Raw genomic sequence first — 56,776 nt, forward strand, 5'->3', positions numbered from 1 at the left:
TTCTCCGCGCTGTCCCGGTAGGGCAGCTCGCGCTCGGTGAGCCACTCGGACATCTCGTGGCGACCGCCGAGCTCCGTGACGAAGTCGGCGTCGAGCCACGGCTTGTAGATGCGCAGGCCCGGGTTGGCCATGAGGCCGTAGCGGTAGAAGCGCTCGATGTCGTTGCCCTTGAAGGTCGAGCCGTCGCCCCAGATGGAGACGCCGTCCTCCTTCATGGCCCGCACGAGGAGGGTGCCGGTGACGGCGCGCCCCAGCGGGGTGGTGTTGAAGTAGGTGCGGCCGCCGCTGCGGATGTGGAAGGCGCCGCACGCGATGGCCGAGAGGCCTTCTTCGACGAGCGGGCCCTTGCAGTCCACGAGGCGGGAGAGCTCGGCGCCGTACTGGCCGGCACGACCGGGGATCGACTCGATGTCGTCCTCGTCGTACTGGCCGAGGTCAGCGGTGTACGTGCACGGCACCGCGCCCTTCTCGCGCATCCACGCGACAGCCACCGAGGTGTCGAGACCGCCGGAAAAAGCGATGCCGACACGTTCACCTGAAGGAAGAGAAGTCAGTACTTTGGACACAAGGGTCAGCCTAGGTCCTCCAGCGATCGAGAGCGGCCTCGGCCCACCACACGGAGCGAAGGGGGCACTTCCGTGCGTTCATCGAGTGCTCACGCGGACGACACTGCGACGTGGGACGACGGGCTGGTGTCGCTGCTAGCGTCGCCGGCATGCACCGCACACGGACTGCCACAGGAGTCTTGGCCGTCGTCGCGCTGGCCGTGCCCGTCGCAGTCCTCGTACAGTCGCAGGACACTGAGGTCCGGTCCATTTCTGGTGACCCCGGGTACCAGGAAAAGGACATGAGCGACCCGCTCGTCCTCGCCCACCGTGGCGCGTCCGGGTACCGCCCCGAGCACACTCTCGCCGCCTACGACCTCGCCGTCGAGCAGGGCGCCGACTACATCGAGCCCGACCTCGTCATGACCAAGGACGGCGTGCTCGTCGACCGCCACGAGCCGGAGATCGGTGGCACCACCGATGTCGCCGACCACCCCGAGTTCGCCGACCGCAGGACGACCAAGCAGGTCGATGGCAGGGCCGTGCCGGGCTGGTTCGTCGACGACTTCACCCTGGCCGAGCTGAAGACCCTGCGCGCCAAGGAGCGCCTGGGCGGCCTGCGCCCGGTGTCGAGCAGGTACGACGGCCAGTTCGAGGTGCCGACCTTCGAGGAGGTCCTCGCCAAGCGGGAGGAGCTCTCGCGCCGGACCGGCCGCGTCATCGGGATCATCCCGGAGATCAAGCACTCGACCTACGCGCACGCGGAGGGCTTCGACCCTGAGGCGGAGGTCGCCCGTCTCGTGCGGCGCCACCACCTCAACCACAGCAAGGCCCCGATCTGGATCCAGTCCTTCGAGCTCACCGCGCTGAAGGACCTGCGCACCGTGCACGGGTACGTCGGCAAGAGCACCTTCCTCACGGAGGTCGCTGGCGGCCCCTACGACCTGCACGAGCAGGGCACGACCTATGCGGAGCTGACGAGCGCCGAGTCCATGAAGGAGCTGTCACGGTGGATCGACGGCTTCGGTCCGGCGAAGGACGCGGTGATCACCCGCAACGCGGACGGCAGCCTGGGGGAGCCCACCAGCTTCGTCGCCGACGCGCACGGGGCCGGGTTGAAGGTCACCCCGTGGACCTTCCGCGCAGAGAACACCTTCCTGCCGACCGACTTCCGCCTCGGCTCGGACCCCGCGGCCCACGGCCGGCTGGCCGATGAGGTGACCGCCTTCTACGAGGTGGGCGTCGACGGGGTCTTCTGCGACCAGCCCGACATCTGTGCCACGGCCCGGGAGGACTTCTTGACCGGCTCCTGAGGTCCCTGAGAGCCGGTCAGACGGGTGCGAGAGGTGTGCGCGGCTGCGGCGGGAGCTCGACCTCGATGGGGTCGCCGGGTCGCACCGTGCCGCTGCGCTCGACAACGGCCATGACGCCGGCCCGGCGCACGATGCCGACCCCGTCGACGCTCTTGACTCCCCCGGTCGGACCCAGCTCGACGTCGGCGTCGGAGGCGATGCCGTCGATCCGGCGGACGACGACCTTGAGCAGCCCGCGGGAGCGCTCGTCGATCTGCCGGCAGGGGTTGCGCAGGCCGGTCAGGCGCACGCTCGCCCCGCCCAGGTGCAGCCGAGTCCCCTCGGGGAGAGCGAGCAGGTCGAGCCCGCCGGTGAGGACGTTCTCCCCGAGGGATCCGGGACCGATGTCGTGCCCGGCGTCGCGGGCCTCGTCAAGCAGCGCTCCTTGGATGAGGTGCACCTGACGCAGGTTGGGCTGGTTGGGATCACGGCGCACCCGCGAACGGTGCTGCACGAGGGTTCCGGCGTGGGCGTCACCGCGCACCCCGAGGTCCTCGACGAGCTCGATGGCCTCGCAGGGCTGCTTGCTGAAGCGGTGGAGCTGGTCCCGGCTCACCGACATGACGAAGGGGGTGTCCACGCCCGTGATCCTGCCACGGCGGTGGACACCCCCTTCGTCTGCAGCGTGCGTCAGGCGTCGCCGCCCGCGTTGCCGGAGGTGCCGGCGCTGATGTCGAGCAGGCGGTACTTGTCCGCAGCCTGTCCCGGCACGTCCTCGGCCACCCAGCCGCGTTCGGCGAGCATCTGCAGAGCCCGCACGGCCATCGACGGACCGTCGACGTGGAAGTAGCGCCGAGCCGCAGCGCGGGTGTCGGAGAAGCCGAAGCCGTCGGTGCCGAGCGCCGAGAACTCCTCCGGGACCCAGGGACGGATCTGGTCCTGGACCTGCTTCATGTAGTCGGAGACTGCGACGACCGGGCCGACCGCGCCCTCGAGGGCCTGGGTGATGTACGGCGTGCGCCGCTCGGCCTCGGGGTGGAGGAAGCGCTGCTGGTCGCAGGCCATCGCCTCACGGCGCAGCTCGCTCCAGCTCGTCACCGACCAGACGTCGGCGACGACGCCCCAGTCGTCCTTGAGCAGCTGCTGTGCCTCGAGTGCCCACGGCATGCCGACACCACTGGCGAGCAGCTGGCAGCGAGGTGGGGTCTCACCCAGTCCGGAGTCGTCACCCGCGGCAAAGCGGTACATGCCCTTGAGCAGTCCGTCGACGTCCAGGCCCTCGGGCTGCGCCGGCTGCACGAGCGGCTCGTTGTACAGCGTCAGGTAGTAGATGACATTGCGGCTGGGGTCGCCCTTGGGCGCGTCGCCGCCGTACATCGTCTCCAGGCCCTGACGCATGATGTGCGCGATCTCGAAGCCGTAGGCCGGGTCCCAGGCCACGACGGCGGGGTTGGTCGCCGCGAGCAGGGGGGAGTGGCCGTCAGCGTGCTGCAGGCCCTCGCCGGTCAGCGTCGTGCGACCGGCGGTGGCGCCGAGCATGAAGCCGCGCGCCATCTGGTCACCGGCGGCCCAGATGCTGTCGCCGGTGCGCTGGAAGCCGAACATCGAGTAGAAGATGTACATCGGGATCATCGGCTCGCCGTGCGTGGCGTAGCTCGTCGCGGCGGCGGTGAAGGCGGCCACCGAGCCGGCCTCGTTGATGCCCGTGTGGATGATCTGACCCTGCTCCGACTCGCGGTAGGCGAGCATGAGGTCCGCGTCGACCGAGGTGTAGTTCTGGCCGTGCGGGTTGTAGATCTTCTTCGTCGGGAAGAACGCGTCGAGGCCGAAGGTGCGTGCCTCGTCGGGGATGATCGGCACGACCCTGTCGCCGAAGTCCTTCTCCCGCATGAGGTCCTTGAGCAGCCGGACCCACGCCATGGTCGTGGCGATCTCCTGCTTGCCCGAGCCCTTGGCCATCTGGGCGTACTTGTCGTCGCCGGGCAGCGTCGGCGTCGTGTACTCGACGCGGCGCTGAGGCAGGCCACCGCCGAGCTTGCCGCGGCGCTCCTTGAGGTACTGGATCGCCTCGTCGTCCTCGCCGGGGTGGTAGTACGGCGGCAGGTACGGATCCTTCTCGAGCTGCTCGTCGGAGATCGGGATCTTCAGCCCGTCGCGCAGCCCCTTGAGGTCGTCGAGGGTCAGCTTCTTCATCTGGTGGGTCGCGTTGCGCCCGGCGAAGTGCGTGCCCAGGCCGTAGCCCTTGATCGTCTTGGCGAGGATGACGGTCGGCTGGCCGGTGTGCTCCGTCGCGGCGCGGTAGGCGGCGTAGACCTTGTTGTAGTCGTGGCCGCCACGCTTGAGCTTCCACCACACGTCGGCGTCGGACCAGTCCTCGACGAGCTTGCGGGTGCGCGGGTCGCGGTTGAAGAAGTTCTCGCGGACAAACGCGCCGTCGTTGGCACGGAAGGTCTGGTAGTCGCCGTCGGGCGTCTGGTTCATGAGGTTGACCAGGGCGCCGTCGCGGTCGGAGGCCAGCAGCGGGTCCCAGCCGCGGCCCCAGACGACCTTGATGACATTCCACCCGGCGCCGCGGAAGTAGGCCTCGAGCTCCTGGATGATCTTGCCGTTGCCGCGGACCGGTCCGTCGAGGCGCTGCAGGTTGCAGTTGATGACGAAGGTGAGGTTGTCCAGCTCTTCGAAGGCGGCGGTCTGGAGCAGGCCGCGGCTCTCGGGCTCGTCCATCTCGCCGTCACCGAGGAAGGCCCACACGTGCTGCTGCGAGGTGTCCTTGATGCCACGGTTGTGCAGGTACTTGTTGAACTGCGCCTGGTAGATCGCGTTCATCGGACCGATGCCCATGGACACCGTGGGGAACTCCCAGAACTCGGGCATCAGCCGCGGGTGCGGGTAGGAGGGCATCCCGATGTCGCCGCCGTTGGCGAGGCGGTTGGCCTCCTGGCGGAACCCGTCCATCTGGTCCTCGCTCAGGCGCCCCTCGAGGAAGGCGCGGGCGTACATGCCGGGGGAGGCGTGTCCCTGGAAGAAGATCTGGTCGCCACCGCCGGGGTGGTCCTTGCCCCGCCAGAAGTGGTTGAAGCCGACCTCGTAGAGGGTCGCCGCGGAGGCGTACGAGGAGATGTGGCCGCCGACGCCGACGCCGGGGCGCTGGGCGCGATGGACCTGGACCGCGGCATTCCAGCGGATCCACGCGCGGTAGCGACGCTCGACCTCTTGGTCACCGGGATACCACGGTTCGTTGGTCGGCTTGATCGTGTTGACGTAGTCGGTCGTCGTCAGTGACGGGACCCCCACGTTCTTCATCCGCGCACGCTCCAGCAGCCGCAGCATCACGTAGCGGGCACGATCGAGCCCGGAGTCGTCGATGAGGGCATCGATGGAGTCCAACCACTCGGCGGTCTCCTCCGCATCGATGTCCGGCAGGTGGGTGGGGATGCCGTTGAGGATGGGGCCGTCGCTGAGGTAATCCGCTGAGCCGGGCACGTCGTCGTCCTTTCACAAGACCGATCCGCCAGAGGTGACGGCGGACACAGCCACTATCTCGCGTCCGTGGCGACCGTCACAAACCGGGTTCGGCCTCCGAGATGCGCGCGGGGTGGCTGTAGGCGGTCGCGCGGTCCCCGCGGACGAATCCCAGGAGGGTCAGCCCGCTCCGGTCGGCCACCTCGACGGCGAGGCTCGTGGCGGCCGAGACGCAGGCCAGGACCGGCACACCGGCGACCGCGGCCTTCTGCGCGATCTCGAAGCCGGCCCGGGAGGAGACGAGCAGTGCGTGCCCGCGCAGGGGCAGGCGCCCTTCGCGGGCCGCCCAGCCCAGGACCTTGTCGACGGCGTTGTGCCGTCCGATGTCCTCGCGCACGACGAGCAGCTCGCCCTGCGCGTCCAGGAGAGCGGCTGCGTGCACACCACCCGTCGCTTCGAAGACCTTCTGCCGCAACCGCATCGCCGCCATGCCGGCGTGGATCGCATCGAGGTCGAAGCGGGTGTCGTCGGTCGAGGGCGAGTGGGGGAGGGCGGCGAGCAGGTCGTCGACCGAGGTCGATCCGCAGACGCCGCAGGCGCTGGTCGCGACCTCGGTCCGCTGGGTGATCGGCCGGCGGAGCGAGACCCCCGCGGCCAGCGTCACCTCGACGACGTTGAAGGTCGGCGACCCGTCGGGGCCGGTGTCGGTGCAGTGCATCATCGTCGCGATGTCGTCCCCGTCGCCGATGAGCCCCTCGGCCACGAGATGACCGAGCGTGAGGTCGAAGTCGTCGCCGGGCAGGCGCATCGTCGTCGTCACGGTCGTCGATGGTGGACGAAGGGGGTTGCTCCCGGCCGGGATCCCGCGGGCGGGCAGGGCCGCGACCCGGATCTCGAGGGGCTCCTCGACCGCGACCGACTCCAAGCGGGTGCCCGTTCGACCACCGATCCGCTGCACCTTCAGGCGCTGCGTCATACGTCCCATCACTGCACCTCCGGTCGATCGGCCACGACGCCAGCCTACGGACCATGTCTGGTGTGATGGTGCTGTGGATGACCAACTGGCAGGACCCCCTTCGACGTCTCCCTCTCCGGGCCCCACCGTGCTCCCGCTGAGCGGTGACCACGGCGCCGACTGGCACACGGTGTCGCCCAAGCTCGCCCGGGTGCGGCGGGTCAGCGCGAGTGCGGTCCTCCTCCCGGTGGCGCTCGCGCTCGCCTTCTCGTCCGTCCACCTCTGGTGGTGGCTGGCTGTCGGCGCTGCCGCGTTGGTCCTGCTGTGGGCCTGGCTGATGTGGCTGCTCGGGGTGCAGGTGCGGGCGATCACCTGGGCGGAGCTGCCCGAGGAGCTGGCCATCCGCAAGGGCCGCATGTGGCGCCGGCTCGTGACGATCCCCTACGGCCGTATCCAGTACGTCGACCTCAGCTCCGGTCCCTACAAGCGCACGGTGGGCCTGGCCGACATCACGGTCAACACGGCCTCGCCGGCCAGCAGCGGGGACATCCCCGGGCTGCCGTCGGAGGTTGCCGAGGAGCTGCGGGTGCGGCTGGCGGCCCGCGGCGAGGCGCAGCGGGCGGGCCTGTGACCGACGAGGACTTCGTCCGGGTCCACCCGGTCTCGCCCTTCATCCGGGGCGGGCTGGTCGTCCTGGGCGTCTTCGGCTACCTCCTCAGCCAGCAGCTCGACACCATCGCCGGCGCCTTCGCCGGTCAGGGCGACGGTCCCGGCGAAGGGGGCGGGCGCTGGCTCCTCGTGCAAGCCGGGGTCGTCGCCCTGGTCGTCGTCGGGGCGCTCGTGCTGGGCCTCGTCTCGTGGTGGTTCACCCGGTACCGCCTCGGCGAGGACAGCATCGAGATGCGCAGCGGCGCGCTCTTTCGTCAGCACCGGCAGGTGCGCTACGACCGCATCCAGGCCGTCGACATCGTCCGACCGCTCCTGGCCCGTCTCACCGGCCTCTCGGAGGTGCGCGTGGAGTCTGCGGGCGGGGGCGACTCCCACCTGTCGATCGCCTATCTGAAGGTGGCGGACGCAGAGGGGGTGCGCGAGCGGCTGCTCGGTCTGGCGCACCAGGTCGAGCTCGGGGACGCATCGCCCGATCCGCAGACTGACGATTCGCGGACCCACGAGGCACCGGTGGGCGACCGGCGCGCTGAGCACGTGCTGTCCGTGCCCCCGGGACGCGTCGTCGCCTCGGTCCTGCTGAGCAGCGAGGTGCTCTTCCTCGCCGTCCTCGCCGTCGTCGCGGTGGTCCTCGTGCTCGTCGGCCTGGCGCCCGCGGTGGGGGGCTTCGTGCCGATCATCGCCCTGAGCGCCGGTCGGGCCCTGATGCGCCTGAGCCGCTGGTGGGGCCTCACGATCGGCTTGCGCGGCACGACCCTGACCAGCCAACGTGGCCTCACCGACACCCGGACCTCGTCGGTTCCCCTGCATCGCGTCCAGGCGGTGGCCATCGAGCAGCCCTGGTTGTGGCGGCGACAGGGCTGGTGGTCGCTGAAGGTCAATGTCGCCGGGGCGGACATCGGATCGGCCTCCGAGGGGGCCTCGGACAGCGAGCTCGTGCCGGTCGCGACGACCGCGGAGGTCATGCGGCTGCTCGAGGTCCTCACCGCGGACGCGACGACGACCGCAGAGGTCGCGTCGCTCATGCAGGGGACCCCGGCGGCCTTCGTCGGACAACCGGCACGGGCGCGCCGGCTCCATCCCTTCGCCCACCGGCGCATCGGCTACCTCGCAGGTGAGCGAGCGGTCATCACCCGTGGTGGGTGGCTGGACCACACCGTGCAGGTCGTCCCGTGGGGACGGATCCAGTCCATGACGCTCGTCCAGGGCCCCCTGTCTCGGCGGATGGACCTGGCGAGCGTGCACTTCGTCAGCACGGTCGGGCCGGTGAGTCCGCACGTCAGCCACCTCGATCGGGCCGCCGCAGAGCGCCTGCGGGGCCGCACCGAGGCCCTCGCGAGCCGCTCTCGACGAGGCGAGCCGGGGGGCTCTGCTTGCTTCCCGAGCCCGGACACGGTGGACTGTGACCGATGAATGAGCACACAGCAGGAGAAGGGACCACAGTCGTGACGGGGCAGTCGACGGCGCACGGCGAGGATCTCGCCCGGGACGCCGTGTCCAAACTGGGCTTCGCCAAGGAGCAGATCGTCCAGGAGTACGGCTGGGACGATGACGCAGACGAGGCCTTGCGCGCCGCCATCGAGGAGGTCGTGGGCGACCCCATCGAGGACGAGGACTACACCGGTGTCGTCGACGCCGTGATCCTGTGGTGGCGCGATGGCGACGGTGACCTCACCGACGCACTCGTCGACACGCTGGGCACGCTCGCCGAGGGCTCCTCGATCGTGTTGCTGACGCCCCGCCCCGGTCAGGAGGACGAGGTCGACCCGAGTGAGGTCGACGAGGCCGCCACGACCGCGGGGCTGCACACCTCGGGCAATGTCATGTGCTCCGAGCACTGGGTGGCGACCCGACTCGCCGCCCGCAAGGGCGTCGCCTGATCGTCGCCCACCTGGGCACTGGCAGACTGACGGGATGACCCAGCAGCCACTGTCGGTCGGGGACACCGCGCCCGACTTCACCCTGCGCGACCAAAACGGTCGCGATGTCTCGCTGAGCGAGTGCTTGGGGGAGCGGGCGGCGCTGCTCGTCTTCTACCCCTTCGCGTTCTCCGGGATCTGCACCGGTGAGCTGGGGGAGATCCGCGATGACCTGGGGCGCTTCGAGTCCGAGGCCGTCACGACCTTCGCGATCTCCTGCGACCCGATGTTCAGCCTGCGGGCCTGGGCCGACCAGCAGGGGTACTTCTTCCCCCTGCTGTCCGACTTCTGGCCGCACGGGCAGGTCGCGAGCAGCTACGGCGTGCTCGACGAGGCCGCGGGCAAGGCGGAGCGCGGGACCTTCCTCGTGGGACGCGACGGTCGCATCGCCTGGTCGCTCGTCAACCCCTCGGGGCAGGCGCGCGACTTCGCCGGCTACCACGAGGCGCTCACCCAGCTCGCCCACGCCTGAGGCTCCACCAGGGCAGGTAGCCTTCGTCGTCATGAGCGACGACATCCTCGAGGTTGACCTGCTGGCCTTCGAGTCCGGGGACGGTGAGCGAGCACGGGCCGTCGTCGACGGTCTGATGACCTCGCTGGACACGGGCTTCGTCTTCGTCAAGCACGACCTGTCCGAGGACCTCATCGACAGCGCCTACGGCATGCTGGAGGAGTTCTTCGGCGCCGAGCGCGAGGTCAAGGAGCAGTTCGTCGCTCCCGGCACCCACGGTCAGACCGGTTACACGGGCCTGCTCGTCGAGACCGCGGCCACCGCCGACGTCGCGGACTGGAAGGAGATGCTCAACTGGGGTCCTGCGATCCCGGCCGGGCATCCGCTGCGCACGCGCTACCCGCACCGATACCACGACCCGGTGCTCCCGGAGTCGGCCGTGCCGGGCATCACCGAGACCCTCACGACCTTCCACACCGCGGTCGCGGACCTGCAGCGGCGCGTGCTGCGGATCATCGCCACCGGCGTCGGCGCCCACCCGGACTACTTCGAGAAGATGCTCGTCGACGGGCCGACCCTCTCGCGCGCCATCCACTACCCGGCGATGGAGTCCGCGCCCGACGCGCCGCACGTGTGGGCGGCCGAGCACGCCGACATCAACCTGATCACCGCGCTGCCGCGGGCCACCGCCGCGGGCCTGCAGGTCCGGTTGAAGGACTCCGGCGAGTGGATCGACGCCATCGCCCCGCAGGGCGGCGCGATCATCAACACCGGACTCATGCTCGAGGTCGTCACCAACGGGGTCATCACGCCCGGCATCCACCGGGTCGTCGCCGCCCCCGGGCAGGAGGGTGATCGCTACTCGGTCGTCCAGTTCGCCCACCCCACCCCGTGGACGATCCTCAGCCCGCTCGTGCCCACCGTCACCGAGGAGACGCCCCAGCTCTTCTCCCCGATCAGCGCCGCCGACGCCCTCGATCTGGTCCTCTACGAGATCAACCTGATCGAGGACGCACGACGGGTGTGAGGCCGAGGCGTCGGGCACCGGCTCCGGGCTGACACAATGACCGCGGCGCCGCGCGCGCCGGGGCCTGTAGCTCAGTTGGTAGAGCACCGCGTTTACACCGCGGGTGTCGTCGGTTCGAGACCGGCCGGGCCCACATGACTTCCATACCGCTCCGGGACGTGCTGAGCGTCCTGGAGGACTCCTTCCCGCAGGAGTCGGCCCAGTCCTGGGACCGTGTCGGGCTCGTCTCGGGTGACCCCGAGCAGCCGATCCGTCGTGTCCACGCCGCCGTCGACCCGACCCTCGAGGTGATCCAGGAGGCCCGCGATGCCGGCGCCGACCTGATCATCACCCACCACCCCCTGCTGCTGCGCGGCCTGCACTCGGTTGCCACGACCAGCGCGAAGGGGGCTGCCGTCACCTCCCTCGTCGTCGGCGACGTGGCGCTGTACGTCGCCCACACCAATGCCGATGTGGCCGAGCCGGGAGTCAACACCGCGCTCGCCGCGGCCTGCGGCCTGGCCTCGACCGAGCCCCTGACGATCGAGGAGGGGCGCCCGATGGGGCGCGTCGGTGACCTCGACGAGCCGGTCTCCCTGGCGGACTTCGCTGCGCGGCTGGCGGACTCGCTCCCTTCGGCGCCAGCGGGGGTCCGCGTGGCCGGACCGGCCGACGGCGTCGTGCGACGGGTCGCCCTCCTCGGTGGTGCCGGCGACGGGCTCATCGGTGCCGCAGTCGCCGCGGGCGCAGATGTCTACGTCACGTCCGACCTGCGCCACCATCCGGCACTCGAGGCCCGTGAGGAGGCCACGGCGACCGGGGGCACCCCCTTCCTCATCGACGCCGGCCACTGGGCCACGGAGTCGCTCTGGCTGGGGGAGATGCTCGACCGCCTCAGGGAGTCCCTCGCAGCCGCCGGGCACGACGTGGTTGGCTTGGAGACTCACGTGAGCACCATCTGCACCGACCCGTGGAGTTTCACCGTGGGCGCACGCACCGACCAAGGAGACCCGCAGTGAAGGCAGACCCCTTCGTCCAGGCACGACTCCTCGATCTGCAGGCGCTGGACACCCGCCTCCAGCAGATCGATCACGCGCTCACCCGGGTGCCGCAGATCGCTGCCGTGCAGGAGGCCGAGGGCCGGCTGCGGCAGGTGAGCGACGACGTCGTCCGCGTCGAGACCGGACTGTCCGACATCCGGCGCGAGGTCGAGCGGGCCGAGGCCGATGTGCAGCAGGTGCGCGACCGCACCGCGCGCAACACCTCACGCCTCGAGTCCGGCCAGGGCAGCGCCAAGGACCTCCAGGCCCTCCAGCACGAGCTGGAGTCGCTGGCCCGCCGACAGGCTGCGCTCGAGGACGTCGAGATCGAGGTCATGGAGCGCCAGGAGAGTGTGGAGACGCGGCTCGCCGAGCTCGCCTCGCAGCGCGACGAGGCACAGGCAGAGGTCGACCGGCTGACCGCTGAGCGCGATGCCGCCGTCGCCGAGCTCGACGCCGAGCGCGTCGAGGTCGCCCGCCCCCGGGACGAGATCAGCGCCAGCATCGACGACGCGCTCCTGGCGCTGTACGAGCGGATCCGCGAGCACTCCGGCGGGCTGGCCGCTGCCGAGCTCAAGCACGGCCGGTGCGGCGGCTGCCGTCTCGAGCTCAACCCGACGGACCTCGCCGCCATCGACAGGACAGCGAGCAACGAGGTCGTGCGCTGCGAGGAGTGCACTCGCATCCTCGTGCGCACCCACTCAGACGACTGATGCCGCGCTCGCTGCGCGTCGAGGCCGACGGGGGGTCCCGGGGCAACCCCGGGGTCGCCGGCTACGGGGCGCTCGTGCGGGACGCGGACACGGGAGCCCTCCTCGTGGAGCTGGCGGCACCCCTGGGGACAGCGAGCAACAATGTCGCCGAGTACCGCGGGATGCTCGCGGGACTGGCCGCGGCAGGACGCATCTGCGCCGATGCGCAGGTGCTCGTCGCGATGGACTCCAAGCTCGTGGTCGAGCAGATGTCCGGTCGGTGGAAGATCAAGCATCCCGACATGCGCGAGCTGGCGCTGCAGGGTCGTGACCTCGTCGCCTCGATCCGGGACGCGGGAGGGTCGGTGGACTTCACCTGGGTCCCGCGTGCGGACAACGGCGCTGCCGATGCCCTGTCCAACCGCGGCATGGACGGCGAGCGCGTCGAGGACTGGCACGGCAGCGAGCAGGGCCGCGACGACCTCACCCCGTCGCGTGACGGGGAGCAGGAGCCCGTCCGTCCGCCGGCGGGCCAAGGAGCGCCCACCCGGGTGATCCTCGTGCGCCACGGCGTCACCGAGTTCACCGAGCAGGTGCGCCTCGACGGCCGCGGAGGTGCCGACCCGGGCCTGACGGCCACCGGTCGACAGCAGGCCGATCGGGCGGCCGACCTCGTCGCCGAGCTCGTCGACGGCGGGCGGGTCACGGTCATCACCTCGGACCTCCTGCGCGCTCGGCAGACCGGGGCAGTCATTGCCGAGCGGCTCGGCGTCCGCGCCGAGGTGGACCGGGACTGGGACGAGCAGTCCTTCGGCGACTGGGACGGAGCCGCGATCGCCGATCTCGTCCGGGATGCCGCTGATGACTTCACGGCGCTCCGCGACGACCGGGGGTATGCCCGGCCCGGAGGCGAGTCGCACGACGAGCTGGTCGAGCGCGTCACCGATGCCTGGGAGCGGACCGTCGCACGTGGTGGCACCATCGTCGTCGCGAGCCACCGCAAGCCGATTCTTGCGGTGCTCTCGCTCGTGCTCGACCTGCCACACGACCGCATGTGGCGCCTCGCGGGCTCGCCGGGATCGCTCACCGCTGTCGAGGCCTGGCCCGATGGACAGGCCGTCGTCGCGTTCACCAACCGCACCTGAGGGGACCTGACATCACTAACGTGCCTGACTGGCTGATCGCCACCGGACTCATCGGCGCAGTGCTCTTCGGCCTGCTCTCCGCCTTCTTCCCGCCGCTCAACGCCGAGATCTATGCGCTGGCGGCACCCGTGATCTTCCCGGACGCGTGGGTGCTGCACGTGTGCGCCATGACCGGTGGACTCGTCATCGGCAAGATGTCCCACTTCGTCATCGCGGACAAGGGAGCAGTGGCCTACAGCCGCCGCCGCGAGGCCAAGGAGGCGCGCGAGGCAGCCGAGCCACGGCGTGCGGCCGGACCGATCCGTGAGCAGCTGACTCGGTGGAGCAAGGCGATGATCGACGTGCTCGACCGACCACGTCTCGGGCCGCTCGTGATGCTCGCCTCCTCTGGTGTCGGGTTCCCGCCACTCGCCGTGGTCACCGTCGCCGCGGGGATCAAGAGGGTCAACATGGCGCTCTTCTTCGTCGTGACATCGATCGGCTGTCTTGCGAGATTCCTCGTGACGGCCTGGCTGGTCACGCGCGGCATGTCACTCGGTCACTGAGCCCTCCACGTCTCGCGACGTGACCCGCGGTCAGGCCGGCGCGGTGCGGAAATTAACCTGACGTCATGAGCCAGTACCCAGACCTCACCCCCCGGCAGGCCTGGGAGCGCCTCGAGAGCGATCCCGCAGCGGTCCTCGTCGACGTGCGCACGCAGGCCGAGTGGTCCTTCGTCGGGCTGCCCGACATCACCTCCCTCGGCAAGCAGGTGGTCGCCATCGAGTGGACGACCTTCCCTGAGGGCGCGCCCAACCCGAGGTTCCTCGAGCAGTTGCGCGCCGCACTTCCGTCCGAGGACGCGCCCGTGCTCTTCCTCTGCCGCTCCGGAGCCCGCTCCGCCGCGGCGACGGCCACGGCAGCCGCCGCGGGCTATGCCGGGGCCACCAACATCTCCGAGGGGTTCGAGGGTGACCTCGACGAGCACGGCCACCGTGCGACCAACGGGTGGAAGCAGGCGGGTCTCCCGTGGAGGCAGGGGTGAGCGAGGCTCCCTTCGGCCCGGGCAACCCGAGTCCCTACCTGGACCCCGACGGGTTGTCCGCGCAGACCCTCGCCGTGCGTGGCGGTCAGGCGCGATCGACCTTCGACGAGACGTCCGAGGGGCTCTACCTGACCTCCGGCTTCGTCTACGGCAGCGCGCAGGAGGCCGAGGCCGCCTTCACCGACGGCGTCGACAAGTTCGTCTACTCCCGCTATGGCAACCCGACCGTGGCGATGTTCGAGGAGAGGCTGCGCCTGCTCGAGGGTGCGCCGGCCGCCTACGCGACCGCATCCGGCATGTCGGCCGTCTTCACCGCACTCGCGGCGTTGTTGGGCGCGGGAGACCGCATCGTCTCCTCGCGGGGGCTCTTCGGCAGCTGCTTCGTCATCCTCGACGAGATCCTCCCGCGGTGGGGCGTCGAGACCGTCTTCGTCGACGGTCCCGACCTCGACCAGTGGCGTGACGCGTTGTCCGAGCCGACGGCCGCGGTCTTCTTCGAGACACCGAGCAATCCCATGCAGGAGCTCGTGGACATCGCCGCCGTCAGCGAGCTGGCGCACGCCGCCGGTGCGCAGGTCGTCGTCGACAATGTCTTCGGGACCCCGGTCTTCTCGCGGCCGCTCGATCACGGGGCCGACATCGTCGTCTACTCGGCGACCAAGCACATCGACGGACAGGGCCGGGTCCTCGGTGGAGCGATCCTGGGGCCGCAGGAGTACATCGACGGCCCGGTCAAGAACCTCATCCGCCACACCGGACCGAGCCTCTCTCCCTTCAACGCCTGGGTGCTGCTCAAGGGGTTGGAGACGATGGACCTGCGGGTGCGTCGGATGGCGGAGTCCTCCCTGACGATCGCTCGGGCGTTGCAGGAGCATCCCAAGGTCTCGCGCGTCATCCACCCCTGGCTGCCGGAGCACCCGCAGCACGGGCTGGCACGGCGTCAGATGAGTGGTGGCGGTACGGTCGTGACCTTCGACGTCGTGGGGGGCAAGGCGGAGGCCTTCGCGCTGATGAATGCCCTGAGCATCGTCGACATCTCCAACAACCTCGGTGACTCCAAGTCGCTCATCACGCACCCGGCGACGACGACGCACCGGCGCATGGGCGAGGAGGCACGTGCGGCCATCGGCATCGCCGACTCCACGCTGCGCATCTCCATCGGTCTCGAGGCGGCCGAGGACCTCGTGGCCGATCTGCGGCGCGCGTTGGGCTAGGCAGCGAGTACCAGCACGAGCACGGCCGCACTGCCGGCGAGCAGCGCCACGGCGAGTCCCTGCGCGGCGAGAGGCACCAGGTGCACGCACACCCCGGCCGTCCTCATCCGGTGGAGCCACAGGAGTGTCGCGAGCGACCCCCATGGGGTGACGACGGGGCCGACATTGGTCCCGACGAGCAGCGCCATGAGCCGGGTCGGGCTCGTCGCGGCGGCGTCCTCCAGCGCGAGGTAGGCCGGCAGGTTGTTGACCAGGTTGGAGCCGAGCGCGCCGATGCCCGCGACCCTCAGCAGGTCGCCCGCCTGCTCACCGTGGCCCAGCAGGTCAGCGAGCGGGCCAGCGGCCCCCTGCGACAGGCCGATCTGGACGAGCCCGAGCAGCGCTCCGACGACGAGTGCCATGATCCACGGCGGCCTGATCCTGCGCAGGAGGAATCGAGCCCGCCACCACACCGCGGCCAGCAGCACCACGGCGGCGCCGCATGACACGATCCAAGGCTGGCCCCCGAGCGCGAAGAGCGGGCCGATCGCCAGGCAGGTCCCGGCGGCGACCCCGAGCAGGACCCGGTCGTGGGGTCGATCCGGGGCCTCGGCCACGAACCGCCCGCGCAGCTGCCGACGGTGGACGACTCCGACGACGACGAGGGTGGCGAGCACTGCTGCCAGACCCGGCGCGAGGGCGAGCGCCACGGACTCGGCATGGTCGACGCCAAGTTGCGAGAAGCGTTGCGCAGCAAGCAGGTTGGTCAGGTTGGAGACGGGCAGGAAGAGCGAGGCGGTGTTGGCCAGGAAGAGCGTCGTCACGGCGAAGGGGGCCGGCGTCGCCCCCACCTGCCGGGCCACGGTCAGCGCCACAGGGGTGAGCAGCACGGCGGTCGTGTCCAGCCCGAGGAAGACCGTGACGACGACTGCGACGGCGGCGAGCAGCAGCCACAGCGCGAGGACTCGCCGACCCGCGACACGGGCCGCCGCGTGACCGGCGACGTCGAAGACGCCCGCAAGGTCACTGATCTCGGCGACGACCGTGATCGCCACGAGGAAGACCATCACCGGCAGGGCCCGAGCGAGGACCTCGACGAGCTCGGGCGGGATCACCGCACTGTGGCGTCGAGCACCCAGGGGCGTCCGGTCGCGGACGGCGCGGTCAGTGCGACCTCGAAGGCCGGTTCGAGCGCCGTGGCGAGGGCCGCGGGGGTCCGGGGTTCGCGATCGACACCCAGGAGGTGTCGGGTCACCAGGCCACGGGTGTGCTTGGCCATGTGGGTCGCTCCCGGGATCCGGATCTGGACCCACCGCTTCGCCACCGAGCCGGAGGGGGTCCACGCGGCCGTGTAGGTGCTCGAGCGACAGTCCACGACGAGCCCGGTGCCGGCGGCCGCCGTGAGCTCACCGTCGAGGGCTGCACGCCAATGGCCGGCCAGGGGCCCGATGTCCGGGAGGTTGACGGCCATCGACAGGCGGTAGGGCGGGATCCGGTCGGACGGGTGCACCGCACCAAAGAGCGCGGACACCACGACGATCCACCGGTTGGCCCGGCGCCGTTGTCTAGGCGTGAGGTCGCCGAGGTCCAGCGCGTCGTAGAGGACACCGGTGTAGACATCCGCCGCGGGTGGAGCGGGGGCGGTCATCAGGCGAGTGTTGCGCGCCACGTCCTCGACGAGGTTGGGGCTGACGCCGAGCACCTCGTGGGCGTCCGGCCGGGCGCTGACCTCGGCCACCGCAGCGAGCACCGCCTCTCGCTGTGGACGCAGGGCGGCGAAGGAGAGCGTGTCCAGGTCGAGGCTCTTGCCGCGCGAGCGGCCGGTCTTGGACTCCGAGGGAGGTAGCAGCACGAGCACCCCCCGGACGATACGTCAGCCGTTTAGGGTGGCGAGCATGGCTCCGAAGCGCACCGTCACCCTTCGTCCCACCGACCCCGCAGCCGGAGAGGTGGTGGCCGCCGCGGGCCTCACGCCTCGCTTCGACGCCATCCGCACCGAGCAGGAGGTGCCCGCGGCGTTTCCCGAGGACGTCCTCGCGGAGGCCGAGAGGGTTGCCGCGCAGCCGCTCTCACGACCGGAGCGTGACGAGACCGAGCTGCCCTTCCTCACCATCGACCCGCCCGGGTCGATGGACCTCGACCAGGCCATGCACCTGAGCCGTGACGGGGACGGATACCGGGTCCGCTATGCGATCGCGCACCTGGAGTCCTTCGTCGCGCCCGGCGGCGCCATCGACGCAGAGGCCCGTCGTCGGGGCCAGACGATCTATGCGCCCGACGAGCGGACCCCCCTTCACCCGCCGGTCCTCAGCGAGGACACGGCGAGCCTGCTGCCCGACGAGGTACGTCCCGCCTATGTGTGGGACATGCGGCTCGATGCTCGTGGGGAGCACACTGCTGCGGAGGTCTACCCAGCGCTCGTGCGCAGCGTCGACCGGCTCGAGTACACGGCAGTGCAGGAGGCCGTCGACTCCGGGACCGATGATGAGCGGCTCGTGCTGCTCAAGGAGATCGGCGACAAGCGCATCGTCCTCGAGCAGGAGCGTGGCGGCGCCTCGCTCCCGATGCCCGACCAGGAGGTCGAGGAGGTCGAGGGCGGCTTCAGGTTGCACCTGCGCCCGCTCGTTCCGGCCGAGGACTGGAATGCGCAGATCTCCCTGCTGACCGGCGTCGTCGCCGCCGGCATGATGCTCGACGCAGGTATCGGGATCCTGCGGACCATGCCGCACCCTGAGGACTCAGCCGTCGACCAGCTGCGACGCATCGCCCGCGCCCTGGGCGTCGAGTGGGCCGAGGGCGTCGATCACGGCACCCTGCTCCGCTCGCTCGACGGGACCAACCCCAGGCACCTCGCTCTGATCCACGAGTCGACAGTGCTCTTCCGCGGGGCCGGCTACACCGCCTTTGACGGGCACCCGCCGGAGGTGGCCGAGCAGTCCGCCATCGCGGCTCCCTACGCCCACGTGACGGCGCCCTTGCGCCGGCTCGTCGACCGCTTCGGGCTGGCCCTCTGCGCAGCGGTCAGCGCGGGCGAGGAGGTGCCGCAGTGGGTTCGTGAGGCGCTGCCGCTGCTGCCCGAGCTCATGGAGGCCTCGGACCGCAGGGCCGCGGCGGTCGAGCGGGCGACGACGGACGCCGTCGAGGCGGCCACGCTCGCCGATCGGGTGGGCCAGGAGTTCGCCGCGGTGGTCATCGACGTACCCGGTGGTCAGGAGGGCAAGGACGACCTCGAGGTCCAGCTCATCGACCCTCCGGTCATGGCCAAGGCCAAGGGTGCTGCCGAGCTCGGCGCCGAGGTCACCGTGCGGCTGACCGATGTCGATCTGACCTCCTGCAAGGTCGCCTTCGAGGTGGTGTGACCGGCGGGCGGGCGATGGTCTAGAGTCTGCGGCAGCGAAAGGGAGTAGTCCCCAACAGGTGTGTCGACACACTGAGCCTCGGCCCTCGGGTCCCGGCTCCGGCACATCGGGCCAGCATTGCTGGCGGACGAGACTTTCGACCGGTTTGTCGTTGCCACATTCCCGGTCGAGGCTCGTCACCGCGACTCCTCGTCCGGGCGGACGAGGAGTTTTTTCATGTTCTCTGCACTGGTGCTCAGCACCGTGGTCATCTTTGTCGCCGAGCTCGGAGACAAGAGCCAGCTGATGGCGATGACCTTCGCAACCCGCTACCGGGCGCGGGACGTGATCATCGGGATCACTGCCGCCACCGCCATCGTGCACCTGGCCTCCGTGGGCATCGGGTACTTCATCGGCGCGAGCTTCGAGAAGTACCAGGCTCCCATCGCCATCGTCGCCGGGCTCGCGTTCCTGGCCTTCGCGGCCTGGACCCTGCGTGGCGACGAGCTGACAGACGAGGAGGCGCAGAAGGCGCGCAAGGCCAAGGGGTCCGCGCTCCTGGCCGTGGGCCTGGCCTTCTTCCTCGCGGAGCTCGGGGACAAGACGATGCTGGCCACCATCACCCTCGCGGTCCGCGAGGACTGGTTGGGCACCTGGATCGGCTCGACGATCGGCATGGTCGCCGCCGACGCCCTGGCCATCGCCGTCGGCGCGGTCCTGGGACGCAAGCTGCCGGAAAAGGTCATCAAGTACGGCGCCGCCACGGCCTTTGCGATCTTCGGTCTGATCCTCATCGCCGAGGGGCTGGGCTGGTTCTGACCTGGGCGGTGAGGTCGGTTCCGGGCCGCGCGGCCCGGAACCGACCTGAGGGTGGTGCCGTCCGTCGTGCCGTGCGTCTCTGGCACTGAGCAGCGGGCGAAGGGGGTGGGATGAGTCGGCCTGTAAGCCGGGTTCTGTCATCCGACACCGTTGCCGGTGCCGGTGAGACGGCCATCCATCTCGGGTCGCCGTTGCCGACGACCTCCAGCGTCCTACCCGTGCACTCGGGCGAGCAGCCCTCGGACGCGCACTGTCTGGACTTGCTCCTGGTGGGGTTTACCGAGCCGATCCGGTCACCCGGATCGCTGGTGGTCTCTTACACCACCGTTTCACCCTGACCTCGACCGCAAGCGGTCAAGGCGGTCTGCTTTCTGTGGCACTGTCCCGCGGGTCGCCCCGGGTGGCTGTTGGCCACCACCACGCCCTGTGGAGCCCGGACTTTCCTCGACACCGCCGAGGCGGTGACGCAGCCGTCCGGCCGACTCATCCGTGGAGCAGTGTACGGGAGCAGAGAGCATGACTGCGTCGGTCGGCTCACTCCCGGGTCGTGTGCCGCACCCAACCGATGATCGCGCCGAGCAGCAGGACCAGCACCGCGGCGAGGACGGACTGCCAGGGCAGGAGCAACGCCATCACCAGGCAGGCGATGACGCCCACGGAGGGGATGACGCGCCGACGCCACCGGGGCTCGAGTGTCCACGCGCTCGCGTGCACCAGTGCGAAGTGGACGAGGATGCAGCACGAGGCGAAGCCGATGGCTTGCCGGGCGTCCACGAGGACCACGGACACGATGACCAAGGCCGCGATGACGGCGACGGCTCGCCGTGGCACCCGTCGCGGTCCGTGGCGGGCGGCCAGTGGGACGGGGAGATGGCGGTCGCGGGCCATGGTGGCGACGTCACCTGCGGCCGTGAGCACGAGCGAGCTGAGGACTCCGCCAGCGGCAAGGACGGCCGCGATGCGCAGGACGGGTCCGAGCCAGGGCCACACCGAGATCTCGGCAGCCTCCGCGAGGGGAGCCTGACGGGCTGCGACCCAACCGGTGCCCAAGGTGCGGGTCAGGGCCACGGTGACGAGCAGGTACAGCGTGATGGCGATGCCGAGCGAGATGGTGACCGCGCGAGGGACGGTGCGCGGGGAGACCGTCTCGGCACGCAGGTTGACCAGGCGGAGGTGCCCGACGAAGGCGAACAGGACGATGCCGCTGGCTGCCGCGACCCCCAGCGGTCCGCCGGAGCCCTCTGCGTCGACCGGGGCATCGGTGAGGACCGGCGGGGTGGTGAGCAGCACCGTGGCGAAGATGAGGACCGCCAGCACGATGAGCATGGCGATCATCCGCTCAGCGCGAGCGGAGCGCTCGATGCCCTGCACGTGCAGCCCGAGCACCGCGAGCACGGCGACGACACCGATCACCTTTGACCCGTCGGGCAGGACATGCAGACCGATGGTCAGCGCGAGTGCGGCGCACGCCGAGATCGCGCCCACGACGTGGGCCCAGCCGGCGAGATGGCCCCAGGGTGTACCGAGCCGATCGCGGACGTGCGTGTGCGTGCCCAGGGCTGCGCGGTCGGTCGCAGCAAGCGTGAGGGACGAGGCGGCATTGAGGCTCACGACGAGCGCAGCGAGGAGCACGGCCCAGACCAGGTGGTCTCCTGCGGACGCGGCGGCAGGCGCCAGAGCGACGAAGAGGCCGGCACCGAGGGTCGATGCCAAGCCCGTCCCGACAGCATCGGGCAGGCTCAGTCGGCGCGAGTCGCTCCCCGTGCTGGCCCCGGACGATGTCGTCATGGCAACACCCTGCCGTATCCGCGAGCGGGTCGCAGGGAGCGCGCCGAGAGTGGTCAGTTGCCCTGTGTCGCCAGCCAGGCCGCGCCGATGATGCCCGCCTTGTTCCTCAGCCGTGCGGGGACGATCTCGGTGCGCAGGTCCAGCAGGGGCAAGAAGGCGTCTGCCTGCTTGCTGATCCCGCCGCCGACGACGAAGAGGTCGGGCCAGAGCAGGTCCTCGACGTGGGTGTAGTACATCTGCAGCCGCTCGGCCCACTGCTGCATGCTCAGGTCCTCGCGCTTGCGTGCCGAGTCGGCCGCGTGGCTCTCCGCATGGTGACCGTCGATCTCGAGGTGCCCGAGCTCGGTGTTGGGCACGAGGTGACCGTCCACGATCAGTGCCGTCCCGATGCCGGTGCCGAGCGTGGTGAGGAGCACCACGCCGTCGTGCCCCTTGGCAGCGCCGTGGTGGCGCTCTGCGACGCCCGCGGCATCGGCGTCATTGACCAGGTGCACCTCTCGGCCCAGGCGGTCGGCAAAGAGCGCGGCTGCATCGACGCCGATCCAGGAGCGGTCGATGTTGGCCGCGCTGCGCACCACGCCGTGCGTGACGACCGCGGGGAGGGTGATCCCGATGGGCACGTGCGGCTTCGTCGAGAAGTGGTCGACGATCTGCTCGATGACCTCGCACACCGCGTCCGGCGTCGAGTGCTCGGGAGTGGTGATGCGCAACCGGTCATCAGCGAAGGTGCCCGTCTCGAGATCGACCGGAGCGCCCTTGATGCCGGAGCCCCCGATGTCGATGCCCAGCGCGTCATAGCTCGTACTCATCGGGACCGCCTGTCAGCAGAGGGTGAGGATCTCGTTGCCATCATCGGTGATGAGGATCGTGTGCTCGAACTGGGCCGAGCGACGCAGGTCCTTGGTGACGACCGTCCAGCCGTCATCCCACAGGTCCCACCCGGGTGTCCCGAGGTTGAGCATCGGCTCGATCGTGAAGGTCATGCCCGGCTCGATGACCGTGTCGTATCCTGGCGCGGCGTCGTAGTGGGGGATGACCAGGCCGGAGTGGAAGCTCGTGCCGATGCCGTGGCCGGTGTAGTCGCGCACGACTCCGTAGCCGAAGCGCGCCGCGTACTTCTCGATGACTCGGCCGATGATGTTGACCTGACGACCCGGCAGGGCCGCCTTGATCCCGCGCATCATGGCCTCGTGGGTGCGCTCGACGAGCAGGCGGGACTCCTCATCGGGCTCGCCCGCGAAAAAGGTGGCGTTGGTGTCGCCGTGCACCCCGCCGACGAAGGCCGTGATGTCGATGTTGACCAGGTCGCCCTCCGCGAGCGGGCGGCTGTCCGGGATGCCGTGGCAGACGACCTCGTTGACCGAGGTGCACAGCGACTTGGGGAAGCCGCGATAGCCCAGGGTCGAGGGGTAGGCGTCGTGGTCGAGCAGGTACTCGTGGCCGATGCGGTCGATCTCGTCGGTGGTCACGCCCGGTGCCACGGCTGCCCCTGCGGCGGCGAGCGCGCCGGCGGCGACCCGTGAGGAGTGCCGCATGAGCTCGATCGTCCCGGCGTCCTTGATCTCCGAACCGACGAAGGGGGTGGGCGCGGCCTTGTCGACGTACTCGGGACGGGCGATGCGGCCGGGGACCTGGCGTCTCGGGGAGACCACGCCGGGTGTCACGGTTGCGGTGGAGGCGAGCATGCTGTGGAGTCTAGGCAACGAGGGTGCGGCCGAAGCGCCCCGGTTGGCGGACGAGGACTCCGCCAGGAAGGACGGGACGACGATGGCGTACTGGTTCAACATCGAGACCAATGAGGTCGAGACCGATGACAACCGCTCGCAGAATGCGGACGTGATGGGTCCGTACGACACCGAGGCGGAGGCCGCTGGCGCGTTGGCCACTGCGCAGGCCAAGACGGAGGCCTGGGACGAGCAGGACCGCAAGGACCGGGCGTGGGAGTCGGGCGACGCTGACGCCTGATCCCGCTCAGCGGGGTCGGTGGAGTGTGAGCGCCCAGCTCCCGTCGCCCGGCCAGGGCTGTGCATCCCACGACGCGTAGCGGGCGACGAGCGAGAGGTCTGCGGCGAAGGCTGCTCGCTCGGCGTCCTGCGCGCTGACAGCGGCAGCGCCCTCGGGTTGGTGCCCGGGCAGCGCCCATCCGCAGACGAGCAGGCCATCGGCGCTCAGGTGCGCCCGCATGCGGCGCAGGACCTCGACGAGCGTCCCGTCGGCGAGGAAGGGCACGACATTGCCCGCCATCATGACGATGTCAAAGGTCTGCGCGGTGAGCGAGAGCGTGCTCAGGTCAGCGTGCACGAAGCGCGTGACCTCGTCGCGCTCGCGGGCGACCTCGATCATCGCGGCGTCCGCGTCCACACCGACGACGTCGTGGCCGAGCCGGGTCAGGGTGGTCGCCACTCTGCCCGTGCCGCAGCCCGCATCGAGGATCCGTGCCGGCGCCTCCCGCAGGCCATGGACGAATCGGGCCTCGCCGTCGAGGTCCGCACCCCGACGAGCGAGCTCGTCGAAACGACGCTGGTAGGCGTTGGCGGCGTCGATGCCACCGGACACCTCTGACCAGCGGGTGCGGATCTCCGGGAGGTTGCCGCCCACGGCGTCAGCTCTCGAACGAGTGCTCGGACGCGGGGAAGGACCCCGAGGCGACGTCGGCGGCGTAGGCCCGGGCGGCGTCACCCAGGACGGTGCTCAGGTCGGCATAGCGCTTGACGAACCGCGGCGCCTTGCCGGTGCGCAGCCCGGCCATGTCCTGCCAGACGAGGACCTGCGCGTCGCAGTCCGGCCCCGCGCCGATGCCGATGGTGGGGATGCGCAGCTCTCGGGTCACGGCGGCAGCGGCAGGAGCCGGGACCATCTCCATGACGACGGCGAAGGCGCCGGCCTCCTGGACGGCCCGAGCGTCCTCGAGGAGCTGTGCCTCGGCGTCACCGCGCCCCTGGACGCGATAGCCGCCGAGCGTGTGCTCGCTCTGGGGCGTGAAGCCGATGTGTGCCATGACGGGGATGCCGCCCTGCGTCATCCGCTCGATGGCGGGCGCCATCTCGACACCGCCCTCGAGCTTGACCGCGTGCGCCAGGCCCTCCTTCATCAGCCGTGCCGCCGACATGTAGGCCTGCTCGGGGGAGGCCTGATAGGTGCCGAAGGGGAGGTCCGCCACGACGAGCGCGCTGGCCGCGGCCCCGGCCACGGCACGGGTCAGCGGGATCATCTCCTCCAGCGTGACCGGCACCGTCGTCTCGTGGCCATAGACATTGTTGCCGGCGGAGTCGCCGACAAGCAGCACGGGGATGCCTGCACCGTCGAAGACCTGCGCGGCGTACATGTCGTAGGCAGTGAGCATCGCCCAGCGCTCACCGCGCTCCTTCATCGCCTGCAGGTGGTGGATCCGGATCCTCTTGGGTGCCGTCGCGTGCGGCGCCGAGCCGCTGCCGTACGGCGCGGTGGTCTCGGGGGCTGGGCCCTCGGCGGGCGTCGGGGCAGTGGGCGTGGGGGGCGTGCTCATGGCTCCAGCCTATGGCGGAGCGCTCAGCTGCCGTCCGCGGGCGGCAGATAGAGGGAAAACCCGGACGTCGCCACCCGAAAAGGTAAGGATTCCTTCAGGAAATCTCGTCACGTCTCCCGATGGCCGTCAAATCTTGGTTGAGTGCGCTCACCCCCTGTGGCACGAGCCACACCATCATTTGGAGGATCCGTGAAGAGACGCCACACCTATGTCGTGTCCGGTCTCGCTGCGTCCGCCCTTGTCCTGACGCTTGCGCCCCTGTCGGCCAATGCTGGGACAACGGCCGTGGCCACCGACGACCCAGCCGCTTCGACGGCCCGGCACGACGACCTGCCCAACCCCTTGGGCGACGCGCAGCGCGAGCTCCGCAAGGATGCGGTCGACCAGCTCATGCGCGGCGAGGCGAAGCTGGTCACGAAGAACGGCACCCAGGTCATCGAGATCAAGAGCGAGGACGCGCCTGAGCGCCACGCCAAGGGCAAGGGCCACGAGGACCACACCACCAAGGGCACGCACAAGGGCAAGGACAAGAAGCCCCCGCGCAGCAAGTACGTCCAGTACGACGTCGACCGCGAGGCCTCGGTCTTCACGATCCTCACCGACTTCGGTGACCAGACGCTCCCCGCGACCGGCGGCGAGGCCGGCCCGGCTCACAACGAGATCCCCGAGCCCGACCGTACGCAGAACAACTCGACCATCTGGGACGAAGACTTCAGCCAGGAGCACTACGAAGAGCTGATGTTCGCTGACGGTCAGGAGTCCTTCAAGGACTTCTACCTCAAGCAGTCCAACGGGCGCTTCCTCACCAAGGGTGACGTGAGCGACTGGGTGACGGTGCCGTTCAACGAGTCCCGTTACGGCCACAACCCGGTCGAGGGTGATGGCACGTCCGAGGCCGACGGCTACTGGAACTACATCAAGGACACGGCGACTGCCTGGTACGAGGACCAGAAGGCCCAGGGCAAGTCCGACGCCGAGATCAAGGAGTACCTGGCCCAGTTCGACGTCTGGGACCGCTACGACTTCGACGGTGACGGCGACTTCAACGAGTCCGACGGCTACATCGACCACTTCCAGGCCATCCACGCAGGCGAGGGCGAGGAGGCCGGCGGCGGCGCCGAGGGCGAGGACGCCATCTGGAGCCACCGTTGGTACGCCTACTCCAACAACATGGGCAAGGCCGGACCGGAGCAGAACAAGCTCGGTGGCGTTCCCCTGGGTGACTCCGGCATCTGGATCGGTGACTACACGACCGAGCCCGAAAACGGTGGTCTGGGTGTCTTCACCCACGAGTTCGGCCACGACCTCGGTCTGCCGGACCTCTACGACACCGCCGGCGGCGACAACGGCACCGGCTTCTGGACCCTCATGTCCGGTGGTTCGTGGCTCAACGACGGCACCAACGACATCGGCTCCAGCCCCGGCTACATGGGTGCCTGGGAAAAGCTGCAGCTCGGCTGGCTCGACGTCCAGACGGTCAAGCAGGGACAAAAGGCCAATGTCGACCTCGGCCCTGCCGACCGGGATCACGCCAAGAAGCCGCAGGCTGCTGCCGTCATGCTTCCCGCGGAGACCGTGACGACCGACTACAACACGCCGCACTCCGGCAGCTTCGAGTGGTGGTCCGGCTCGGCCGACGACCTCAACAACACGTTGACCCGTGAGGTCGATCTGACCGGTGCCACGTCGGCGTCCGTGTCGGCACAGCTGGCCTCCGACATCGAGGAGGGCTACGACTTCCTTTACACCGAGGTGAGCACAGACGGCGGTTCCACCTGGGAGGAGATCGCGGCCAACGATGGCGGCGACCTGTCCTGGGGTGAGATCAGCAATGACCTGCGTGCCTACGCGGGCAACACGGTCCTCTTCCGCTGGCGCTACCAGACTGATGGTGGTCTCTCGAAGTCCGGCGCCTTCCTCGACGACATCGTCATCACCGTCGACGGGGCCCCGGTCCTGACCGACGACGTCGAGTCCGGCGACAACGGCTGGACGGCTGACGGGTTCACCCGGATGTCCGGGTCGACCTCGGTGGACGTGCAGAGCTACTACCTTGCTGAGAACCGCGTCTACTCGGGCTACGACAAGAACCTGAAGACGGGCCCGTACAACTTCGGCTTCGCCGACCGGCCTGACTGGGTGGAGCGCTTCCCGTACCAGGACGGCCTGCTGGTCTGGTACATCAACAACGCCTACACGGACAACAACACGAGCGCGCACCCCGGCTACGGCATGGTCCTGCCCGTGGATGCCCGTCCGGCTCCGGTGAAGTTCTCCAACGGCAAGCTGCTCGGCAACCGTCGTCAGCCCTTCGACGCCACCTTCGGCAAGCAGTCCACCGACGAGGTGACCTTCCACAACGCCGGGATCCCGCAGACGGTTCCGTCCACCAAGGGCATCACGACCTTCGACGACTCCGACACGGACCGTTACTGGTCCGCGGAGAACCCGTGGAGCTCGACCAAGGTCGCCGGCTCGGGGACCTCGATCAAGGTCCTGAAGGAGAAGAAGGACGAGATGAAGATCCAGATCCGGGCCGGGCGCTGACCACGCTCGCCGGCTGAGCACGACAGACACCGGGCTCGCCCCGTCCACCTTGGACGGAGTGGGCCCGGTGTCATGTGCAGACCACATCGCTAGGGCAGGATGGGCAGCATGGATCGCCAACAGGAGTTCGTCCTCCGCACCATCGAGGAGCGGGACATCCGGTTCGTCCGGTTGTGGTTCACCGATGTCCTCGGGACATTGAAGTCGGTGGCCATCGCGCCGGCCGAGCTCGAAGGTGCCTTCACCGAGGGCATCGGCTTCGACGGCTCGGCGATCGAGGGCTTCACCCGGGTCTACGAGGCAGACATGCTCGCCCGACCTGACCCCTCGACCTTCCAGGTCCTGCCGTGGCGGGGTGAGCACCCGGGGACCGCCCGGATGTTCTGCGACATCCAGCTCCCCGACGGCAGTCCGGCCCTTGCCGATGCGCGCTATGTGTTGCGTCGAGCGCTGGACAAGGCCGCTGACATGGGCTTCAGCTTCTACACCCACCCGGAGATCGAGTTCTTCCTGCTCAAGCAGGGCACGCCTCCCGGCGAGCGTCCCGTCCCGGTTGACGAGGGCGGCTACTTCGATCACGTGCCGAAGGGGGAGGCCCACGACTTCCGTCGGGCCGCCATCACGATGCTCGAGTCCGTGGGGATCTCTGTGGAGTTCAGCCACCACGAGGGTGCGCCGGGGCAGAACGAGATCGATCTGCGGTACGCCGATGCGCTGTCGACCGCGGACAACATCATGACCTTCCGCACGGTCATCAAGGAGGTGGCCCTCGAGCAGGGGGTCTACGCGACCTTCATGCCCAAGGTCTTCGCCGAGTACCCGGGCAGCGGCATGCACACCCACATGTCGCTCTTCGAGGGTGACACCAATGCCTTCCACGAGCCGGGCGCGCCCTACCAGCTGAGCAAGGTCGGTCGTCAGTTCATCGCGGGCCTGCTGCACCACGGTCGCGAGTACGCGGCCGTGACCAACCAGTGGGTCAACAGCTACAAGCGGCTGTGGGGCGGAGGCGAGGCGCCGGCCCACCTGACGTGGGGCCACAACAACCGCTCCGCCATGGTGCGCGTCCCGATGTACAAGCCCAACAAGGGCAACTCCAGCAGGGTCGAGCTGCGCAGCCTGGACGCCTCCTGCAACCCCTACCTCGCCTTCGCGGTCATGCTCACCGCAGGGCTGAAGGGGATCGAGGAGGGCTACGAGCTGCCTCCCGAGACCGAGGACGACGTGTGGGGCCTGACCGACCGGGAGCGCCGGGCGATGGGCATCAAGCCCCTGCCGTCGAGTCTCGCCGAGGCGATCGAGGCCATGGAGGAGAGCGAGCTGGTCGCCGAGACGCTCGGCGAGCACGTCTTCGACTTCTTCCTGCGCAACAAGCGACAGGAGTGGGCGGACTACCGCAACCAGGTCACCCCCTTCGAGCTGGAACGTCTGCTGCCTCGGCTGTGAGGACCGCATGAGCCCGCCGACCCGACCCCTGCCCACCCTGGCGCGACGCGGTTTCAGCGACCCCCGCCGGGCGGAGTCACTGCTGGCCGATCCGGCGCTCGAGCCGCTCGCGGACGTGCGTGAGCTGATCCTCGCGGCACTGGCCAAGTCAGCCGATCCTGACCAGGCACTGCTCGGCCTCGTCCGGCTGCTCGAGGTGAGCGACAGCGATGACCTCGTCGCAGCACTGCGCACGGACGATGCCGCCAGGGCACGAATGGTCGGGGGGCTCGGGATCTCCACCGCTCTCGTCGACCACCTGGTCGCCCACCCCGAGCAGTGGCGGGACGCCGTCGAGGCCCGGGAGATGTCGCCTGAGGAGCGCACCGACGCGCTGCTCGGGGAGATCGCGGACCATGGGGACCTCGAGCCCCAGGACGCGCTGCGGGTCGGCTACCGCCGCCAGCTACTCGGGATCGTCGCCCGGGATGTCACCTCCGAGGATCCCGTGGCAGCTCTCCCGGACATCGCGCGGGCCATCGCCGACCTCGCCGGATCCGCCCTCGAGGGCGCCGTGCGGATCGCGATCGACGAGCTGGGGGAAGAAGGCCAGTCCTGCCGGTTCGCCGTCATCGGCATGGGCAAGGCCGGCGGGCGGGAGCTGAACTACATCTCTGATGTCGACGTGATCTTCGTCGCTGAGCCGGTGGAGGGCGTCGACGAGACGGCTGCCTTGGAGGTCGCGACCAAGATCGCCACCCGGACGATGCACGCATGCGCCGACGCGACCGCCCACGGCAGCCTGTGGCCGGTGGACGCCGCCCTGCGACCGGAGGGCAAGCAGGGCCCGCTCGTGCGCACGGTGGCCAGCCACCGTGCCTACTACGAGCGGTGGGCCAAGACCTGGGAGTTCCAGGCGCTGCTCAAGGGACGTCACCTCGCCGGGGACGCCGGTCTCGGCGCCGAGTACCTCGGGGCCATGCAGCCGATGGTCTGGGAGGCCGCCTCCCGCGAGGACTTCGTCGACGACGTGCAGGCCATGCGGCGACGAGTCGAGCAGCACATCCCACCCGCGGAGGCGGCGCGCCAGCTCAAGCTCGGGCCCGGAGGACTGCGCGATGTCGAGTTCTCCGTCCAGCTCCTGCAGCTGGTCCACGGGCGCACCGACGAAACCCTGCGATCGGGGACCACGCTCGATGCCCTCGCGGCGCTGTCCACGGGGGGCTACATCGGTCGCGCCGACGCCGCAGTCCTCGAGGAGGCCTACCGCATCCTGCGCACCCTCGAGCACCGGATCCAGCTGCACCGACTGCGTCGCACCCACCTCATGCCGACCTCCGAGGAGGACCTGCGGCGGCTCGGTCGCTCGATGCGCCTGTGGGACCAGCCGGACAAGCAGGTGGTCACCCTGCGCACCGGCCACTCGCGCGAGGTCCGACGACTGCACCAGCGCCTCTTCTACCGGCCACTCCTCTCGGCGGTCGCCCGATTGAGTCCCGACGAGGCGTCCCTGACGCCCGATGCGGCTCGAGAGCGACTCAGCGCGTTGGGCTATCGCGACCCGGCCGGTGCCCTCCGGCACCTCGAGGTCCTCATGGGAGGAGTCAGCCGGGCTGCGGCGATCCAGAAGCAGCTGCTGCCCGTCATGCTCGAGTGGTTCGCCGAGATGGCCGACCCCGACGCGGGGCTGCTCGCCTTCCGCAAGGTCAGCGAGGCCCTGGGCACGACGCACTGGTACCTGCGTCTGCTGCGCGACGAAGGACAGGCCGCCCAGACCCTCGCGCACACCCTCGGTGCCAGTCGGTTTGCCGGTGAGCTGCTGCTCGCCAGCCCCGAGGCCGTGCAGATGCTCGGGGAGGGTGATGGGCTGCGTCCACGCACCCACCAGGAGCTGCTGCGCCGGATGCGCTCGGCCGCCGGACGGCGCGAGGACCCCGAGGCCGCGGTCGCGGCCATCCGGGCGATCCGGCGGGCCGAGATCTTCCGGGTCGCCGTGGCCGACCTGGAGGACAAGCTCACGCTCGACGAGGTGGGGGAGGCGCTCACCGAGGTCAGCGACGCGACGATCGAGGTGGCGCTCGAGGTCGTGATCCGCAAGATCGAGGCCGACCGTGGCGCACCGCTCGGCACCTCGATGCTCATCGTCGGCATGGGCCGGCTGGGGGGTCGAGAGGTCGGGTACTCCTCGGACGCCGACGTGCTCTATGTCCACGACCCCCACGAGGGGGCCGACGAGCAGGCTGCCCAGGAGGCAGCCCTGGCCGTCGTCGGTGAGCTGCGCCGACTCATCGGCGCGGCCGGGTCGGACCCACCGTTGGGGCTGGATGCCGACCTGAGACCGGAGGGCAAGAGCGGCCCGATGGTGCGCTCACTCGCGAGCTACACCAGCTACTACGCGCGCTGGTCGCAGACCTGGGAGGCGCAGGCGCTCCTGCGGGCGCGGCCGGTGGCCGGAGACCCCGACCTCGCGGAGCGCTTCACCGCTCTCATCGACCCGATCCGGTGGTCCAGCACTGGTCTGGACCCGCAGCAGGTCCGCGAGGTCCGGCGGCTCAAGGCTCGGATGGAGGCCGAGCGGCTCCCTCGCGGCGCCGATCGCAGGGCGCACTTCAAGCTCGGGATGGGGGGCCTCTCGGACGTGGAGTGGACCATCCAGCTGCTGCAGATGGAGCACGCCCACGAGCACGCTGACCTGCGCACGACCCGGACGCTTCCGGCGCTCGCCGCTGCGGTGGAGCTGGGGCTCGTGGATGTCGAGGACGCGACCGTGCTGCGGGAGGCCTGGTCGATGGCCTCGCTCCTGCGCAATGCCGGCATGCTCTTTCGGGGTCGTCCCGTGGACTCGGTGCCCTCCAACCTGCGCGAGGCGGACGGCGTGGGTCGCATCGTCGGGATGGAGCCGCGATCGGGACTGGCCCTCGCCGAGTCCTACCGACGTACCGCACGGCGCGCGCGCCACGTGGTCGACCGGATCTTCTACGGGGAGGCGTGAGCGACCTCCTGCGGTGAGACACCGGTCAGGTGACCTCGGCGGCGAACCTAGACTGAGCCTCATGCTCGCCATGATCGATCTGCGCTCCCAGCCCCTCGGGGCCCGGCAGCTGCGCGCGGTACTACCCCGCGCGGAGTACGACGTCGAGGCCGCACTCGATGCGGTCCGGCCGATCTGCGACGACGTCCATGACCGCGGCGCAGAGGCGCTCTACGACGACGCCGAGCGCTTCGACGGTGTGCGGCCCTCCACCCTGCGCGTCCCCGCGGAGGTCCTGCAGGCGGCTCTCCAGACACTCGACGGTGACGTCCGCGCGGCACTCGAGGTCTCGATCGAGCGGGCCCGTGCCGTGCACGCCGACCAGCGACGCGCCGACACCACCACCCGTCTCCACGAGGGCGGCACCGTCACGGAGCGCTGGGTCCCGGTGGATCGCGTCGGCCTCTACGTCCCGGGAGGACGTGCCGTCTACCCGAGCTCCGTGGTGATGAATGTCGTCCCGGCCCAGACCGCAGGCGTCGGCTCCCTCGCCGTGGCCAGCCCTCCCCAGAAGGACAATGTGGGTGTCTTCGCCGGCTACCCGCACCCGACCATCCTGGCCGCCTGCGCCCTGCTGGGCGTGGACGAGGTGTGGGCCATGGGTGGCGCGCAGGCCGTGGCCGGCTTCGCCCACGGTTTCGTCGACGAGGCCTCCGGCGATGACGGCGAGTGCGCCCCGGTGAGTCTCGTGACCGGGCCGGGCAACATCTACGTGGCCGCGGCCAAGAGGCTGCTCAAGGGCCTGATCGGCATCGACGCCGAGGCCGGACCGACGGAGATCGCCGTCCTGGCGGACTCCACGGCCGACCCGGACCACGTCGCCGCCGACCTGATCAGCCAGGCAGAGCACGACCCCCTGGCCGGATCGGTCCTCATCACCGACTCCACGCAGCTCGCCGACGAGGTCAGGGTGGCCGTGGAGCGTCGAGCCGCCGCCACCAAGCACAGCGAGCGGGTCGGCGAGGCCCTCCGTGGCCGCCAGTCGGCCATCGTCCTCGTCGACGACCTCGACGCCGGGCTGCGAGTTGCCGATGCCTATGCGGCCGAGCACCTGGAGGTCATCACCGCCGACGCTGCGGCTGTCGCGGCCCGGGTACGCAACGCTGGCGCGATCTTCGTCGGTGCCCACTCGCCGGTGAGCCTGGGTGACTATGTCGCCGGGTCCAACCACGTGCTGCCCACCGGCGGCAGCGCCGCGCACAGCAGCGGGTTGTCGGTGCAGTCCTTCCTGCGCGGGATCCACGTCGTCGAGTACTCGGCGGACGCGCTGGCCGAGGTCGCGCCACACGTGGTCGCGTTGGCCCAGGCGGAGGACCTGCCCGCGCACGGCGATGCCGTCACCGCACGCACCGGGGAGCTGTCCCGATGAGCGAGATCGCGTCCCTGCTGCGGCCCGAGCTGCGCGACCGCACCGCCTACGGTGCGCCCCAGCTCGACGTCGACGTGCAGCTCAACACCAATGAGTCGTCCTATCCGGTTCCCGCCGAGGTCGTGACCGCGATCCTCGCCGAGCTCGAGGCCGGGCTCAGCAGCCTCAACCGCTACCCGGACCGCGAGTTCACCGATCTGCGCAAGGCCCTGGTCGGCTACCTCGGGGGCCGCAGCGGGGTCTCCCTTCGTCCCGAGCAGATCTGGGCGGGCAACGGGTCCAACGAGGTCCTCTCGCACATCGTCCAGGCCTTCGGAGGGCCGGGCCGGACCGCGCTCGGCTTCACGCCGGCCTACTCGATGCACCCGATCATCAACGAGACGCTCGGGACCACGTGGGTCGATGGTCAGCGCGACTCGGGCAGCTTCGACCTGAGCGTCGAGTCCGCGATCGAGCAGGCCAAGGGAGCCGACCCACACCTGGTCTTCCTCTGCTCGCCCAACAACCCCACGGGATCGGCGCTGCCCTTCGACGTCATCGAGGCGATGCTCGAGGCGGCACCGCGCGCGCTCGTCGTCGTCGACGAGGCCTATGCAGAGTTCGCCCGCCCCGGCACCCCCACAGCGTTGTCGCTGCTCGAGAGGCACCCGCGACTCGTCGTCACCCGCACGATGAGCAAGGCTTTCGCCCTGGCCGGCGGGCGGCTGGGGTACCTCGCGGCGAGCCCTGAGGTCATCGATGCCCTGCGGCTGGTCCGCCTGCCCTACCACCTGTCCGTCCAGACCCAGACGATCGCGCGGGTCTCCCTCGAGCACGCCGACCGCCTCCTCGAGACGGTCGACGCGATCAAGGAGCAGCGCGACCGACTGGTCACGGAGCTGGCGGCGATGGGCCTGGTGCCCGTGCCGAGCGACGCCAACTTCGTCCTCTTCGGAGGTCTCGCCGATGCGCCTGCCACATGGCAGGCTCTCCTCGACGAGGGGGTGCTCGTCCGCGATGTCGGTATCCCGCACCACCTGAGGGTCACCGCCGGCACGCCGGAGGAGACCGGACGATTCCTCGAGGCGATGGCCGGCCTCGTCCCCACGCACGCACTGACCAAGGAGAACCCGTGAGCAGCACCGCCCCCCGTACCGCGACCGCGAGTCGAGGGACCTCGGAAAGCCGCGTCGAGGTGAGCGTCAACCTCGACGGCACCGGCGCCGGTGAGGTGTCGACCGGCGTGCGCTTCTACGACCACATGCTCCTGTCGTTGGCCAAGCACAGCCTCATCGACCTGACGGTCCGGGCCGAGGGCGACGTCGACGTCGACGCGCACCACACCGTCGAGGACGTCGCGATCGTCCTCGGTCAGGCGGTCCGCGAGGCACTGGGCGACAAGAGCGGCATCTCCCGCTTCGGTGACGCCACCGTGCCCCTCGACGAGGCCCTCGTCCACGCCGTCGTCGACGTCGCCGGACGCCCGTACGTCGTGCACACCGGTGAGCCGGAGGGCCAGGAGTACGTCATCATCGGCGGAAACTTCGTCGGCTCCCTCACCCGCCACGTGATGGAGTCCTTCGCGTACAACGCAGGGATCGCCCTGCACGTGCGGGTCCTCTCCGGTCGCGACCCGCACCACATCGTCGAGGCGCAGTTCAAGGCACTGGCCCGCGCCTTGCGCGCAGCCGTGGCCGTGGACCCTCGGGTCACCGGCATCCCCAGCGCCAAGGGCGCCCTCTAGAGCATGCGATGACCCAGCAGGACAGGGGAGTGGTGCTGCTCTCCGCGTCGTCCGCGAGGGCCGTGGAGTGGGTGCGGCGTGGCGTCGTGCCGTGCCACGTGCTCGAGCACAGCGTGTGGTCGATCGTCGTTCCGGCGACCTCGGCGAGTGCTGCAGCCGCGCCCTACGACGACGCACTGACCGTGCTGGCCTCGCGCCATGTCCCGTCACCGATCGCGCCGGCCATCGGACTCTTCGAGATCGGTGACACAGCGGTCATCACCGCGCGCGCGCCGGGACGCTCACCGATCCGGTGGGCCCTGAGAGCGGCCGACCGTGAGGTCGTGCGCGGGCCACAGCTGCCGCCCCTCTCGCCGGAGGACCTCCATCGTGCCCTGGCCACCGGGTCCGCGACCCGCGAGGTGCCCATCGCTGGGATCCGGGGCCTGTGGACCCGGACCGACCTGACGCATCACGAGTGGCTGCTCGAGGCGACCGCCGTGCTGGGGCTGCCCGCCGGACGTGTGCTCGACGGGTCCGACACCGAACTGGGGCCGGTCATCGCTCCCAACCCCCGATCCGTCCAGGACTTCGAGTCCGCCGTCAAGGATGTGCACCAATGACCACACCTCGCGTCGTCGTCCTCGACTACGGCTCCGGCAATGTCCACTCCGCCGTGCGCGCCCTCACGCACGTCGGGGCGCAGGTCGAGCTCACCGCGGACCGACAGGCCGCCCTCGAGGCGGACGGGCTGCTCGTGCCCGGGGTCGGCAACTTCCACGCCTGCATGGCCGGCCTGCGCGCGGCCGACGGCCCGGCGATCATCGACACCAGGCTCGCGGGCGCTCGTCCGGTCCTCGGCGTGTGCGTGGGCATGCAGGTGATGTTCGAGGGCTCGCGCGAGCCCTTCGGCACCCAGCCCGAGCAGGAGGGGCTGGCTCAGTGGCCGGGTACCGCCGAGCGGCTGAGCGCACCCGTCGTCCCCCACATGGGCTGGTCCGAGGTCACCGCAGCAGAGGGCACCACCCTCTTCGCCGGTGTCGAGTCCGAACGCTTCTACTTCGTCCACTCCTACGGCGTCGGCTCCTGGGACCTGCCGACCGCACCCGGGGCGATGGCAGCTGCCCGCCCGCGGGTCACGTGGAGCGAGCACGGGTCCCCCTTCGTCGCGGCCGTCGAGAACGGTCCGTTGTCCGCCACGCAGTTCCACCCCGAGAAGTCCGGGGACGCTGGGCTGCACCTGCTGAAGAACTGGGTGATGTCACTGTGACCACGAACGAGAGCCACCGACTGGAGCTCCTGCCCGCCGTCGACGTGAGAGGCGGACGGGCTGTCCAGCTGCAGCAGGGAGTGGCCGACTCCGGGTGGGACTTCGGCGACCCCCTCCAGGCCGCACGGGTCTGGCAGGACCAGGGCGCCGAGTGGATCCACCTCGTCGACCTCGACGCTGCCTTCGGCGAAGGGAGCAACCGTGAGCTGCTCGCCGGGATCGTCGGCCAGCTCGACGTCAAGGTGGAGCTGAGCGGCGGCATCCGCGACCAGGACTCGCTCGTCGCGGCCCTCGACTCCGGGTGCGCCCGGGTCAACCTCGGGACCGCGGCACTGGAGAACCCCGAGTGGACGGCGGCAGCCATCGCCGAGTACGGCGACCGGATCGCCGTCGGTCTCGATGTGCGGGGCACCACGCTCGCCGCCCGCGGATGGACCAAGGAGGGTGGCGACCTCTGGGAGACCTTGACCCGTCTCAACTCCGAGGGATGCACCCGCTACGTCGTCACCGACGTGGCCAAGGACGGGATGCTGGCCGGCCCCAACCTCCAGCTCCTCAAGGATGTCGCCGCCGCCACGGACGCCAAGGTCGTGGCCAGCGGGGGAGTGACCACCCGCGAGGACGTGGTCGCCCTGCGCGAGCTCGTGCCGGTCGGCGTCGAGGGCGCCATCATCGGCTCGGCCCTCTACAAGGGCACCGTCACGCTCACCGAGGCGCTTGACGCGGCAGGTCGCCCGTGACGGGCCCGGCGGACTCAGCAGGCATTCCGTGGGGCGGGCGGGAGCTCCCGGCCGCGGGCTTCTCAGGAGACACCGGGGAGGCTGACCCGGCACTGCTGCGGGCTCTGACCACCGGCGGCGAGCAAGATGTCCTCGAGCGACTCGCGCAGGCACGGTTGCTGGTCCCTGTCACCGCGGTCGCGTCCGAGACGGTCGAGGGCGACCACGGGCAGGTCGCGGACAAGGAGGCCGACATGGCCGTCCTCCTCCTCGAGCACCCCGACGGGCGGACCGCACTGCCCGTCTTCTCGTCGATGGCGGCCCTGGCAGCCTTCGACGCCTCGGTGCGACCCGTACCCGTCGAGGCGGCGCGAGCAGCCCAGGCCGCCGTGAGCGAGCAGGCCGACCTGATGGTGCTCGACTGCGCCAGCGAGCAGGCCTTCGAGATCAGGGCCTCCATGGTCTGGGCACTGGCGCAGCAGCGACCCTGGCTGCCGGCCCATGAGGACCCCTTCGTCGCGCAGTCGGTCCAGCGCGTCACCCAAGGGCACCAGGAGATCACCGAGCACGTGCTCGCCGAGGGGGCGCCGGACGGCCAGGGCGTCCTGCAGGTACAGCTCACGCTCGTCCCGGGGCTCGACGAGGAGGCCGTGCGTGCGCTCGTCACCTCGGTCGCCGAGCAGCTGGCGACCGACGGAGAGCTGCGGGCTCGCGTCGACGGGCTCTCCTTCGCCATCGTCTGACCGATTTCGGTCGTGGGTCGATCGCTGGTAATGTCTGTCACTGACCGGTCATCGTCCTCGTGGCGATGACGCAAGAGGAGCCTCGCTTCCACCCGCGTCGACCATCGTCTTCGGACACAGGTTGCCGGGTCTCAGGTCTCGGCACGACACGGATCGCTGGATGTCTCGACATCCTCCTTCCACCGTCGATGTCGTGCTCTGGTGGAGGCTCCTCGCGATCAGCGAGGAGCCTTTCTTCGTCGGTCGCCAGGAGTGATACACCGAGCTAAGGAGCCACACATCAGCGAGCCTCGCATCAATGACCGAATCCGCGTCCCTGAGGTGCGTTTGGTCGGCCCCAACGGGGAGCAGGTCGGCATCGTGCGCGTGGAGGATGCCCTCCGTCTCGCTGCAGAGGCTGACCTCGACCTCGTCGAGGTCGCGCCCATGGCCAAGCCTCCCGTCGCCAAGCTCATGGACTTCGGCAAGTACAAGTACGAAGCCGCCATGAAGGCGCGTGAGGCGCGCAAGAACCAGGTCAACACGGTCATCAAGGAGATCAAGCTCCGACCGAAGATCGACAGCCACGACTACGGCACCAAGAAGGGCCACGTCGAGCGCTTCCTGAGCGCCGGCGACAAGGTCAAGGTGACGATCATGTTCCGCGGCCGCGAGCAGTCCCGCCCCGAGCTGGGCTTCCGACTGCTGCAGCGTCTGGCCGAGGACGTCGTGGAGCTCGGCACGGTCGAGTCCGCGCCCAAGCAGGACGGGCGCAACATGATCATGGTGCTCGGCCCGACCAAGCGGAAGTCCGAGGCTCGCGCCGAGGCCCGCCGCAAGAAGGACGAGCAGAAGGCTGCCTCCGAGGCAGCCCCGGCGATCGAGTCCACCGAGGCCCCGGCTTCGGTGGAAGAGGCCGTCGAGGCTCCGACCCCGACGGAAGAGACCGTCGAGGCTCCGGCAGAGTCCTGAGCCGACCCAGACCAGCACAGCAACGACAAGGAGATCGGCGCCATGCCGAAGAACAAGACGCACTCCGGTGCGAAGAAGCGCTTCCGGGTCACCGGCTCGGGCAAGATCATGCGCGAGCGCGCCAACCACGTCCACAAGTTCCACGAGAAGAGCCCGCAGCACGCGCGTCGTCTCGCGAACGACGTCCTGGTCTCCAAGGCCGACACCAAGAAGATCAAGAAGCTGCTCGGTCGCTGACCTGAGCCTCTTGTCCATTCGAACTTAAAGGAGTACTCACGTGGCACGCGTGAAGCGGGCGGTCAACGCCCACAAGAAGCGCCGGGTTGTTCTCGAGCGCGCCAGCGGTTACCGGGGCCAGCGGTCCCGCCTCTACCGCAAGGCCAAGGAGCAGGTCACCCACAGTCTCGGGTACAGCTACCGTGACCGTCGGGCCCGCAAGGGCGACTTCCGTCGCCTGTGGATCCAGCGGATCAACGCCGGCGCCCGCGCCAACGGCATGACCTACAACCGCTTCATCCAGGGCCTGCGCGCCGCGGAGGTCGAGGTTGACCGCCGCATGCTCGCCGAGCTGGCCGTCAACGACGAGGCCGCCTTCGTGGCCCTCGTCGAGATCGCCAAGGCAAATGTGCCGGCGCAGGTCAATGCCAAGGTCGAGGCCTGAGCGACCACTTCGGACGCCGGGAGCGCCCAGCGCTGACCAACCCCTCCTCGGAGCGGGTGAAGTCGGTGCGCGGGCTCTCCCGGCGTTCTGTGCGTCGGCGCACCGGCCGGGTCCTCGTCGAGGGCCCGCAAGGAGTGCGCGAGGCCGTGCGGTTCGCTCCCGAGCGCATCCTCGACCTCTACGTCACCGCTGAGGCGGCGCACCGCTACGCGGACTTCGTCGAGCCGGCCCGCGCGGCCGGTGTCTTCGTCCACGAGGTGTCCGACGAGGTGCTGGCGGCCATGTGCGATGCCGACACCCCGCAGGGGACGGCCGCTGTCGTCGACTGGTCCGCGGCAGAGCTGACGCCGGTCCTCGACGCCCAGCCGCGCCTGCTCGTCCTGTTGACCCATGTGCGCGACCCCGGCAACCTCGGCACGGTCATCCGTGGCGCGGATGCGGCCGGTGCCGATGCCGTGCTCATCAGTGACGCGTCCGTGGACGTGACCTCGCCCAAGGTCGTGCGCTCGACGGCCGGTTCGCTCTTCCACCTGCCGGTCGTCACCGGGCTCGACATCGAGGAGACCCTCGCGACCCTCGGAGCAGCCGGCATCCGGCGCCTGGCCGCCGACGGTACGGGGGAGTCGACCATGGACGAGAGTGACCTGAGCGGTCCGCATGTGTGGGTCATGGGCAACGAGGCGTGGGGCCTCGAGCCCGGGACGCAGGCGGCGTGCGACGAGGTCGTGCGCGTGCCGATCCATGGTCGGGCCGAGTCGCTCAACCTCGCGATGGCGACGACGATCTGTCTCTACGCGTCGGCCCGGCAGCAACGCACCTGAGCTGACACGTGACGAAGGGAGTGGGACCAGCTGGTCCCACTCCCTTCGTCATCTCCGCGGGTGTCAGCCGGTGGGCGGCTGGGACTCGGAAAGGGTGTCGCCGATGTCGATGCCTCCATCGTCAGCGGCCGCCTTGCCCTCACGGATGCGCTGGCCGATGGTCGCGTCGATGCTCGTCCAGTACTCGAAGACCCGGGACAGGACGGGGTCCTCGACGCCACCGAGAGAGCCGACGACGGTCGCGACGAGGCGATCGCGCTGCGCATCGGTGAAGACCTCCCGCACAAGCGTGCCTGGCTGGCCGAAGTCGTCGTCCTCGGCGTGCAACTCGTAGGCGGAGCGGACCATCCGACCGTCGGCCTCCCACCCGTCGTCGACCGGGCCCTGGGTGTCGGCGGTCGGTCGGCCGAAGCTGTTGGTCTGGTAGACCGGCGCGTTGCCCGAGTGCTCGTAGCGCATCGGTCCGTCGAAGGAGTAGTGGTTCTCCTGCTCGACCGCGGGACGGTTGACGGGCAGCTGGTGGAAGTTCGGACCGATGCGCGCGCGGTGGGCGTCCGCGTAGGCGAAGACACGGCCCAGCAGCATCTTGTCGGGCGAGTACCCGATGCCCGGCACCGTGTTGCTCGGCGCGAAGGCCGCCTGGTCGATCTGGGCGAAGAAGTTGACCGGGTTCTCGTCGAGGGTCATGGTGCCGACCTCGATGAGGGGATAGTCCGAGTGCGGCCAGACCTTGGTCAGGTCGAAGGGGTTGAACCGGTAGGTCTTCGCGTCCTCGTAGGGCATGACCTGGATGGAGAGCTTCCACTGCGGGGCCTCGCCACGCTCGATCGCCTCGAAGAGGTCGCGACGGTGGAACTCGGCGTCCTGCCCGGCGATGCGGTCGGCCGCCTCGTTGGTGATGCCCTCGACACCCTGCTGGGTGTGGAAGTGGTACTTGACCCAGAACTTGTCACCAGCGGCGTTGACCCACATGTAGGTGTGGCTGCCGTAGCCGTTCATGTTGCGCCAGCTGCGGGGCAGACCGCGGTCACCCATGAGATAGGTGACCTGGTGGGCGGACTCGGGATTGTTGGTCCAGAAGTCCCACTGCATCGTCGCGTCACGCAGACCGCTGTCCGGCAGGCGCTTCTGGCTGCGGATGAAGTTGGGGAACTTCAGCGGGTCGCGCAGGAAGAAGATCGGGGTGTTGTTGCCGACGAGGTCGAGGTTGCCCTCGGAGGTGTAGAAGCGCAGCGCGAAGCCGCGCACGTCCCGCCAGGTGTCCGGGGAGCCGAGCTCTCCGGCGACGGTGGAGAAGCGGGCCAGCATCCGGGTGGTCGCACCCTGCTGGAAGACCGCTGCCTTGGTGTACTGCGAGACATCGGCGGTCGTCTCGAAGTGGCCGAAAGCACCGGCTCCCTTGGCGTGCGGACGACGCTCAGGGATGTTTTCGCGGTTGAAGTGCGCGAGCATGTCGACGAGGTGCGTGTCGTGCAGCAGCAGTGGACCGTTGCTGCCGACGGACAGGCTGTTGCGATCACTGACCGCAGGCGTGCCGTTGACCTGGGTCGACGGACCGGAGACGTCGAGCGTCCCTCGGGCATCGGACCGGGGCTGCGGGGTGGGAGGGGTGGTTGCCATGGCTGCTCCTCTTTCTCTGTGGGGTGGGGTGCAGTGCTGGTCAGTGAGCGGCGACCGCCATGGTCGCGCAGGTGGGGCAGATGCCCCAGTAGATGACCTCGGCCTCGTCGATCGCGAAGCCGTGGTCGTCGGCTGCCTCGAGGCACGGTGCCTTGCCGGGGGCGCACTCGACGTCGATCATCGTGCCGCAGGTGCGACAGACGAGGTGGTGGTGGTTGTCGCCGAGCTCCAGCTCGAAGCGTGCGGGGTGGCCAGCGGGCTCGAACTTGCGCACGAGACCGTTGGCGGCGAGCGCGGCGAGGATGTCGTAGACCGCCTGGGTGCTCACCGAGCCCAAACGATCCCGGGTGGCCCTGGCGATCGTGTCGACGTCTGCGTGCGGGATGGCCGACAACTCCCTCAGCACGGCGACCCGGGGGGCGGTCACGCGCAGGGAGTGGCCGCGGAGGAGGTCCGCGGCGGTCTGGGTCTCGATCATCGTGCTCATCACTACCCAGAATCCCACCAGAACTTGAATCAGTCAAGATAAGGGGGGAGTCGTCCCCATCGCGATCGGACGCTGGTCTCCCTATCGTGGAGCGTCATGAGCGTGAGTCACGGCAACGACCCCGAGATCCTCGATGGCATCGGTGATGCCTTGCGGGTGGAGGCGGAGCGGGTGCAGGGGATCGCGGGGTCGGGGACCTCGGGGCTTGCGGCGCTGGTGGAGTCGTGGGCCGGGGCTGATCTGGAGGTCTTCGACGCGAACTGGCGTGGGGCGCAGCAGCAGTTGGACGCGGCGGCTCAGCTGCTGCGGGCCGTGGCGGAGCGGGCCAAGGAGCAGGCGCAGCAGCAGCGTGAAGGCAGTGGCGAAGGGGGCCCGCGCGCCGTCGCCAGCCCGGTCGGTGGTGACAGGCTCGGTCTCGGCGTGGCGGTCGGTGCGAACGCGGTGTCCGAGCGCCCCGTGCCGTCGGACTTCACGCTGCCCGACGACTACGAGGACGGACCGAAGATCCCTTTCAGCAGCAAGAGCCAGGTGCCGCAAGGTCTGGCCTACAACGCCCGGGACGACGAGCTCGTCTACACGTTCTACGACGAGGACGACGACACCGACGGGGAGATCGTCTTCGTCGACCGCAAGACGGGCGAGGTCACGTCGCGAGTCCCCTTGGAGGGGCTGGACCACTACGGCGGTGTGTACGTCGCTGGCGACTACACGTATGTCGCCGGCGGCGGGGACACGCAGGTCTACCGGACTGACGAGCTGCGCGACCCCAGCACGGAGGAGATCGACAACCCTCTGGAGGTGATCACGGGGGAGGAGACCCTGACGCGCACTCTGCCACCGGTGCCCGTCGACACGATCGACACGCGGGCCCACTCGACGGTGACGGTCCATGACGGCCACCTTTACGTCACCCAGTTCACGAAGGACGACTCAGACCCGGGCGCCATGTACAAGTACGAGATCGGTCCGGACGGGAGCCCGACCGGCGACCCCGTGGGGACCTACCAGGTGCCACCGCAGACCCAGGGGGTCAGCTTCGACGAGGCGGGCAATGCCTACTACTCCTCGAGCTACGGTCGGGGCAACGAGTCGACGCTCACGCGGGTCTCCGCCGACGACTTCGCGAGGGACGGGGGGTGGACCGAGGACAACGGGTATGCCCGCACAATCCCCAACATGGCGGAGGGCTCGGTCATCATCGACGGGCAGCTCTACCAGCTGTACGAGTCGGGCGCCGACAAGTACGACGGCTACACCGGGCCGGACAAGGTCGTTGGGCTCGTCGCTGGTCAGCTCGACCCCCGCGACCGGCTCACCGTCCACGACCTGCGGAAGTAGCCCCCTTCGTCCCACGTAGACTCGGGCCTCGTGTCAGGACCCAACACCAACTACGACCCGGTCGAGGTCGCCGCGCTCGACCCACAGCTGATCGATGACGCCGTCCAAGCGGCCCTCGACGCCGCTGCGGGCGCCACGACCCTCGACGAGCTCAAGCGGATCCGCGGAGCGCACCAGGGGGACAAGAGCCCCCTCGCGCTCGCCAACCGCGAGATCGGCGCGCTCCCGCCGAGTGCCAAGGCCGAGGCCGGCAAGCGCGTGGGACAGGCCCGCGGGCAGGTGGGGCAGGCCTTCACGGCCCGCCAGGCCGAGCTCGAGGCCGAGCGTGACGAGCGGATCCTCGTCGAGGAGACCCTCGACCTGACCGTCCCGAGCCCGCACCAGCGCCTCGGCGCCCGGCACCCGATCAGCCTCGTCACCGAGCGGGTCGAGGACATCTTCGTCGGCATGGGCTGGGAGATCGCCGAGGGCCCCGAGATCGAGTCCGAGTGGCTCACCTTCGACGCGCTCAACATCGGTCCGGACCACCCGGCGCGCGGCGAGCAGGACACCTTCTTCGTCGAGCCGGCCGACGCGGGCGTCGTGCTGCGCACGCACACCTCGCCCGTGCAGATCCGCACGATGCTCGACCGCGAGCCGCCCATCTACGTCCTGTGCCCGGGCAAGGTCTTCCGCACCGACGACCTCGACGCGACGCACACCCCCGTCTTCCACCAGTTCGAAGGTCTCGTGGTCGACAAGGGCATCACGATGGCCCACCTGCGCGGGGCGCTCGACGCCTTCGTCCAGGGTCTCTTCGGCGAAGGCATCGTCACGCGACTGCGCCCCAACTACTTCCCCTTCACCGAGCCCAGCGCCGAGATCGACTGCCAGTGCTGGGTCTGTCGCGGTGAGGACTCCGCCTGCCGGACCTGCGGCGGCACCGGCTGGATCGAGCTGGGTGGCTCCGGCATGGTCAACCGCAAGGTCCTCGCGGCCAGCGGGATCGACCCGGACGAGTACACCGGCTTCGCCTTCGGTCTGGGCATCGAGCGCTCGCTCATGCTCCGCCACGGCGTCGCCGACATGCGCGACATCATCGAGGGAGACGTGCGCTTCTCGGCCGCGTTCGGGATGGAGATCTGATGCGGGCCCCCATCGAATGGCTGCGTGAGCTGACCGAGGTCGACCCCGAGGCGAAGGGAGCGGACGTCGCCGCCTCCCTCGTGCGGGTGGGCCTGGAGGAAGAGGGCATCTTCGGTGGCGAGATCACCGGTCCTCTCGTCGTCGGCAAGGTCCTCGAGCGCACGCCCGAGGAGCAGAAGAACGGCAAGACGATCAACTGGTGCCAGGTGGACGTCGGTGCCGCCAACGGCACGGGTGAGCCGCAGGGCATCGTGTGCGGCGCGCACAACTTCGACGTCGGCGACCTCGTCGCGGTGATCCTGCCCGGTGGTGTGCTCCCCGGGAACTTCGAGATCTCCGCGCGCAAGACCTACGGCCACGTGAGCGCCGGGATGATCTGCTCCGCGATGGAGCTCGGCCTGGGCGAGGATCACGATGGCATCATCGTGCTCACCGAGTACTTCGCCGACCGCTCCGAGACGCTGACGGGCCTGACCCCAGGGGATGACCTCATCCCCGTCTTCGGCCTGGACGCCGAGACCGTCGAGGTCAACGTGACCCCGGATCGTGGCTACTGCTTCTCCATGCGGGGGATCGCACGCGAGTACGCACTGTCGCAGGGGACTCCCTTCGTCGACCCGGCGGACCTGCCGATCGCCGACGCGACCGGGCCCGGTTACGAGGTCCGTCTCGCCGACGACGCTCCCGTCGACGGCGTGCCGGGCTGCGACCGCTATGTCGCGCGCATCGTCCGCGGGATCGACGCGAGTGCGTCGTCGCCCGAGTGGATGCAGCGCCGGCTCACCGAGGTCGGGATGCGCCCGATCTCGCTGGCCGTGGACGTCACCAACTACGTGATGATGCTGCTCGGCCAGCCCCTGCACGCCTTCGACCTCGACACCCTCTCGGGGGCCATCGAGGTGCGTCGCGCACGCGCCGGCGAAAAGCTGAAGACCCTCGACGACGTCGAGCGCACGCTGGACCAGGGCGACCTCCTCATCACCGATGGCGGCACGACGCCGCTGGCCATCGCCGGAGTCATGGGCGGTGAGACGAGCGAGGTCACCGCGTCGACGGTCAATGTCCTCGTCGAGGCCGCGCGCTTCGACCCGGTGTCGGTCGCACGGTCCGCCCGACGCCACCGCCTGGCGACCGAGGCCTCCAAACGCTTCGAGCGTGGGGTCGACCCGGCGGTCACTGCGGCCGCGGCCCAGCTGGCTGTCGACCTGCTCATCGAGTACGGCGGCGGCACGGCTGACCCGAGCGTCACCGACGTGGGTACGCCCGCGAAGCCGTCGACGATCACCCTCGACCCCATGCTGCCCACCCGCTACATCGGGCTGGACTACCCGCGCGACGAGGTCATCGCCAGCCTCACCGCGATCGGCTGCGTCGTGGCCGACGAAGGGGAGTCCCTCCTCGTCACTCCGCCCACCTGGCGTCCGGACCTGACCGACGGACCCGACCTGGTCGAGGAGGTCGCGCGCGTGCGCGGTTACGACCAGATCCCCTCGGTCGTGCCGCGTGCGTCTGCGGGACGCGGTCTGACCCACGAGCAGCGAGCCCGTCGCGTGGTCGCCCGCACCCTCGCGGCGACCGGCCTCGTCGAGGTGCTGTCCTACCCCTTCACCTCCTCGCAGCGCCATGACGACCTCGGTTACGCCGCGGACGACGTGCGTCGCGAGAGCGTGCGGCTGGCCAACCCGCTGCAGGACGAGGCGCCGCTGATGCGTACCTCGATCCTCGACACGCTGCTGGACACCCTGCGCCGCAATGTCTCTCGTGGTCAGCGCGATGTCGGGCTCTACGAGATCGGGCTGGTCACTGCAGGCGGGATCACCCCCCTTCCGCTGCCTCCGGGTGGGGTCAAGCCGGATGCCGAGACCCTCGCGCGGATCACCGGCGGTGTCCCGGCGCAGCCGCGCCACGTCGCCATCGCGGCGACGGGCGCAGCGTTGCCCGCAGGCCCGCACGGCGCCGCGCGCGCCGTCGACCCGACTGATGTCGTCGGCTGGGCGCGTGCGCTCGGAGCGGCCATCGGCGTGGAGCTGGGCGTCGAGGCGGCGCAGCGCACCCCCTTCCACCCCGGCCGGTGCGTCGCGGTGTCGCTGCCCGGCGGTGGCATCGTGGGGCACGCCGGCGAGCTGCACCCCAAGGTGTGTGCACAGCTGGAGCTGCCGGAGCGCACGGTCGCTGCCGAGCTCGATCTCGACGCGATCGTCGCCGCCTCGGGTGAGCCGGTACGCCCCGCCCAGCTGTCGACCCAGCCGGTGGCCAACACTGATGTCGCACTCGTCATCGACGAGGGCGTCCCGGCCGCTGTCGTCGCCGCGGCGCTGCGCTCGGGTGCTGGGGAGGACCTGGAGTCCCTCACCCTCTTCGACGTCTACCGAGGCGAGCAGGTCGGTGAGGGGCGCAAGTCCCTGGCCTATCGTCTGACCTTCCGCGCCGACCGGACGCTCAAGACCGACGAGGTCAGCGCCTTGCGCGACAAGGCGGTCGCTGCCGCGACCAGCGCCACGGGAGCCCAGCAGCGCTGATCCACCCGCACGGAGGCCGCATCCCGGGACCGGGGTGCGGCCTTCTTGCATGGAACCACGTGACTGCGTATGGTCATGCATTGTGATCACAGCAGCCATCGCCGGAGCCAGCGGCTACGCGGGAGCCGAGATCGCTCGGCTCCTTCTGGCCCACCCAGAGGTCGAGATCGGGGCCCTGACCGCATCAGGCAACGCGGGAGTGCGCATGGGCGATCTCGCCCCGCACCTGCAGCCCCTCGCCGACCGCATCCTGCAGCCCACCGACGTGCAGACCCTCGCTGGTCACGACGTCGTCTTCCTCGCGCTGCCGCACGGTCACTCGGCCGCGATCGCGCAGCAGCTGCCGGAGGACGTGGCGATCATCGACTGCGGCGCCGACTTCCGCCTCGATGACGAGCAGGACTGGGCCGACTACTACGACACCCCCTTCGCCGGCACCTGGCCCTACGGCCTGCCGGAGCTGGTCAAGGCCGGGGGAGGCAAGCACCGTGAGGACCTCGTCGGAGCCCGGCACATCGCCGTTCCCGGCTGCTACCCGACGGCGGTCAGCCTGGCCCTCGCGCCGGGGCTCGCGGCGGGTGTCATCGAGCCGCAGGACATCGTCGTCGTGGCGGCCTCCGGCACCTCAGGTGCCGGACGCTCCGCCAAGCCGCACCTCATCGGGGCCGAGGTCATGGGTGCGATGAGCCCCTACGGCGTCGGCGGGGGACACCGCCACACCCCCGAGATCCAGCGCAACCTCAGCGTGGCCGCTGGTGCGGACGCCACCGTCTCCTTCACCCCGACCCTGGCGCCGATGCCTCGCGGGATCCTCGCGACGACCACGGCGAGGGTGATCCCCGGCACGGACGCCGCGACCGTGCGGGCCGCATGGGAGAGCGCCTATGCCGACGAGCCGTGCGTCCACCTCCTGCCGGAGGGACAGTGGCCCCACACCGGCAGCGTGCTCGGCTCCAACCTCGTCCACGTCCAGGTCACCCTCGACGAGCGCAGCGGCCGGGTCATCGCGATCGCCGCCGAGGACAACCTGACCAAGGGCACCGCCGGCGCCGCCGTGCAGTCCATGAACCTCGCCCTCGGTCTGCCCGAGACCACCGGGCTGCCGATGACAGGAGTGGCACCGTGAGCACGACGACTCCCGCAGGATTTCGCGCCACCGGCGTGACCGCCGGTCTCAAGGCGAGCGGTCGCTCGGACGTGGCCCTCGTCGTCAACGACGGCCCCGACCACCACGCCGCTGCGGTCTTCACGACCAACCGGGTCGAGGCCGCACCCGTGACATGGTCGCGTCAGGTCGTGGCCGACGGTCGCGCGGACGCCGTCATCCTCAACTCCGGTGGCGCCAACGCGATCACCGGTGGTCAGGGCTTCCAGGACACCCACGCCACCGCGGAGCACACGGCGCAGCTCCTAGGGATCGCCGCCGGTGATGTCGTCGTGTGCAGCACCGGTCTCATCGGCGAGCTGCTCCCGATGGACAAGCTGACCGCCGGCGTGACCGCTGCCGCGACGTCCCTCGACGCCGGAGGAGGAGCGGCCGCCGCTGAGGCGATCATGACCACCGACACCGTGCCCAAGACGGCCTCGACGACCCGCGACGGGTGGAGCGTCGGAGGCATGGCCAAGGGCGCAGGCATGCTCGCGCCCGCGCTGGCCACGATGCTCGTCGTCATCACGACCGATGCCGTGACGAGCGCCGAGGACCTCGATGCGGCCCTGCGCGAGGCGACCCGGACCACCTTCGACCGGATCGACTCCGACGGGTGCATGTCGACCAACGACACCGTCGTGGTGATGGCGTCGGGCGCCTCCGGTGTGTCCGTCGACCGTGCAGAGCTCACCGAGGCGATCCGTGAGGTCAGTGCCGACCTGGCCCGCCAGCTCATCGGCGACGCCGAGGGCGCCGCCCACGACATCGAGATCGTCGTGCGCAATGCCGCGAGCGAGGAGGACGGCCTCGAGGTCGCCCGCAGCATCGCGCGCAACAACCTCTTCAAGTGCGCCATCTTCGGCAAGGACCCCAACTGGGGCCGCGTCCTGGCGGCCGTCGGGACGACCACGGCGGCCTTCGAGCCCGCGCAGCTGGACGTGTCGATGAACGGCATCCAGGTCTGCCGATCGTGCGGCGTCGGTGAGGACCGCTCCCTCGTCGACCTCGACCAGCGCGAGGTGCGCGTCGAGGTCGACCTGCACGCCGGCGCCCACGAGGTGACGGTCTGGACCAACGACCTCACGCACGACTACGTCCTGGAAAACTCCGCCTACTCCACCTGAGGACGAGCGATGCCTGACACCTCCACCCTGCGCGGCGCCATCGACGCGGCCGCCCTGCGGGTCGCCCAGTCCAAGGCGACCACCCTCGTCGAGGCGCTGCCGTGGCTCGAGCGGTTCCGCGGAGCCCTTGTCGTCATCAAGTACGGCGGCAACGCGATGACCGACGACGCACTCAAGGCGGCCTTCGCCGAGGACATCGTCTTCCTGCGTTATGCCGGCCTGCGTCCCGTCGTCGTCCACGGCGGTGGCCCGCAGATCCAGGCGATGCTCGACCGCCTCGGTCTCGAGAGCGAGTTCAAGGGTGGCCTGCGCGTCACGACCCCCGAGGTCATGGAGGTCGTGCGGATGGTCCTCACGGGTCAGGTCGGGCGCGAGCTCGTCGGCCTGCTCAACCAGCACGGCCCCGTGGCCGTCGGACTGTCGGGCGAGGACGCCGGCCTCTTCGGTGGTCGGCGCAAGCACGTGACCATCGACGGCGAGCCCGTGGACATCGGTCTGGTCGGCGATGTCGAGTCGGTCAACCCGGCAGCAGTCCTGGACATCCTCGACGCCGGTCGCATCCCGGTCGTGTCGACGATCGCTCCCGACCTGGACGTCGACGGGCAGGTCCTCAATGTCAACGCCGACACCGCTGCAGCAGCCCTGGCCGTCGCCCTGCGGGCCCACAAGCTGGTCGTCCTCACCGACGTCGACGGGGTCTACGCCGACTGGCCCGACCGTGACTCGCTCCTGTCGCACCTCACCGCCTCGGGCGCCCGCGACCTGCTGACGCGCGTCGACTCCGGGATGATCCCCAAGCTCGAGGCGTGCATCCGGGCCGTCACCGAAGGCGTCCCGCAGGCGCACGTCGTCGACGGGCGCCAACCACACTCGATGCTCCTGGAGCTCTTCACCTCCGAGGGCTTCGGCACGATGGTCCTGCCCGACGAGCAGGACGACGACCAGGGCGAAGGGAGCCCGTCATGACTGAGATCTCCGCCTCCCACCAGGCGCTGCTGGAGCGCTACCGCGCCAGCCACATCGGCGTCTTCGGCCTGCCCGGTCTCGTCGTCACTCGGGGTGAGGGCCCGTACATCTGGGACGTCGACGGCAACCGCTACCTCGACCTCCTCGGTGGCATCGCCGTCAACGCGCTCGGGCACGGTCACCCGGAGCTCGTCGCCGCGATCTCCAAGCAGGCCGGAGAGCTCGTCCACGTCAGCAACTTCTTCACCACGCAGGCGCAGATCGAGGCCGCCGAGGCGGTGCTGCGCATCGCGCAGGCTCCACAGGGCTCGGGCGTCTTCTTCTGCAACAGCGGTTCCGAGGCCGTCGAGACGGCGATCAAGCTCTCGCGCCGCACCGGCCGTACCGGCATCGTCGCCGTCGGCGGTGCCTTCCACGGTCGGACCACCGGCGCTGTGAGCCTGACCCACAAGGAGGCCTACCGGGCCCCCTTCGAGCCACTGCTTCCCGGGGTCTCGCACGTCGCTCCGGGTGATGTCGAGGCACTGCGGGCCGCTGTCGGTCCCGACACCGCGATGGTCCTGCTCGAGCCGATCCAGGGTGAGGCCGGTGTCGTCGCCCCACCAGCGGGCTACCTCGCCGCCGCGCGCGAGATCACCCGTGAGGCCGGCGCCCTGCTCGTGCTCGACGAGATCCAGACCGGCATCGGCCGCACGGGGGCATGGTTCGCGCACCAGCTCGAGGGCGTCATCCCCGACGCGATCACCATCGCCAAGGGGCTCGGCGGGGGAGTGCCCATCGGGGGTCTCGTCACCTTCGGTCCCGAGGTGACCGGTCTGCTCACCGCGGGTCAGCACGGCTCGACCTTCGGCGGCAACCCGCTGGCGTGCAGCGCCGCACTCGCAGTCCTGGCGACCATCGAGTCCGAGGGCCTGATCGAGCACGCCGTCGTTGCGGGAGACTTCCTCGTCGACCGCGTCGAGGCTCTCGAGCACCCGCTCGTCACCGGGGTGCGCGGGGCCGGGTTGCTGCGGGCCATCACCCTTGCCGAGCCGATCGCTCCAGTGGTCGCACTCCTCGCCCGCAGCCACGGCTTCATCGTCAACCCCGTCGCCCCGGACGCGCTGCGCCTCGCGCCGCCGCTCGTCATCACCAACGAACAGCTCGCCACCTTCGTCGACGCCCTCCCGGCGATCCTCGACGAGGCGTCCAAGGAGTCCGCATGACCGTCCGCCACCTGCTCGCCGACGACGACCTCACCGCGCAGGAGCAGAGCGAGGTCCTCGACCTGGCCGCTGCCCTCAAGGCCGACCATCACGCAGAGCAGCCGCTCGCCGGCCCGCGTGCCGTTGCGATCATCTTCGACAAGCCGACCCTGCGCACCCAGCTCTCCTTCACGACGGGGGTCGCCGAGCTCGGCGGGTACCCGATGGTCGTCGACGGCAACCTCGCCCAGATCGGTACGCGTGAGTCGGTCGCCGACGTCGCCCGAGTCGTCGGACGTCAGGTCAGCGCGATCGTGTGGCGCACGCACGGGCAGGACCGTCTGCAGGAGATGGCCGACCACGTCGACGTGCCGGTGGTCAATGCCCTGACCGACGACTACCACCCCTGCCAGCTGCTCGCTGACCTGCTGACCATCCGGGAGCACAAGGGCGCCACCGCGGGCCGCGCCATCGCCTATGTCGGCGACGGGGCCAACAACATGTCCCACTCCTACCTGCTGGCCTGTGCCCTCGCCGGCATGCACGTGCGCATCGGCACGCCGGCCACGCACCAGCCGTCCGCAGACGTGCTCGCCCGGGCCGAGCGCATTGCCGGTGAGCAGGGCGGTTCCGTGCTCGTCACGGACGACCCGGTCGCTGCGGTGACCGGTGCGGACGTCGTCGCCACCGACACCTGGGTGTCCATGGGGATGGAGGGCGAGAAGGGTGACCGCACCGGTCAGTCCTCGCCCTTCGCCCCCTTCGCCGTGACCCGCGAGCTCATGTCGCAGGCTGCCGGCGACGCCATCGTCCTGCACTGCTTGCCCGCCTACCGTGGTCTCGAGATCGCGGCCGAGGTCATCGACGGCGAGCAGTCGGTCGTCTGGGACGAGGCCGAGAACCGGCTCCACGCCCAAAAGGCACTTCTCACCTTCCTGCTGCGCGCCTCGTCATGATCGGGGCGACCCGGCCGGGCCGACAGGCCCGGATCATCGAGTTGTTGCGCGAGCACGCCGTGCGCAGCCAGCCGGAGCTGCTGGCGCTGCTCGCCGACGACGGCATCGAGGTCACCCAGGCGACTCTCTCCCGGGACCTGCTCGAGCTGCGCGCGGAAAAGGTGCGGGTCGGTCGCGACCTCGTCTATGCGATCCCCGGCGAAGGGGGTGACCGCACCCCTCGTGCGGCCGTGGACCCTGCAGAGTTCGACGGCCGGCTGCGCAGGCTGTGCGAGGAGCTGCTCGTCACCGCACGAGCGAGCGCCCAGCTCGTCGTCGTCCGCACACCACCCGGTGCGGCCAACTACCTCGCCTCGGCGATCGACCACGCGCGCCTGCCCGAGGTGCTCGGAACGATCGCGGGGGATGACACGATCATGATCATCACCGGCGGGCCCGACCAAGGGGTCGCCCTCACCACACAGCTGCTGGGGCTTGCCCAGACCACCGACAGCCAGGAGGCACCGTGAGCCAGGACCAGAACGCGACGTCCGAGCGGGTGAGTCTGTGGGGCGGTCGCTTCGCCGGCGGTCCGAGCGACGCACTCGCGGCGCTCAGCAAGTCGACGCACTTCGACTGGCGGCTGGCTCCCTATGACATCGCCGGCTCCCGCGCCCACGCACGCGTGCTGCACGGCGCGGGCCTGCTCGACGACTCGACCCTCGAGGCGATGCTGGCCGCACTGGCCGTCCTGGCAGCCGATGTCGAGTCGGGGGCCTTCGCCCCGGCCGAGGACGACGAGGACGTGCACACGGCCCTCGAGCGCGGACTCATCGAGCGCGCGGGTGCCGACGTGGGCGGTCGGTTGCGCGCGGGACGCTCCCGCAACGACCAGGTCGCCACGCTCTTTCGGATGTACCTGCGCGACCACGCCCGCATCGTCTCGGGGCTGATCCTCGACGTGGTGCAGGCGCTCGTCGACCAGGCCCGCACGCACCTCGACGTGGCGATGCCCGGACGCACCCACCTGCAGCATGCCCAGCCGGTGCTGCTGAGCCACCACCTGCTCGCGCACGCGTGGCCGCTGCTGCGTGATGTCCAGAGGTTCGTCGACTGGGATGCCCGGACCTCGCTCAGCCCGTACGGCTCCGGCGCGCTGGCCGGCTCCTCGCTGGGTCTGGACCCCGAAGCCGTGGCCGCCGACCTCGGATTTGCCGGATCGATCGACAACTCGATCGACGGGACGGCCTCGCGTGACTTCGTGGCGGAGTTCTGCTTCGTCGCGGCGATGACGGCGGTCGACATCTCCCGTCTGGCCGAGGAGGTCATCCTCTGGGCGACCAAGGAGTTCTCCTTCGTCACGCTCGACGATGCCTTCTCGACCGGGTCGAGCATCATGCCGCAGAAGAAGAACCCCGACGTCGCCGAGCTCGCTCGGGGCAAGGCCGGACGTCTGGTCGGTGACCTCGCCGGTCTGATGACGACGCTCAAGGCACTGCCGCTGGCGTACAACCGTGACCTGCAGGAGGACAAGGAGCCGGTCTTCGACGCGGTCGACACGCTCGAGGTCCTGCTGCCGGCCTTCGCCGGGATGATGGCGACGATGACCTACCACGGTGAGCGGATGGCATCCCTTGCGCCGCAGGGCTTCTCGCTCGCCACCGACATCGCAGAGTGGCTGGTGCGCGAGGGCGTCCCCTTCCGCATCGCCCACGAGGTCGCCGGCGCCTGCGTGCAGGTGTGCGAGGAGCGCGACATCGAGCTGTGGGACCTGAGTGACGAGGACCTCGCCGGTATCAGCGAGCACCTGACACCAGGGGTGCGCGAGGTGCTCTCGGTCGACGGCTCCCTCGGATCGCGTGACGCCAAGGGCGGCACTGCGCCGGTCCGCGTCGCCGAGCAGCTTGCCGACGCAGCCTCACTCCTTGACGAGCTCGGCGCGTTCGCGGCGAGCCGGATCGTGGCGCGCTGACGGTGGCGGCACGAGGGCGCCGGTGGGCCAGGGAGGACCTGGCCGGCGACCCCCTGCTCGTCGCGCGTGCCCTGCTCGGGGCACATCTCGTCGCGGGACCTGTGACGCTGCGACTCACCGAGGTCGAGGCCTACTGGGGGAGCAAGGACCCCGGCTCGCACGGCTACCGAGGGATGACGCCGCGTACCGAGGTGATGTTCGGCCCGCCGGGACATCTTTACGTCTACCGCTCCTACGGCATCCACTGGTGCGCCAACATCGTCTGCGGAACCGCGGGTGAGTGCGCGGCCGTGCTGGTGCGTGCGGGCGAGGTCGTGGGCGGCCACGATGTCGTGGCTGCGCGGCGACCCGAGGTGCGTGAGCGGGACTGGGCTCGTGGGCCGGGTCGACTCACCAAGGCGCTCGGGCTCGTGGGGGAGGACAACGGGGCAGCGCTCGTCGGGCGGGGCGCTCCCTTCGCGCTGTACGGACCGAGCACGCCCCCGGCTGACGCCGTGGTCCGCACCGGACCCCGGGTGGGCGTCTCCGGTCCCGGTGGGGACGGCACGGCCTACCCGTGGCGATACTGGATCGACGGCGAGCCGACGGTCTCGGTGTACCGCCCCGGCAAGCCGCGGATCAGACGGGGTTGACCCCCACGTCGACCTGCTGGGCGAGATAGTTCTCGAGCCCGACGCGGACGATCGCATCGAGCTGTGCCTCGAACCAGTCGGCGTGACGCTCTTCGTCGCGTGCCATCTCCTCGAAGATCGCCGCCGTGGCGTGGTCACCGAGCTCATGACACTCGTGCGCGGCCGCGTTGAACTGCTTGACGGCGACGATCTCGCTGGCCAACGCCAGATCGAGCATCTCCTTGGCGTCCTCACCGATCTGGATGTTGTTGAGCTTCTGGACATTGGGGTGGCCGTCGAACATGAGGATGCGCTCGATGAGCTCGTCGGCGTCCTTCATCTCGCCGATCGACAGGTCGTAGAAGACCTTGCCCAGGCGTGGCAGTCCCCAGTTGTCGAGCATGCGCGCATGGAGGAAGTAGCCGTTGACGACGGTCAGCTCAAGGGTGAGTGCCTCATTGAGGAGAGTGATGACTCGGGGATCAACTGGCTGCACGGTCTACCTCCGCGGACGTGGTGACGAGACCGTGATCGGCCTCACTCCCCACACTCTCGCAGAGGATGCGCCGTACTGAGAAGACACAGGCACCGCAATCGCGGCCGGCGCCGGTGCTGGCGCAGACCCGGGAGAGGGTCGTGGCGCCGGCAGCCGCGGCTGCCGCGATCTGTTGATCGCCGACGACGGCGCAGTGGCACACGATCACGAGACTCTCCCTTCGCGGTAACTGAGGTGAGGCATACCTTATCCCGACGAAGGGAGGGTCTGTCACCGGGTGTTCCACATGGCGGACCGGTGCGCCTCCGGGGGAGTGGCCGGGCGCGTGGCAGGCTGTGTGGGGGCTGGCAAATCGTGCGCCCCGACGACCCGGAAGGACCGATGACAACCGTGACGGACATCCTCGACGAGCTGCAGTGGCGTGGACTGGTAGCCCAGACCACAGATGAGGCCGCCCTGCGACAAGCCCTCGCCGACGGACCTCTCACGTTGTATTGCGGCTTCGACCCGACAGCGCCGTCCCTGCACTTCGGCAATCTTGTGCAGTTGATCCTCCTGCGACACCTGCAGCAGGCAGGTCACCGGGTGATCTGTCTCGTCGGGGGTTCGACCGGGCTCATCGGAGACCCGCGCCCGAGCGCCGAGCGGGTGCTGAAGACCAAGGAGCAGACCGCTGAGTGGGTCGGCCGCATCCAGGAGCAGGTGCGTCCCTTCCTCGCCTTCGAGGGCGACAACGCGGCGATCACCGTCAACAACCTCGACTGGACTGCGCCGATGTCCGCGTTGGACTTCTTGCGTGATGTCGGCAAGTACTTCCGCGTCAACCAGATGGTCCGCAAGGACGCCGTGGCCGCACGACTCAAGAGCGATGAGGGCATCTCCTACACGGAGTTCAGCTACCAGATCCTCCAGGGCCTCGACTTCCTCCAGCTCTTCCGCGAGTACGGCTGCACGCTGCAGACCGGGGGGCAGGACCAGTGGGGCAACCTCACCGCAGGCTCCGACCTCATCCACCGGGCCGAAGGGAAGTCGGTCCACCTGCTGACGACCCCCCTGATCACCGATGCCAACGGCAACAAGTTCGGTAAGTCCGAGGGCAACGCGGTCTGGCTCGACGGCGAGATGACCAGTCCGTACGCCTTCTACCAGTACTGGCTCAACATCGAGGAC

At 69.9% G+C, this 56,776-nt stretch carries 56 protein-coding genes, 1 tRNA gene and 1 other RNA gene (2 of these 58 cut by a window edge); 42 read left to right on the forward strand and 16 right to left on the reverse strand.

The window, feature by feature from the left end; all coding sequences use genetic code 11:
- A protein-coding gene (gene argG / locus JLI01S_RS02380; RefSeq protein WP_068259356.1) for an argininosuccinate synthase crosses the window boundary here: on the reverse strand, positions 1-566 show its start. The gene continues 862 nt to the left of window position 1, outside the view; 566 of the gene's 1,428 nt are visible here — the first part of the coding sequence; the start codon lies at positions 564-566; its stop codon lies beyond the left edge, outside the window.
- A gap of 149 nt (positions 567-715) precedes the next feature.
- Here argG and JLI01S_RS02385 point away from each other — a divergent pair, with 149 nt between their 5' ends.
- Positions 716-1,858, forward strand: coding sequence for a glycerophosphodiester phosphodiesterase family protein (locus JLI01S_RS02385; protein WP_084349127.1), 1,143 nt, complete (start codon positions 716-718; stop codon positions 1,856-1,858).
- Positions 1,859-1,874: 16 nt separating this feature from the next.
- On the opposite strand, the gene JLI01S_RS02390 is transcribed toward JLI01S_RS02385, so the two are convergent.
- The 3 genes from JLI01S_RS02390 to fdhD form a co-directional block, all read right to left on the reverse strand.
- Positions 1,875-2,477, reverse strand: a complete 603-nt coding sequence (locus JLI01S_RS02390) for an MOSC domain-containing protein (RefSeq protein ID WP_068259363.1) — start codon at positions 2,475-2,477, stop codon at positions 1,875-1,877.
- A gap of 50 nt (positions 2,478-2,527) precedes the next feature.
- Positions 2,528-5,320 carry a pyruvate dehydrogenase (acetyl-transferring), homodimeric type gene (gene aceE / locus JLI01S_RS02395; protein ID WP_068259365.1) on the reverse strand — a complete coding sequence of 931 codons (2,793 nt, stop codon included), beginning with the start codon at positions 5,318-5,320 and terminating at the stop codon, positions 2,528-2,530.
- Between the two features lie 76 nt (positions 5,321-5,396).
- Entirely contained in the window at positions 5,397-6,284 is an 888-nt protein-coding gene (gene fdhD, locus JLI01S_RS02400; protein ID WP_068259367.1) for a formate dehydrogenase accessory sulfurtransferase FdhD, read from the reverse strand.
- Positions 6,285-6,348: 64 nt separating this feature from the next.
- On the opposite strand from fdhD, the gene JLI01S_RS02405 reads away from it, so the two are divergent.
- From JLI01S_RS02405 to JLI01S_RS02460, 12 genes are all read left to right on the forward strand, one after another.
- On the forward strand, positions 6,349-6,885 hold the full coding sequence (locus JLI01S_RS02405) for a PH domain-containing protein (protein WP_245634497.1): 537 nt from the start codon (positions 6,349-6,351) through the stop codon (positions 6,883-6,885).
- Positions 6,882-8,333: a PH domain-containing protein gene (locus tag JLI01S_RS02410; protein ID WP_068259370.1), complete on the forward strand. Its 1,452-nt coding sequence runs from the start codon at positions 6,882-6,884 to the stop codon at positions 8,331-8,333. Before JLI01S_RS02405 ends, JLI01S_RS02410 begins: the two co-directional genes overlap by 4 nt.
- Positions 8,334-8,365: 32 nt before the next feature.
- Positions 8,366-8,800: a DUF3052 domain-containing protein gene (locus JLI01S_RS02415; RefSeq protein WP_068259373.1), complete on the forward strand. Its 435-nt coding sequence runs from the start codon at positions 8,366-8,368 to the stop codon at positions 8,798-8,800.
- A 34-nt stretch (positions 8,801-8,834) separates the two neighbouring features.
- Positions 8,835-9,311 carry a peroxiredoxin gene (locus tag JLI01S_RS02420; RefSeq protein WP_068259376.1) on the forward strand — a complete coding sequence of 159 codons (477 nt, stop codon included), beginning with the start codon at positions 8,835-8,837 and terminating at the stop codon, positions 9,309-9,311.
- Between the two features lie 31 nt (positions 9,312-9,342).
- Positions 9,343-10,317: an isopenicillin N synthase family dioxygenase gene (locus tag JLI01S_RS02425; protein WP_068259379.1), complete on the forward strand. Its 975-nt coding sequence runs from the start codon at positions 9,343-9,345 to the stop codon at positions 10,315-10,317.
- 60 nt (positions 10,318-10,377) lie between these two features.
- Positions 10,378-10,450: transfer RNA gene (locus JLI01S_RS02430), tRNA-Val, on the forward strand.
- 1 nt (position 10,451) lies between these two features.
- On the forward strand, positions 10,452-11,315 hold the full coding sequence (locus tag JLI01S_RS02435) for a Nif3-like dinuclear metal center hexameric protein (RefSeq protein WP_068259382.1): 864 nt from the start codon (positions 10,452-10,454) through the stop codon (positions 11,313-11,315).
- Positions 11,312-12,049: a zinc ribbon domain-containing protein gene (locus tag JLI01S_RS02440; RefSeq protein WP_068259384.1), complete on the forward strand. Its 738-nt coding sequence runs from the start codon at positions 11,312-11,314 to the stop codon at positions 12,047-12,049. Before JLI01S_RS02435 ends, JLI01S_RS02440 begins: the two co-directional genes overlap by 4 nt.
- Complete coding sequence (locus JLI01S_RS02445) at positions 12,049-13,173, forward strand: bifunctional RNase H/acid phosphatase (protein ID WP_068259385.1); 1,125 nt, start codon at positions 12,049-12,051, stop codon at positions 13,171-13,173. Before JLI01S_RS02440 ends, JLI01S_RS02445 begins: the two co-directional genes overlap by 1 nt.
- 20 nt (positions 13,174-13,193) lie before the next feature.
- Positions 13,194-13,718, forward strand: a complete 525-nt coding sequence (locus JLI01S_RS02450) for a hypothetical protein (protein ID WP_068259389.1) — start codon at positions 13,194-13,196, stop codon at positions 13,716-13,718.
- A gap of 65 nt (positions 13,719-13,783) precedes the next feature.
- Positions 13,784-14,197, forward strand: coding sequence for a rhodanese-like domain-containing protein (locus JLI01S_RS02455; protein WP_068259392.1), 414 nt, complete (start codon positions 13,784-13,786; stop codon positions 14,195-14,197).
- Between the two features lie 38 nt (positions 14,198-14,235).
- Complete coding sequence (locus JLI01S_RS02460; protein ID WP_245634502.1) at positions 14,236-15,411, forward strand: O-succinylhomoserine sulfhydrylase; 1,176 nt, start codon at positions 14,236-14,238, stop codon at positions 15,409-15,411.
- Here the strand turns inward: JLI01S_RS02460 and JLI01S_RS02465 are convergent.
- On the reverse strand, positions 15,408-16,505 hold the full coding sequence (locus tag JLI01S_RS02465) for an SLC13 family permease (RefSeq protein WP_157074790.1): 1,098 nt from the start codon (positions 16,503-16,505) through the stop codon (positions 15,408-15,410). The two genes, JLI01S_RS02460 and JLI01S_RS02465, sit on opposite strands and share 4 nt — an antisense overlap.
- Positions 16,502-17,248, reverse strand: coding sequence for a YaaA family protein (locus tag JLI01S_RS02470; protein WP_068259399.1), 747 nt, complete (start codon positions 17,246-17,248; stop codon positions 16,502-16,504). Before JLI01S_RS02470 ends, JLI01S_RS02465 begins: the two co-directional genes overlap by 4 nt.
- Positions 17,249-17,285: 37 nt before the next feature.
- Between JLI01S_RS02470 and JLI01S_RS02475 the strand changes: the two genes are divergently transcribed.
- A complete protein-coding gene (locus tag JLI01S_RS02475; protein ID WP_068259407.1) occupies positions 17,286-18,749 on the forward strand; it encodes an RNB domain-containing ribonuclease in 1,464 nt (487 codons plus the stop codon).
- A gap of 216 nt (positions 18,750-18,965) precedes the next feature.
- A complete protein-coding gene (locus tag JLI01S_RS02480; protein WP_068259410.1) occupies positions 18,966-19,547 on the forward strand; it encodes a TMEM165/GDT1 family protein in 582 nt (193 codons plus the stop codon).
- 107 nt (positions 19,548-19,654) lie between these two features.
- Here the strand turns inward: JLI01S_RS02480 and rnpB are convergent.
- From rnpB to map, 4 genes are all read right to left on the reverse strand, one after another.
- An RNA gene (gene rnpB / locus JLI01S_RS02485) (RNase P RNA component class A) lies at positions 19,655-20,033 on the reverse strand.
- 48 nt (positions 20,034-20,081) lie between these two features.
- Entirely contained in the window at positions 20,082-21,335 is a 1,254-nt protein-coding gene (locus JLI01S_RS02490; RefSeq protein WP_068259412.1) for an APC family permease, read from the reverse strand.
- A gap of 53 nt (positions 21,336-21,388) precedes the next feature.
- Entirely contained in the window at positions 21,389-22,144 is a 756-nt protein-coding gene (ppgK, locus tag JLI01S_RS02495; protein WP_068259414.1) for a polyphosphate--glucose phosphotransferase, read from the reverse strand.
- A gap of 12 nt (positions 22,145-22,156) precedes the next feature.
- Positions 22,157-23,020, reverse strand: a complete 864-nt coding sequence (gene map / locus JLI01S_RS02500) for a type I methionyl aminopeptidase (protein ID WP_068259418.1) — start codon at positions 23,018-23,020, stop codon at positions 22,157-22,159.
- On the opposite strand from map, the gene JLI01S_RS02505 reads away from it, so the two are divergent.
- Positions 23,019-23,300 (forward strand): hypothetical protein, encoded by a 282-nt coding sequence (locus tag JLI01S_RS02505; protein WP_369407363.1) that lies wholly within the window; start codon positions 23,019-23,021, stop codon positions 23,298-23,300. The two genes, map and JLI01S_RS02505, sit on opposite strands and share 2 nt — an antisense overlap.
- Positions 23,301-23,306: 6 nt before the next feature.
- Here the strand turns inward: JLI01S_RS02505 and JLI01S_RS02510 are convergent, their stop codons facing one another.
- Both JLI01S_RS02510 and panB read right to left on the reverse strand, forming a co-directional pair.
- On the reverse strand, positions 23,307-23,933 hold the full coding sequence (locus JLI01S_RS02510; protein WP_218005442.1) for a class I SAM-dependent methyltransferase: 627 nt from the start codon (positions 23,931-23,933) through the stop codon (positions 23,307-23,309).
- A gap of 4 nt (positions 23,934-23,937) precedes the next feature.
- A complete protein-coding gene (panB, locus tag JLI01S_RS02515; protein ID WP_068259422.1) occupies positions 23,938-24,840 on the reverse strand; it encodes a 3-methyl-2-oxobutanoate hydroxymethyltransferase in 903 nt (300 codons plus the stop codon).
- A gap of 189 nt (positions 24,841-25,029) precedes the next feature.
- On the opposite strand from panB, the gene JLI01S_RS02520 reads away from it, so the two are divergent.
- The 14 genes from JLI01S_RS02520 (at position 25,030) to JLI01S_RS02585 (ending at position 40,079) form a co-directional block, all read left to right on the forward strand.
- On the forward strand, positions 25,030-27,387 hold the full coding sequence (locus tag JLI01S_RS02520; RefSeq protein ID WP_068259425.1) for an immune inhibitor A domain-containing protein: 2,358 nt from the start codon (positions 25,030-25,032) through the stop codon (positions 27,385-27,387).
- 108 nt (positions 27,388-27,495) lie between these two features.
- Positions 27,496-28,833, forward strand: coding sequence for a glutamine synthetase family protein (locus JLI01S_RS02525; RefSeq protein ID WP_068259428.1), 1,338 nt, complete (start codon positions 27,496-27,498; stop codon positions 28,831-28,833).
- 7 nt (positions 28,834-28,840) lie between these two features.
- Positions 28,841-31,804 carry a bifunctional [glutamine synthetase] adenylyltransferase/[glutamine synthetase]-adenylyl-L-tyrosine phosphorylase gene (locus JLI01S_RS02530; protein WP_068259432.1) on the forward strand — a complete coding sequence of 988 codons (2,964 nt, stop codon included), beginning with the start codon at positions 28,841-28,843 and terminating at the stop codon, positions 31,802-31,804.
- Between the two features lie 61 nt (positions 31,805-31,865).
- Positions 31,866-33,212, forward strand: coding sequence for a histidinol dehydrogenase (gene hisD, locus JLI01S_RS02535; RefSeq protein ID WP_068259435.1), 1,347 nt, complete (start codon positions 31,866-31,868; stop codon positions 33,210-33,212).
- On the forward strand, positions 33,209-34,327 hold the full coding sequence (locus tag JLI01S_RS02540) for a histidinol-phosphate transaminase (protein ID WP_068259438.1): 1,119 nt from the start codon (positions 33,209-33,211) through the stop codon (positions 34,325-34,327). Before hisD ends, JLI01S_RS02540 begins: the two co-directional genes overlap by 4 nt.
- Positions 34,324-34,935 carry an imidazoleglycerol-phosphate dehydratase HisB gene (hisB, locus tag JLI01S_RS02545; protein ID WP_068259441.1) on the forward strand — a complete coding sequence of 204 codons (612 nt, stop codon included), beginning with the start codon at positions 34,324-34,326 and terminating at the stop codon, positions 34,933-34,935. Before JLI01S_RS02540 ends, hisB begins: the two co-directional genes overlap by 4 nt.
- Positions 34,936-34,943: 8 nt before the next feature.
- Positions 34,944-35,537, forward strand: coding sequence for a hypothetical protein (locus JLI01S_RS02550; protein WP_157074791.1), 594 nt, complete (start codon positions 34,944-34,946; stop codon positions 35,535-35,537).
- Positions 35,534-36,184 (forward strand): imidazole glycerol phosphate synthase subunit HisH, encoded by a 651-nt coding sequence (hisH, locus tag JLI01S_RS17415; RefSeq protein WP_068259448.1) that lies wholly within the window; start codon positions 35,534-35,536, stop codon positions 36,182-36,184. The genes JLI01S_RS02550 and hisH overlap by 4 nt, the downstream gene beginning before the upstream one ends.
- Positions 36,181-36,924, forward strand: coding sequence for a bifunctional 1-(5-phosphoribosyl)-5-((5-phosphoribosylamino)methylideneamino)imidazole-4-carboxamide isomerase/phosphoribosylanthranilate isomerase PriA (gene priA, locus JLI01S_RS17420; protein WP_068259450.1), 744 nt, complete (start codon positions 36,181-36,183; stop codon positions 36,922-36,924). Before hisH ends, priA begins: the two co-directional genes overlap by 4 nt.
- Positions 36,921-37,646 carry an SseB family protein gene (locus JLI01S_RS02565; RefSeq protein ID WP_068259453.1) on the forward strand — a complete coding sequence of 242 codons (726 nt, stop codon included), beginning with the start codon at positions 36,921-36,923 and terminating at the stop codon, positions 37,644-37,646. Before priA ends, JLI01S_RS02565 begins: the two co-directional genes overlap by 4 nt.
- 321 nt (positions 37,647-37,967) lie before the next feature.
- Positions 37,968-38,597, forward strand: coding sequence for a translation initiation factor IF-3 (gene infC / locus JLI01S_RS02570; RefSeq protein ID WP_245634498.1), 630 nt, complete (start codon positions 37,968-37,970; stop codon positions 38,595-38,597).
- Positions 38,598-38,639: 42 nt separating this feature from the next.
- A complete protein-coding gene (gene rpmI, locus JLI01S_RS02575; RefSeq protein ID WP_068259459.1) occupies positions 38,640-38,834 on the forward strand; it encodes a 50S ribosomal protein L35 in 195 nt (64 codons plus the stop codon).
- Between the two features lie 40 nt (positions 38,835-38,874).
- The gene (gene rplT / locus JLI01S_RS02580; protein ID WP_068259462.1) at positions 38,875-39,258 is read left to right on the forward strand and encodes a 50S ribosomal protein L20; all 384 of its coding nucleotides are present in this window, start codon (positions 38,875-38,877) and stop codon (positions 39,256-39,258) included.
- Between the two features lie 56 nt (positions 39,259-39,314).
- Positions 39,315-40,079 (forward strand): TrmH family RNA methyltransferase, encoded by a 765-nt coding sequence (locus JLI01S_RS02585; RefSeq protein ID WP_068259465.1) that lies wholly within the window; start codon positions 39,315-39,317, stop codon positions 40,077-40,079.
- Positions 40,080-40,142: 63 nt separating this feature from the next.
- Here the strand turns inward: JLI01S_RS02585 and JLI01S_RS02590 are convergent, their stop codons facing one another.
- Positions 40,143-41,699: a catalase gene (locus JLI01S_RS02590; protein WP_068259470.1), complete on the reverse strand. Its 1,557-nt coding sequence runs from the start codon at positions 41,697-41,699 to the stop codon at positions 40,143-40,145.
- Positions 41,700-41,739: 40 nt separating this feature from the next.
- The gene (locus JLI01S_RS02595; RefSeq protein WP_281177443.1) at positions 41,740-42,186 is read right to left on the reverse strand and encodes a Fur family transcriptional regulator; all 447 of its coding nucleotides are present in this window, start codon (positions 42,184-42,186) and stop codon (positions 41,740-41,742) included.
- A gap of 96 nt (positions 42,187-42,282) precedes the next feature.
- Here JLI01S_RS02595 and JLI01S_RS02600 point away from each other — a divergent pair, with 96 nt between their 5' ends.
- From JLI01S_RS02600 to JLI01S_RS02650, 11 genes are all read left to right on the forward strand, one after another.
- Positions 42,283-43,524, forward strand: a complete 1,242-nt coding sequence (locus JLI01S_RS02600; RefSeq protein ID WP_068259479.1) for a WXG100 family type VII secretion target — start codon at positions 42,283-42,285, stop codon at positions 43,522-43,524.
- Positions 43,525-43,554: 30 nt separating this feature from the next.
- Positions 43,555-44,649, forward strand: coding sequence for a phenylalanine--tRNA ligase subunit alpha (gene pheS, locus JLI01S_RS02605; protein ID WP_068259482.1), 1,095 nt, complete (start codon positions 43,555-43,557; stop codon positions 44,647-44,649).
- Entirely contained in the window at positions 44,649-47,168 is a 2,520-nt protein-coding gene (pheT, locus tag JLI01S_RS02610; RefSeq protein WP_068259488.1) for a phenylalanine--tRNA ligase subunit beta, read from the forward strand. The genes pheS and pheT overlap by 1 nt, the downstream gene beginning before the upstream one ends.
- 82 nt (positions 47,169-47,250) lie before the next feature.
- Complete coding sequence (gene argC / locus JLI01S_RS02615; RefSeq protein ID WP_245634499.1) at positions 47,251-48,294, forward strand: N-acetyl-gamma-glutamyl-phosphate reductase; 1,044 nt, start codon at positions 47,251-47,253, stop codon at positions 48,292-48,294.
- Complete coding sequence (gene argJ, locus JLI01S_RS02620; RefSeq protein ID WP_068259491.1) at positions 48,291-49,442, forward strand: bifunctional glutamate N-acetyltransferase/amino-acid acetyltransferase ArgJ; 1,152 nt, start codon at positions 48,291-48,293, stop codon at positions 49,440-49,442. Before argC ends, argJ begins: the two co-directional genes overlap by 4 nt.
- 9 nt (positions 49,443-49,451) lie before the next feature.
- Positions 49,452-50,408 carry an acetylglutamate kinase gene (argB, locus tag JLI01S_RS02625; RefSeq protein ID WP_068259494.1) on the forward strand — a complete coding sequence of 319 codons (957 nt, stop codon included), beginning with the start codon at positions 49,452-49,454 and terminating at the stop codon, positions 50,406-50,408.
- On the forward strand, positions 50,405-51,613 hold the full coding sequence (locus JLI01S_RS02630; protein ID WP_068259500.1) for an acetylornithine transaminase: 1,209 nt from the start codon (positions 50,405-50,407) through the stop codon (positions 51,611-51,613). Before argB ends, JLI01S_RS02630 begins: the two co-directional genes overlap by 4 nt.
- Positions 51,610-52,548: an ornithine carbamoyltransferase gene (gene argF, locus JLI01S_RS02635; protein ID WP_068259503.1), complete on the forward strand. Its 939-nt coding sequence runs from the start codon at positions 51,610-51,612 to the stop codon at positions 52,546-52,548. The genes JLI01S_RS02630 and argF overlap by 4 nt, the downstream gene beginning before the upstream one ends.
- A complete protein-coding gene (locus tag JLI01S_RS02640) occupies positions 52,545-53,057 on the forward strand; it encodes an arginine repressor (RefSeq protein WP_068259505.1) in 513 nt (170 codons plus the stop codon). Before argF ends, JLI01S_RS02640 begins: the two co-directional genes overlap by 4 nt.
- Positions 53,054-54,499 (forward strand): argininosuccinate lyase, encoded by a 1,446-nt coding sequence (argH, locus tag JLI01S_RS02645; RefSeq protein WP_068259515.1) that lies wholly within the window; start codon positions 53,054-53,056, stop codon positions 54,497-54,499. The genes JLI01S_RS02640 and argH overlap by 4 nt, the downstream gene beginning before the upstream one ends.
- 2 nt (positions 54,500-54,501) lie before the next feature.
- Entirely contained in the window at positions 54,502-55,131 is a 630-nt protein-coding gene (locus JLI01S_RS02650; RefSeq protein ID WP_068259517.1) for a DNA-3-methyladenine glycosylase, read from the forward strand.
- Here JLI01S_RS02650 and bfr read toward each other — a convergent pair.
- Together bfr and JLI01S_RS16550 are read right to left on the reverse strand one after the other, a co-directional pair.
- Positions 55,118-55,606, reverse strand: coding sequence for a bacterioferritin (gene bfr, locus JLI01S_RS02655; RefSeq protein WP_068259520.1), 489 nt, complete (start codon positions 55,604-55,606; stop codon positions 55,118-55,120). The two genes, JLI01S_RS02650 and bfr, sit on opposite strands and share 14 nt — an antisense overlap.
- Positions 55,593-55,892, reverse strand: coding sequence for a (2Fe-2S)-binding protein (locus tag JLI01S_RS16550; protein ID WP_369407364.1), 300 nt, complete (start codon positions 55,890-55,892; stop codon positions 55,593-55,595). Before JLI01S_RS16550 ends, bfr begins: the two co-directional genes overlap by 14 nt.
- Positions 55,893-55,996: 104 nt before the next feature.
- Between JLI01S_RS16550 and tyrS the strand changes: the two genes are divergently transcribed.
- Positions 55,997-56,776 carry the 5' portion of a tyrosine--tRNA ligase gene (tyrS, locus tag JLI01S_RS02660; protein WP_068259548.1) on the forward strand. It continues 480 nt past the right edge of the window, so only the first 780 of its 1,260 coding nucleotides appear in the window; the start codon lies at positions 55,997-55,999; its stop codon lies off the right edge, out of view.

The sequence above is a fragment of the Janibacter limosus NBRC 16128 genome, from assembly GCF_001570985.1.
GTDB classification, from domain to species: Bacteria; Actinomycetota; Actinomycetes; order Actinomycetales; family Dermatophilaceae; genus Janibacter; species Janibacter limosus.

Excerpts from the sequence above, each read along its gene's own strand:
- JLI01S_RS02385 (WP_084349127.1), top strand. The coding sequence starts at position 716 with ATGCACCGCACACGGACTGCCACAGGAGTCTTGGCCGTCGTCGCGCTG.
- fdhD (WP_068259367.1), bottom strand. The coding sequence starts at position 6,284 with ATGGGACGTATGACGCAGCGCCTGAAGGTGCAGCGGATCGGTGGTCGA.
- JLI01S_RS02420 (WP_068259376.1), top strand. The coding sequence starts at position 8,835 with ATGACCCAGCAGCCACTGTCGGTCGGGGACACCGCGCCCGACTTCACC.
- JLI01S_RS02425 (WP_068259379.1), top strand. The coding sequence starts at position 9,343 with ATGAGCGACGACATCCTCGAGGTTGACCTGCTGGCCTTCGAGTCCGGG.
- JLI01S_RS02435 (WP_068259382.1), top strand. The coding sequence starts at position 10,452 with ATGACTTCCATACCGCTCCGGGACGTGCTGAGCGTCCTGGAGGACTCC.
- JLI01S_RS02445 (WP_068259385.1), top strand. The coding sequence starts at position 12,049 with ATGCCGCGCTCGCTGCGCGTCGAGGCCGACGGGGGGTCCCGGGGCAAC.
- JLI01S_RS02455 (WP_068259392.1), top strand. The coding sequence starts at position 13,784 with ATGAGCCAGTACCCAGACCTCACCCCCCGGCAGGCCTGGGAGCGCCTC.
- JLI01S_RS02475 (WP_068259407.1), top strand. The coding sequence starts at position 17,286 with ATGGCTCCGAAGCGCACCGTCACCCTTCGTCCCACCGACCCCGCAGCC.
- JLI01S_RS02480 (WP_068259410.1), top strand. The coding sequence starts at position 18,966 with ATGTTCTCTGCACTGGTGCTCAGCACCGTGGTCATCTTTGTCGCCGAG.
- JLI01S_RS02490 (WP_068259412.1), bottom strand. The coding sequence starts at position 21,335 with ATGACGACATCGTCCGGGGCCAGCACGGGGAGCGACTCGCGCCGACTG.
- ppgK (WP_068259414.1), bottom strand. The coding sequence starts at position 22,144 with ATGAGTACGAGCTATGACGCGCTGGGCATCGACATCGGGGGCTCCGGC.
- JLI01S_RS02505 (WP_369407363.1), top strand. The coding sequence starts at position 23,019 with ATGCTGTGGAGTCTAGGCAACGAGGGTGCGGCCGAAGCGCCCCGGTTG.
- map (WP_068259418.1), bottom strand. The coding sequence starts at position 23,020 with ATGCTCGCCTCCACCGCAACCGTGACACCCGGCGTGGTCTCCCCGAGA.
- panB (WP_068259422.1), bottom strand. The coding sequence starts at position 24,840 with ATGAGCACGCCCCCCACGCCCACTGCCCCGACGCCCGCCGAGGGCCCA.
- JLI01S_RS02525 (WP_068259428.1), top strand. The coding sequence starts at position 27,496 with ATGGATCGCCAACAGGAGTTCGTCCTCCGCACCATCGAGGAGCGGGAC.
- JLI01S_RS02530 (WP_068259432.1), top strand. The coding sequence starts at position 28,841 with ATGAGCCCGCCGACCCGACCCCTGCCCACCCTGGCGCGACGCGGTTTC.
- hisD (WP_068259435.1), top strand. The coding sequence starts at position 31,866 with ATGCTCGCCATGATCGATCTGCGCTCCCAGCCCCTCGGGGCCCGGCAG.
- JLI01S_RS02540 (WP_068259438.1), top strand. The coding sequence starts at position 33,209 with ATGAGCGAGATCGCGTCCCTGCTGCGGCCCGAGCTGCGCGACCGCACC.
- JLI01S_RS02550 (WP_157074791.1), top strand. The coding sequence starts at position 34,944 with ATGACCCAGCAGGACAGGGGAGTGGTGCTGCTCTCCGCGTCGTCCGCG.
- hisH (WP_068259448.1), top strand. The coding sequence starts at position 35,534 with ATGACCACACCTCGCGTCGTCGTCCTCGACTACGGCTCCGGCAATGTC.
- rpmI (WP_068259459.1), top strand. The coding sequence starts at position 38,640 with ATGCCGAAGAACAAGACGCACTCCGGTGCGAAGAAGCGCTTCCGGGTC.
- JLI01S_RS02590 (WP_068259470.1), bottom strand. The coding sequence starts at position 41,699 with ATGGCAACCACCCCTCCCACCCCGCAGCCCCGGTCCGATGCCCGAGGG.
- JLI01S_RS02595 (WP_281177443.1), bottom strand. The coding sequence starts at position 42,186 with ATGAGCACGATGATCGAGACCCAGACCGCCGCGGACCTCCTCCGCGGC.
- JLI01S_RS02600 (WP_068259479.1), top strand. The coding sequence starts at position 42,283 with ATGAGCGTGAGTCACGGCAACGACCCCGAGATCCTCGATGGCATCGGT.
- pheT (WP_068259488.1), top strand. The coding sequence starts at position 44,649 with ATGCGGGCCCCCATCGAATGGCTGCGTGAGCTGACCGAGGTCGACCCC.
- argB (WP_068259494.1), top strand. The coding sequence starts at position 49,452 with ATGCCTGACACCTCCACCCTGCGCGGCGCCATCGACGCGGCCGCCCTG.
- JLI01S_RS02630 (WP_068259500.1), top strand. The coding sequence starts at position 50,405 with ATGACTGAGATCTCCGCCTCCCACCAGGCGCTGCTGGAGCGCTACCGC.
- argF (WP_068259503.1), top strand. The coding sequence starts at position 51,610 with ATGACCGTCCGCCACCTGCTCGCCGACGACGACCTCACCGCGCAGGAG.
- JLI01S_RS02640 (WP_068259505.1), top strand. The coding sequence starts at position 52,545 with ATGATCGGGGCGACCCGGCCGGGCCGACAGGCCCGGATCATCGAGTTG.